Origin of the sequence: Burkholderia sp. 9120, assembly GCF_000745015.1 — a bacterium.
Taxonomy (GTDB): Bacteria; Pseudomonadota; Gammaproteobacteria; order Burkholderiales; family Burkholderiaceae; genus Paraburkholderia.
In genome coordinates, this window is record NZ_JQNA01000002.1 from 1,322,707 (window position 1) to 1,376,796 (window position 54,090).

Below are 54,090 nucleotides of genomic sequence, written 5' to 3' on the forward strand. Positions count from 1 at the left end.
GTGTAACGGTAGCGTTACGAGTTGGTATCGAGCACTTCAGTGAGCCACTGGTCGGTGACCTCGAATCGGAAGTTCGGGTTTTCTGCCGGCGGCACGTCGGTGAAGCGGATGTTCCAGTACACCTTGCCGTCCGCGATCTGCGACGCCGTGTTCAGCTCCGGATCCGCGTAGACCTCGAAGTTGATCACCGCGCCCCTGTTCTTAAGGTCCCGCATGAACGCCTGCAGACCCTTCGTGACATCGTCGACATAGGTGCCGGTGATGCCGCGGTCGACCGCCCATTTGTGACCGGCCAGCACCGCGTCCATCACGATGTCGAGCGTGCGCACGCGCGTGACGAATTTCCACTTCGCATCGGCCGACAGCGTGCGGTTGCCCCAAAGCCGGTACCCGCCATCGCGGATGATCGTCGCGATGTTCGCGTTGTTCAGCAGGTTTGCGCGACACGTCTCGTCGCCGTCGAGGAATTCGATAGGCCGCTTCGTGCCCGTGATGTCGGTGATTTCCCGGTTCGACGGCGACGCCCAGAAGCCGGTATTCGCATCGGTCTGGCAGAAAAGGCCCGCTGCGAACGACGACGCCGGCGCGTCCACATCCGCGTTCGCCGTCGTGTCCCACAACGTCGCGCCCGGGTCGACCATATAGAGACGCTTGCTGCCGAAGTTCTTCGCGTACGCAATCGCCGCCTCGTCGTCGGTGTTCGGCCCGTCGATGATGCCGATCGCGCGCAGCTTGCCCGCGAGTGAGTCCATGGCGGTGGCCACCGCCTGCGTCGACGAGAAGCCGGGTGCGAGCAGCAGCCGTGGCTGTACGTTGTATTTCGATTTCGCATCGAGCAGCGACTGCAGGCCAGTGCGTGCGCCGCCGGCACTGACGCCGCCAATGATGGCCGACGTGAGTGCAGGTGCTTCGCCTCCGGCCGCCACCCCGGTCGCGACCACCACCGCCTTGCTCTGCGCATAGATGGCGCGTGCGGCTTTGGCGACAGCGCTGGTCTCACCGAACGCGGCCACCGCTTCGCGATAGCTCGTCAGCTGCACCGGCACGTTGGGCATGGCCCGATCGGCGCCGGGCGTATAGGTGTCGACGAGACCCACGATCGACGACGACGGCACGGCGATCGTGCGCGGGCCGCTGTCGACCAGCGACACCGTGACGCCGTGGAAAAACGATGTTGCACCCATGCGGGCTCTCCATAAAAAAGAAGCCGTCGCGGACCAGATCCGGGACGGCTGTTTCGGGTGATGCGGTGATGCGGTGATGCGGAACGGTGTTCGCGCGGCGAGCCCGGAGCAATCAGGCCGGTGCGTCGTGCGCCGCATCCTGCACGATCTGCGCGCCGGCATACAGATAGCGGTTCTGGACGCCCGGGTACAGCGTCGTATCTTCCTTGCCGTCAGCCGGTTGGGCCTGCGCAAGCAGCTGCTCGGCGTAGCGGAACGGATCCGAGCCCGCCTCAGGAATGCCGGTGAGCATGATCGACGTCGCCATGCCGAGCGGATTCTTGCCTGCCTTGTACATCGCCTCGGTGTAGTAGCTCAACACCACCGCCGACGTGATATTCGAACTGCGGCTTACGTTGACGTTGTCGACGACGTGATACTGGGCCGGGACGCCGATCGAATCGATCACGATTTCTTTCTTGAGTGCCATGTTTGGTCTCTGTGGTTGAATGACGGACCGATGCCGTCAGGCGTTGGCCGGGGTAGCCGCGTTGGCCGCAGTGGTCTGCTCGTTGGGCATGGCCTGCTGATACGCCGAAACCTGTTCGGCAATCTGCGCGTTGGCCGCTTCGATCACCGGCCGCGCGACGCGATAAGGCAGCTCGCCCAGCGCGGAAAAAACGAGTTCCATGCCGGCGGACGGCAATGTGAGGGTGAAGGCCGAGGGCACATTCATGGTGAGTACTCCGGTTAAGGATTGAAGAGGTTGATCGCGGTTGCGGGGAGGCGGGACGACTCAGGCCGGCGCCACCGGCCACTCGATGTCGAACGGAAAGCCGGGCTGCCCGGTGAGATCGCGCAACGCCTGGCGGTATCGCTCCCAGGCCGCAGCGCTCGCCCTGAACGACTCCGGCGCATCCGGCGGCACGTTGACGCGGGCGTCGCTCGCCCCCAGCAGCCGGTCACGATAGGCACGCGCGAGCAGCGTGCGATACATGCCTTCGTTCGCACTGAACTCGTGCCTGAGCGAGTCCGCATCAGGCTGGGGAATCGAGGCGCTTCGCCAGACGGCGATGAACGGCTCGCCGCACTGGCGACCTGAGCGTCCGTCGATGGGATGTGCAACAAAAAAATCACGACCGTGTTCGAGCATGGGGTATCTCTCCCGGATGATCGTGATCAGCATGTCGTGCGAGTAAATCATCTGTTCCATTTATCTGATGTCCTTCTGTCATGCCTACTGGTTTCGCAACCAGGTCCCACGGATATAAATGCCGCCGTCGCCAACGCGACGCAGCCCGATCATCACCCACGGATCGCCGAGATCCGCCGTGCCCTCCGAGTGGACATTGACCGCGCCGAATTCGACGACGCCGCTCGCCCAGCGCACCTGCGCGCCCGCGCCTGCCTTGCCAGCGAGAACGGTGGACAGATAGCCGCCGTACGCGGCGCCGTAGACGTCGCCGTTTGTCGCTACCCAGGCGCCTCCGTTCGCGATCCGCACGATGCCGGCGAAGGTCACATTGCCGCCGTTGTCCAGGGTGGCCGGGATGCTGTTGTAGTCGCTGTTGACCCACTCCATGCCGCCACCGCCTGCGCGTCCACGCATGAACATCGCCATGCCGTCGGTACTCTTCAGGCCGATCTCGCCGTATGTGCCGGGCTGGGTCAGCAGTAGCCGCCCGGTCAGCGTGCCGCCGGCCGTGCTGAGTTTGCTGGCCGGATCGAAATTCCAGCCGCCCCATACCGTCTTGCCGTCACTGCGCGCGATCTCGTTACGCCCAAACGACCATGCGTTGGTGCGCCCATCGATATGGAAAACGATGGCCGGCTCCGATGTGACCGTGCCCCCTTCGTACGCGTCGATCGCCGCGAAATGCCGGCCGCCCCATCGCGTCCAGCGCATGCCCATATAGGCCGCGCCTGTGTTAGGCGCATCGACCTGCACAGCGGGAATACGCGCGGGCGTTGAATTCCAGTCCGCAAAACCACCACCGTTCTCGCCGGTCGAATGGAACACGCCATTCGCGCCCGTTCCCGCCTTAACGTTCGACAGGAGCGGGCGCTGGGTCGAGACGACGTCGGTGCCGAAGCGCATTGTCTCGGCGCCGTTGTTAGTGATCGCGAATACGCCGTCGGTCACGTGAAAGAAACCCGTATCGGGCGCACCGTCATTGGCAAAGGTCAGCGAAGGCAAAGTCACTGTGCCTGCGTCGAGGTAGATGACCTTGCCCGTGTTGAGCCTGAGGTCGCCGTTCAGCAATCCGCCGCTGTTCGTATCGAGCGGACTCAGGTTGCCCGAGTGCCAGACATAGCTGTTTCCGATGCGGATGTTCTTCTGCGCGAAGTTCCACGCCCACTGCCCGTGTGTCGGCGAATACCAGCCCGCCTCCTGATCGTTTGCATAGAGGTACCCGTCATTGGGACCTAGCAGGATCTGCCCCTCACCGCCTGCGCGGTTGATCGACAGGCCCGTGTTGACGTCCGCGCCCCGGTTCAGGATCACGCGCCCCGTGTCGCGCCGGATCATGAACGGGTTCCACAGGTAGCCGCCCTGATCGTTGAACGCCTGAATATAAAAATCCGTGCCCACGTTCGAGCCGTTGCCGGGCTCGCCCGTGGCGTCACCGAAAATCTTCCAGCGTAGCGTCGCACCGCTCTGGATCTGGATTTCGCGCTGCGTGCCAGCGTCGCCGCGCAAGGCCAGAGGCCTCGCGTTCTTCAGCGTCACCGATCCGCCGAACGTGGTGGACGCTCCCGTTTCGTCGATGTTCACCGCGCCCGTGGACAGGTTCCAGAAGATTGGCCGGAAGCTGTTGTAACCGCCGTAGAGGTCACCCGCGTTCGTCTGCAGCAGATAGGCGGCGTTGCCGTCGTTGCGCAGGAATACGCCGTACGCGCCCGTGACCGCGCGAAACGCGTTGACCGAGCCCGACTGGATCTCGCCCGTAAAGCGGGCGTCGCCCTTGCCCTGCACAATGCTCGATCCGTCATCATCGGCCGTCCCGAACAGCACGCGCCCGGAAGGCAGCACGCGCACGCGGGTCGCACCACCGCCGGCCACGATGTCGACGAGACCGGAAGCGTTTTCCGAGCCGATCGACATGTGGCCGTTCGTACGCAACCACGACACACCCGACTGGGCTGCGATCCACGCCGTGGTTTCGCCCTTGCCGAACGTCACCGAGCCCTGCAACAGCGACGCACCCTCGACCGCCAGATCCTTCGTGGAAACGAGGCCGGCCACACGGGGCGCACCCCACTGTCCGGGATTCTGGTCGGGCGTACTGTTCGAGCCCGCAAGAATTGCGCGATACAGCAGACCGCCCTGCTGCACGAGCGCGTCGACCGGATAGAGCACTTTCGGGGACCAGGGCGGGATGCCCGTCGCCCTTAGCCAGGCCGTCCGGTTGCCCAGCTGCTTCGCCTGCACGTTGTCGATGCCGTCAGGTCCCCCCATTACCGGGTCGGACGTTTCGAACTGATAGATACCGTCTTCCCACCGCTGCACTTCCACAAGATCGGTCATGTGGTTTTACTCCTCTGTTCTGCAATCGTTCTTACCTACCGGCAGCGGCAACGTATTCGAGCTTCGCCAGCCGGCTGCGTGCGGGGGCGTAGCGCTCCACGGCCGCACGCAGGCGCGCGGCCTGCTCATCGGTCACCGGCTGGTGCAGCTTGACGATGTACTCGGCCCACGCACTACGCGAGCCATGCAGGTAGTCGCCGTTACGCGTGATCGAGCCATCGCGCCGACGGGCAAGCCGCCCCTCGATCAGCGTCACCTCGCCGAAGCCGAGCCGCCGGATCACTTCGCGCACCGCCCACGCCGTGCCCTTCTTACGGTGGAGTTCAAGCGAGCCCTTGATCAGGGATCGTTTCGCTTCGTCCGAGTCCGCGAGTTCCCAGCCGTCGACCGCGAGCGCCCAGGCGAGCCACGGCAGCCAGCCGGACGGACAGCGATCCGCATCCCAAAGGGTGCGAAGGATCTCCGGATCGACCTTGGGCTCCATCACGCGGGCAAGCGCCGCTTCGAGCGGCGTCTGATTTGCGGGCAGGAGCGGCTCACGCATACGCCGCGTCGGTGGCTTGCCAGTTGGATCTGACATCACGCCTCCTTCGGATTCAGTCTGATCTGCGTGCAATTGGCGAACTGGTGGCGCTGGCACACGACGGACGCTGACGGCGAGATCAGCTCCACGTCTTCGACGCCGGAGCCCGGCGGATGTAGCGCCCCGAAGATCGCCGACAGCGACATGCCTGCGCCGAGCTTGCGCGCCTTCGCTACGGCAAGTTCCAGCGCCTCAAGCCGGGCCTTGAGCACGACGTCAGGATCCGGCCCCTCGCCGATGTACAGATCAGCCTCGATGGCGAAGTCGAGCGGGGCTGAAGCCGCCGTGATCACCGTGTCATTGAGCGGGCGCACGTCTTCGGGCGAGACCGCATTGCGTACGCGCTCGAGCAGCGCCTGATCCGGCACGCCGTTGCCCTTCGCCGAGAGCAGCGTCAGGCGGACCGTGCCCGCTTCGGGCTGGTCGACCGACACGTCCAGCACATCCGGCGACGCGTTCATCGCGAGCGCCACGTACGCGCCCGAGGGGCCCGCGACGGTCGCCGTTTCCATCGACATCTGCGTGCGCAGCTTGAGCCGCTCGTCGCCTTCGAAGACCGGCGCGACCGGAGGATTCGCGGACGGATCACCGGGGTCGACCGTGGCGCGTTCGATATCGAAGAGCACGGAGAGGTGTTCGAGATCCGCACCGGTCGAGAACGCGAGCATGACCGCCTTGGCGGCGTCATTGATACGCGCACGCAATCGCACCTCGCGGTATGCGGCGAGCTCGATCAGCTTGACGACCGGATCGGATTCGAGCGCCGCGCTCCAGTCTTCGTATATCGACCGGAAATGCGCGAGCTTCTCCTGATAGATATCCTCGAAATCGAGCGTATCGACCAGGTCCGGTGGGTCGATTGCGGTCAGATCAATGGTTGTCACGTACTCACCTCAAAAACAGTGTCGTCACCCGCGTAGATACCGGCCAGGCGAAACGTCACGGCCCCGCCGACCACCGACACCACCGTCACGCGCGAGAGCCTGATCCGCGGTTCCCAGCGCCCGATCGCCCGCGCCGCTTCAGCCTGCACGGCCGAGATCCAGCCTCGCGTAACGGGCAGATCGACCATGGCGGGAATGTCACTACCGTAGTCGGGCCGCTCGCGACGCGTGCCCCGTCGGGTGGACAGGATGTCGCCGATGCTCTGCCGCAGGTGGTCGAGCCCGCCTAGTGGCGCACCCGTTGTGCGGTTCATGCCGGTGAGTGCCATCAGCGTGCATCGCCGGCATCGTCGCTGAGACGCTCAAAATCGGTGTGCCGTTCGATCTCCGCAATCTGCTGCGCGAGGGTCACCGTAATCCGGCTGTTGACGACCGGCGCGGTGCTGCCGTCGACGAACACGAATGTGCGTGAGCGAAACATGCGATCGCGGAAAATCACCGGCATCGACGCATCGACTTGCGCACGAACGTAAGCAGCGGCGGCAACAGGCTCTTTCGGCATAAGGAAACTCCAATAAAAAAGCCTCGCATCCGCGAGGCCAAAGTAGCTTTTCTGTCCAAATCTGACGCACACGCAAGGTCAGCGACCTCCTGTATGCTTTTATGGTTGTTAGAACAATATTTCCCAAATCATGATTACGACCTCCAACATTGAAAATTTTGATCTACTCACGGCGAGGATCTTCGCGTCGCTCTACGAAAATTTTCCGGTGGGTATCTCACTGCAAGCATCCAAGTACGGTGTCGACGTAGACAAAGCGTTTGCTGACTTTAGTGACATCGATGGACCCACATTTAAGGCACTGAACTTCTTCTGCGCGACCGTGCGCTGGCTTTCATCAGCCGGCTACATCGAATTCGAAACCGAGACCAACGGGGGCGTATTCTTCGACGCAACGCTAACTTCCAAGGGACTGGAGGTGCTGAAGGCCACCCCTGCGTCCCTAGACAATACGCCCGACGGCACCAAGACAATCGGGGAATACCTCGTAGACGGTGCGAAGAACGGCGTCACTGAGGCGATGAAAAAAGGCGTCACTTACGCGCTTTCAACTGGCGCGTCGCTCGCATGGAACGCGGTACTTACTGCGGTTCGCTAGCCAACCGGCGGACTCACGAGATTGCCGTCGCCCTCTTCCCGGTGCTGGTGCTTCGGCAGCGACACACCCTGCGAGGTCACCTCGCCCGTGAAATGCGCCTCGCCGTCGATCTCCGAGGCCGGGCCGCCTTCACTATTGCTGCCCGTCATGCCGCCCTGAAACGTCAGGCGCTTGACGGTCGTGCTGTTGCCGGTGAAGGTCGAGTCTGGCGCATCGACCAGCAGCTTCGGCGTGCTCTGCGTAATGCCCTGCGCTGTCAGTTCCATCTGCGTGCCACCGATGCGGAACACGATGCGCCCTCCCGCCGGCACCGAGAACACATACTCGTGCGCGTCGTGGTCGTAGTGCTCATGCGCGCCATCCGGATAGTCCGTCGCGGTCAGGTTCGCAGCATGACCGTTCGCACTTCCGTGCGTGTCGCTGTAAAAGCCAGCCAGCACAAAACCGGCGGCAAGCGTGCCCGATGGCGCCAGCACCACCGCCTGTTCTCCGACGGACGGCGGACACCATGTCCGCACGCGACCAGCGGCAAATGTCTTCCACGGCAGAAGCGCACTGACCCATTCGCCATTGCGAACCCGGCACCGGGGCGGGTCGTATTGCACCTCGTCGATGTAGCCCGCCTGGACGATGTTCGCGATCAGCCGGTCCATCTCGCCGATGTCGTAATCGCTCATGCACGCTCACCCTGTTCGCCGTTCTCGCCGTGGAGGCCGACGTGATACAGATCCAGACTCGCCGGATCGACGTAGGCCGCCTCATGCGCAGCGCCCACGTCCGGACTGACGCCCCACACCACGGTCGATGCACGCGACCCATTACCCGGCGGGAGTGATGGAAGCGGGAACGCAGGGTCTGCCGCGTCGCCGGCATCGAATTCGTGCGTCCACTCGACCAGCCAGACGAGATACGCGTCCAGCTCGGGTTTGAATGGATCGTCGCCGATCTGCACCAGCTTTGCAGGAGTAACAGACGCGCCCCATGTCTCGCCGTGCACCGCGCACGCAATACGCGCGGCAAGCCGGCGCACCGCAAGGTCCGCATGCGGATCGAGCGGATCCACAATCGCGCGCGCCTGGAAACGTCCGATCAGCGACGTCTGCCCGGTGCCCGGATCGTGTCCCGGTTCCATCTCGGAGAGTTCGACCGCGATGCTGGGCGTCGGAATCCGCTTGCCGATACGCGGATAGGCATCGATCGGCGTGATGTCCGGCAGCCGTGCACGCAGCCCCGCGATCATCGCGTCGTGCAATTTCGTGAGGATGTCGGCGCGGTCGGCACCGCTGTGAGCCTCGTCAGCTACTTCACTAGTTACCCCGTCCACGACGCACACCTCCCAGTGCTTTCTGAATCTCATAGTTCACCTCCTGACGCAGGATTGTCATGAGGCGCTCCTCGCACATCCTTGCCGCCCGCCGGAACGCCGGGTCGCCTGTCTTCGACCAGTCCACGGTCACCACCTCGAACGGCGTGCGCGCTTTGCCCGTGCGCTGGTAAAGCGCACCATCTGGCTTCGCCTTCGTCTGCCGCCATGCGCCATCGAACGTGAAGCGCCCCGCACGCATGCCTTTTTTAGTCTCCCGCACCGAGCCGAGCCGGTGCGCCTCGATCGGGTTCAGACCGAGCCACACCTTGCCCGTATCAGCCGAGCGCATGAAGAAATAGAGGCGCTTCCTGATCGCCTTCTGCGGGATCTGCGTGCCCTTTGATACTTCCTTGCCGGTCTGGGTTTTGATCCACGCTGCGGTCTTGCGCAACGTGCGTCGCCACGCGGCCTGCATGGCCTGTGGCGACAAACCCTGCAGGGCGGCAGTGACCGCCCCGACATCGATCTCGACCTTCAGTGCGTCCATGCAACCACTCCCAGTCGAAGTTTCAGCGCGGCCGCAACAGCAGCACCGTCCAGCCCGTGCCGTCGGGTTGCAGTTCGAACACGACGTATGAATCGCGTCCGACGGTCACGACACTGCCCTCTGCTACCCGCACGGCCTCGGCATCGCGCACGCTCACCTGCGGGTGTTCCAGCTGCGTACGCTGCCGCCCGAGATCCGGACCGACCCACGGCGCGGCGAACATGCCGCGCACCTGCTCACCGTCGACGGTGATACCGTCGTCGGCGAGGTCTCGCACAATCGCATCGTCCAGCTCCACAACCAGGTCGCGGAAAGACACGGTCACTTGCCTGCGCGGATGCGAATGACGGCTTTGGGGCGAGTACACAGATGGATCGGATTGGACTGCGCCTCGAGCTCGACGCCCTTGCCGAAGTCCATCAGTTCCTGCTTCGCGTAGTACGGCAGGCCGTTCGTGTTGACCGTTTCCATATAGTCGGCCGGCGCGAAACGCGTAATGAAAAGTTCCGGTACACCCTCGGGGACGGCCCACGCTTCGTCGTCAGCAACATAGCCGACATCGCCCACGCGCCCACGGTAGCGTTCGAAGGTGCAGCCGCCGAACTCGAACGTGTCGCGCGGATCGCCGCGCAACGCAGAAGCCATGGCGGTCGCGAGATACGTTTCCTTGATCGAGTCCATCACGATCAGGCGGCTCCAGAAGCCCCGGCCGCACAGCACCCGTACACCCGTAAAAGGCGTATTGCCGAGCGCATCTTCGATCGCGTCGAGCAATTCGAGACACTCCGTACGCAACGCCGTGCTCTTCTGATCCAGTACAAATTCGATCGCGGTCTGCGTAATCCCAAATTGCTTGAGCAGATCGGCCACGACCGACTTGCCGTCTGCATCGAGGATTTGCCCCTTGATCGCACCGATGCGGTGGAATTCGTGCGTCGCATCCAGCTGGCGGCGCATCTTCGCGAGGCGCTTGTTGACAACCGTCTGGATGGCTTCGAGTTCAGACTCGGAACCAAAGGCACGCAGGTTCTGGATTTCATCCGCGCCGATCGCCGCACGCTGCGGCAGGTGCACCGTGTTGAACGGGATCATGTTGCGCTTGCTGCCGACGACGATCGTGCCGGACGCACCGCGCTGGCCGGCCGGCACGAGCGCCAGCGTGTCGCCATCGCGCTCGATCTGCACCACCGTCGTGGTAATGCCCTCTTCCTCGAAGAGGCCGAGCGAGGCGAGGCGACTGGGCACCTGCGGCTGCTCGTTGATCGCAGCGCTGAGCGACGACAAGGAAAATGCGTCGTCATTGAGAAGGGCGATATCCGCCATGAGAAGCTCCTGACTGGAATGGATAGATAGATGGCGTGATGGGCGCTCAGCGCACGATCACGTAGTGCGCGGCGAGATCCACCCGCGCCGCAGCGTCGAGACCGGTGAGACGCTGCGCGGTGACCTCCGCAAGCCGAACGATGCCGACTGCCGCACGCGGCTCATCCGACGCGGCGAGCGGCCCGTAGAGAATCGCGGTGACGATCTCGGAGCCATCGGTCGCCGTGTTGCTATACGGCGCGAATTCGCCCGTGCCGGTCGTGCCAAGCAGCTGTCCTGCGGGTAACGCGTCGCCCTTCGCAACGACAATCTGTTCGCGGGAAATGCGGCCCGGCCCTTCCGACAGAAGAAACTCGCCGGTGAAAGTGCCCTGTGTCCTGATGCTATTCATACGGTCGCTCCTTTGCGCCTTGCTGGTCTGTCAAAGTGACTTTGGTCACTTCGCGTGCGGGTAACTTTGCCCATGCGTGCGGCCCTTGCGGGCCGCGTAGATCGACGAGGCACGTGGCCCCGCCGTGAGCGTGACGGCCCCGCCATTCGCACCGCTGCCGCCGGTATTCGGTTGCCGGCTGTTCACGCGGGGTTGCGCCTGCGTCACGCGATCAAAGAGACGCGCACGCACCTGATCGGCGTTCAGCCCGTCGCAGACGAACTGCGCGGTCAGTTCCGGCAGCTTTGCCGCGACACATAGCCCCGCGATCTCGGACGCGTTGCGCACGGCCGCGTCGATCGTTGCGCGATCCTTGAGGCCGGTGAGCGTGACAATGCTTTCCGCACACGCGGAAAGATTCGCCGTGCGGCACGCACTGAACACGTGCGCAGCAAGTACGCCAGGCGATTCAGGCTCGGGTGCGACGGGATCAGGTGTCGGGTCGGGCGTCGGAATGCGCGGTTGCTCGGGCTGATGCGGCGACGGTTCCGGTTTGCCGGCAGCCGGATCCAGAGCTTCGTCAACCAGCGCCTGAACCGGAGACGGCGCAGTCGGGAACCGCGCGAGCAGCCCTGCCGCGCGCACGCTCGCAGACAGCTTCACCGGCGCTTCTATCTCATCAGCAAAGCCCGCCTCCTTCGCTTCGGCCGCCGTCATCCACGTTTCGGCGTCGAGCATCGCGGTGAGTTCTTCGTCGCTCTTGCCGCTCTTGTTGCGGTACGCAGCGAGAATGCCGTCGCGCGCCTTGTCCATCGAGTCCGCCGTCGCGCGCAGATCCGTCGACGTACCAGCGGCGACCGTCCACGGGTTATGAATCATGAGCATCGCGTTCTCGGGCATGACAACGCGGTCGCCGGCCATCGTGACCAGCGAGGCAGCGGATGCGGCGACACCGTCCACCCGTGTGGTCACGCGGCCCGCGTACCGGCGCAGCGCGTTGTAGATCGCGAAGGCGTCGAACACGTCGCCACCCGGCGAATTGATCGCCACGACGATTTCATCCGCGCCCGCAGCCACTTCATCGAGCCGTGCCACGAAGGTCTTCGCGTCCGTACCCCAGAAGCCGATCTCGTCATAGATCCGGATCTCGGCCACCGAGGTGCCCTGCGCGTTCGTGAGCGCGCGGATATCCCACCACTTACGGTTTTTCATCTGCTGTTCCTGTCTTTGAAGGGGGCGTGTTTCGTGCATCGCCTGGGCTGTCATCGGCAACATCGCCCGCAATATCACGCGAGCGTGGATCCGTGTCGTAGCGCAGACCGAGTGCATCGGCACGCGCGTTGTCGGCCGCGTTCTCCTGATCCACCTGCTCCGGGTCCTCGCCCTGCTTCAGGATCGACGCCGAGCGGCTCGTCAGGCCCGAGCGGATCGCGAGCTTCTGCGCGTTCACGTCCTGCACCGGATGGATGTACGGCCAGCCCTGCGGCACCCAGCGCACGCGCAGGTACTCGCGGCGCGTACGATGGAAATCCGGCATGTCCATCGCGCCCGACAGCACACAGGCATCGACCCACCACGCCCATACGCGGCGACAATACTGGTGAATAAAAATGTTCCACTGCACCTGCTCGACCGAACGCCGGAACTCATTCAGCAGCACCCGCAGCACGCGGTCACTGACCTCGCGCAGGTCGCCCGTGAGGATTTCGTACGGCATGCCAACGGACGCTGCGGCGGCCATGAGTTGCTGCCGCATGAAAGGGCTATAGTCGGCACCTGCGCCCGGCGGCGTCGCGAAACGCATGTCTTCGCCAGGCGCGAGTTCCTGCACGGTCCCGGGTTCGAGCGATACCACCGGCGAGAAACCGTCCGTATCGAAAGTGAGGCCGTCGCCCGTCACTGGGTCACCCGGCAGGCCGGGCTCCGTGTCAGGCTTCACAAGAAACCCCGCAAAGAGATTGCTGATCTCCTGGCGGAACAGCACCGCGTCGTCGAAGTTATCGAGCGAGTGCAACCGCAGCAGCACCGTCGACAGTTCGGGCACGCCGCGCACCTGGCCGGCGCGCAACGGCTGGAACACGTGCGCGATGTCGTCGGCCGGCACCGGCGTCGTCAGCAGCGAACCGGACGATGCCCGGCTGTATTCACCCGGATGACGCCGCAGCAGGTGGTAGGCCACACGCTGGTCGTCGCCATCGAACTCCACGCCGCTGACGATCTCGCCGCCACGGGGCTGCACTTCGTTTTTGTCGACCGGCAGCATGTCGGCCTCGAGTACCTGCAACTGCATCGGCACGGACAGCGAACCGTCGAGCCGACGGATCCTGCGCCGCAACAGGACCTCGCCGTCACCAAAGAACGCGCGCGCGGCAAGCGTCTGCTGGCCATAGAAATCGAGCAGGCCATCCGCGTCCGACTCGCTCACCCAGTCGTCCCACAACTGCTTCTGCTGCCGGCGGATCACCGGATCAGGATGCTGGGGGTGCGGCTGGATGCCTGTGCCGATCGTGTTCGACACGAGCCGCGAGATCGCGGTCTTCGCCCATGGATCGTTGCGGATCGCATCGCGCGCGCGGCTGCGCAGCAGCGGCAGGTTCTGCACGGCGGCCGCATTCGGCCCGGCGCGCGAGGTCTGCCACGACCGGCCGCGTGCGCCGGAAGATCCTGCCGCCTCATAGGCCGATGCCTTCAGACGGGTCGGCATCACGAACCCACGTCGTGCGAGCGACGGATAAACGACCGAACCCGCGCTCTTCATCGGATCCCCTTGCCGCCGTGTCGCAGCCTGAACACGCGCGAGCGCGGATTGGCGCGATCAAGTGCGCGGACGATCTCCGTCTGCGCTTCCCGCAACTCGGCGATACTGCGATAGCGGACCTTGCGATCCGCGTACTGCACCTCCAGCTCGCCCTTTGCAATGGCGGACTGGATGCGGGCAAGATCTGCTGCGGTATAGGCCATGCGTTGCTCCAGAAAAAAATGTTCAACTGCGCGGTTACCTGCGCTTCAGATACGCCGAGCGACCCGTGCGCCGCCCCTGAAAACGCGAAACCCCGCTCGATGGCGGGGTTCCGGGTGGGGGGTGTTGCGGTGCGGTGATCACCGAGTTGGTCACCGCTGGCGGGGCGTGAGGCGGCTTGTCTGGTTCAGCGGCTTCTGCTTCAGGCGCGGTTGCCTCGTTCATATCAGGACCCACAATATCTCCCGCTACCGGCAGGCCTGTCGCCACCGGTATCGTGTCAAACAGCGATGCCTGCGCGAGCCGGTTCTGCTCGAGCATCCAGTGCGCCTCTGTCATGAGGTGCGTCTTGATGCTGCGCGCCGCGTGCAACGCGTACACCTCACAATCCAGCGCCTCGTTGCGCGCGCCCGCCTTCTTCTGCCAGACGCGCTTGCCGCCGATGCGCCCCGGCACTTTCACTTCCGCCGTCAGCTGGTGCAGGTAATCGGCCCGCACGCCCTGATACCAGTGCAGACGCCCGGGACCATCGCCTTCGAGCTTGAGCCGGTTGTCGAGGATCAGGTCTTTTGCCTTGCTCACGCCCACCATGTAAGGGCGCAGGCCGTACTTCGCCGCCTTGCTGTTGTTGCGCACGGAGTCGACCGAGGCCTTCGGCACACTGAAGACTTCGGCCCCGACATCCTTCGCACCCTTGATCGCCATGATGTTGATGCCTCGCTTCTGCGCGACACGCACATAGCGATACACCGCATCTGAGGTCGAGCCGTCCGACGAGTCGATCGACGCCGCACGGATGCGCAAAACCCAGCCGTTTGCATGACGATAGCCCTGCGTGAGCAGTTCCGTCAGTGCGCCCCATACGCCACCGCCCATCGGATCGGTACCCTGTTCGAGCACGTTGCCGTAAATCTCGTCCCACAGGACGAGCCAGCTTTCCTCCCCACGGCCCCATGCGCGCAGCACCACCGCGATCCGGTCGTGCTGCACGTCAATACCGATCGTGAGCAGCAGCGCGCGAGACGGCACCGTGAAGACGGGATAGTCGAGCGCACGCGCCGCGAGCAGTTCGATCTCAGGGATGTCGCTCTCGTACCGGTACGGACGCCCTTCAGTGTTGTTCACGAACGAGCGCATCTTCGTGTCGTCACCGGCACGCAGCGCCTTCTCCGCGACGAGCCGCTTTTTGACCAGCTCGGCCATGCGTGAGCCCGGAAACGGCGACACCAGTTCATTCAGCCGGAAGCCGGCCACGCCGTGAAACGCCGCGGTTGCCTGCCAGCGCCCACGACGCACCGCGCGAAAGCGCGCAGTGTCGTCCCACAGGCTGCCGCAGAACGGACAGGTGTAACGAGCCGATTCGGGACGCGCGAGGCCGAACACCTCGTGCGGCTTCTCCGCATCCTCACTCCACGTGACGTTGTCCCACGCGAGTTCATGTTCCTCGCCACAATCCGGACACGGCACCAGATACCGCCGCTGGTCCGACGCCTCATACGCCTGTGCAATGCGCGAGAAGCCATCGACCGTGGGCGTACCACCGAAGATCACCTTGCGGCGACTGTCCGAATAACTCTTGTTGCGCTCCTCGAGCAGCGTGATTGAATCGCCCTGCTCGCGCACGTTCTGGTTCGCGTCGTCCGGTTCTTCGACAGCGACCACAGGTGCCGGCGTCGACTTCACATCGTCCGGTGCGTTGGACGTGATGAACTTCACGAACCCGCGCGCGAACGTCTTGTGATCCCACAGGTTGTTCCTGTCACGCCCGGCTTTCACCGGCAGTTTGGCCAGCAGGCGCGGCGTGACTTCGACCATCGGCTCGAATTTTTCGAGATTGAATTTCTTGGCTGACTTCTCTTTCGCGAACATGATGATCATCGGGCACGGATCGATATCGATCCGCCGTCCGATGTAGTTCAGCAGCACGCCATCGGTCCACGCGACCTGCGCCGACTTCATGCACACGATCTTCTGCACGCGCGGATCATCGAGCGCTGCATGCATACCGAGGACCCACGGCGTGATGTCCGGGTTGTAGCGGCCGGGACTCGCGGCAGCCTTCGCGCTTAAGCGTCGATGCCGGCGTGCCCATTCAGTCGTCGAAAGCTTCTCCCCCGGCTTCAGCAGGCTCGCTAGGCGCCTCAGCACCGCGTGCACCGTCTGGCTCGTATCGAGCCAACTGTTCAAGGCATCCATTGATATGCCCATTCAGGATTTCGACATCGATCTCGATACCGTAGAGCGTGCGTAACTCCTGGACCAGCTTGTCCGGAAGAGAAACGAGCTCGGATTGGAATGCGCTGACCATCTGACCATAGGCGCGTTCCAGCTGCTCCGCGTTGACCAGTTGTCCCTTCTTCTCGGCGAGCGTGAGGATCTTGATCTCGCGCTCTACCCGCTCGGTCATCGCACGCTCGGTCGCGAGGTCGTACCCGCCATCGCCCACCCGGCCCGCCGCGATACCGCGCAGGTGCCGGATGTATTCAACGCGGATCTCATCCATCAACGCCTGCCGGTAGTCGATGCCGAGCTTCTCGACAAGACGCGAGACGGCTGACTGGTCGAGGTCGAGGTGATCCGCAATCTGCTGCTGGGTTGGCATGAATATGACCCCCCTTGGAAAATCGCCAGTAGAGAAAAAACGCGGGTGTGAGCCCCCGTGTCTCCAGCGGCCATAGGGTCCCCGGCCGGTTTGCATCCGCGCCACGCCGGTCTGGTGGCAAAGACAGAACGCAAAAAAGCCCCGGCGCAGGAGCGGCGAGGCTTCAGTTTCTTCCGGACGTGCGGCGACCCGGAACAGGCCGCGTCACTCGGTAAATACCGGAATCAAGTTGTAAGGCCGAAGTGTAGTTGAGCTATTTCATTTCTGCAAGCGTCTGCGTGACGGGTTGGGGTTGATCGTCGTACTGATCATCATGCCGGCCACCGCATCGACTATCGCGTTGGCCATCGAGCCGGTCGATGATGGCCTGCATCGACACGTACTCGCGCTTCGGTTCACGCGTCGACTCAAGCAACTTTTCTCCGATCGCACGCTTCGCATGCGCGAGCGCCAGATCGAAGATCGACGTGGGCCGCACCTTCAGCTTGAGTCGCCGACAGATGAAGACCGGCGATGCGCCCCACACGAAGTGCATCTGCAGCATCTTGCGATCAAGCGGCATCAGCCGCTGCCACGCGCGCTCGACCTTCTGCGCATCGTCGGTGTCGAGCGCCGAGCTGACGGTGCGACCGCCCACGTTCGGAAAATAGATCGACGCGACCAGCGTATCGCCGTGGCCACTGCCCCCGCGCATCGCCTTCGCCCAGTTGTTCAAACGTTCATCCAGCGTCATGAGTTGTTCCCCGTTCAGTCTTCGTACTGGCCGATGTGTGCCCGGCAATAGCCACGCCGGGATGAGCCGGCACCGATGATGGTGGTCGCGATCCGCGTGCAGCGGCATCCGCCTTCGGCGTGCCCGCATTGCCGGTCGTCGGCCTGCGCCGATGTATCGCCCGTTGATGCATTGCCCGACGCCGCTTTCGCCGCGAGTGCATCGTTGCGCCGACGCCGGATTTCGTCCCAGTTCTTGCGCAGCCGTGCGGGCGAGACCATTACCTTCGACCAGAACCGGTCGCGATCAGCCCAGCCGAACAGGCCGGCAATATGGCGCGCATCGCGCCCGTCGACCTGCAACATCTGCCGGATCTCTGCCACCCACGCCGGCATGTCCGGCATCCCGAAGTCCGGCAGCCGTACACGGATACGCGCCAGCATCCAGGCCGCAAGCGACTCTGCTGTGCTGGCTTCATGGGCTACCGCATGGGCTAACTCACCTGCCTCGCCTTGCCGTTGGACTTCGCTGAAATCCTCTCTCTGCCCAGCTATGGCTTCGTTCACCACCGTGGGTTGAGGTTTAGAGAGGTTTTTATATGTACTTCTGTTTACTGGTTTACTAGTTGGAACGTGGTTCAGGTAACTTTGCGAATCCGCCGTCTCTATGGCGTCTCCCGCGAGATGTTCCGGCTGCCCGCCGGAACGTCGTTCGGGTAATGCAGCGGGTTCACCCGAACGACGTTCGTGATTGCCTGTTTGATGTGCAACACCGGAACGTGGTTCGGAGTTGCCGAAGTTTTCAGCAACAACGGAATCAGGTTCCGGATGAGGTTCCTGTGCGCCGGCAGCAAGATCGAAGTCGATGACATCGCGCTGGCGCAATGCGATCTCCTTCGGCACCGACAGCCGGTAATGCGCGTGCGCCCAGCGGCGTGCCGGCCGGCGCGAGCGCCAGCGCGTGAGCCAGCCGTTGCTCTCGGCGACCACCAGGTGGTTGCTCACACAGCGCTCGGACAGGCTCGCCTTGCCCGCGATCGTGCCGATCGACGGCCAGCAGATGTCGTCCATCGCGTTCGCGTACTCGGCAATCACGAACAGGACCAGCTTGGTCGTCGACGGCAGATCGCTCTCCGTCATCGCGCGTCGCCAGGTGAAGAATGGGGAAACAGTCGTCATAGGTCAGTTGCTCAATCTTTGATGCTTGAATCTCAATAGCCCGCGTCCGGCTCCGAAAAATTCTCGAACCGGGTAATGGCGTTCTGGAATGCGAGGCGCACGGTGCCGATCGGCCCGTTGCGCTGCTTTGCGATAATGATTTCGGCCGTGCCCCTGTCGGGGCTGTCCGGGTTGTAGACTTCGTCGCGATAGATGAAGAGGATCACGTCCGCGTCCTGTTCGATCGAACCCGATTCGCGCAGATCGGACATCACCGGGCGCTTGTTGGGCCGCTGTTCGAGGCCGCGGTTAAGCTGGGACAGCGCGATAACCGGCACGCGCAGTTCGGTGGCGATCTGCTTCAGCGCCCGCGAAATGCTGCTCACCTCAACCGCACGCATTTCCGGATTCGCACCATCGCCCGACATCAGTTGCAGATAGTCGATCACGACAATGCCAAGCTGGCCGCACTCGCGATGCAGGCGTCTGAGCCGGGTCTTGAGCATCGATGGCGTAAGCGACGCGCCTTCCAGCATCCGGATGTCCGCGCCGGACATGACCTGCACGCCGTGAGTGACACGCGACCAGTCTTCTTCGTCAAGCGTGCCCGTGCGCAGGCGATGCTGGTTCACTCGCGAGACCGACGCGAGCATGCGCGTCACCAGTTGCTCCTCAGGCATTTCCATCGACACAACCGCTGCCGGCAGTTGCAGGCGCGCGGCGACGTGTTCGGCGATGTTCATGGCGAACGAGGTCTTGCCCATCGACGGCCTGCCGCCGACGATGATGAGCTCGCCTTCGTGCATGCCGTCGAGGCGCCGGTCGAGATCGTCGAAGCCGGTTGCGGTCCCGGTGACGCCGCGTTTATCTTCGCGCTGGGACAGTTCGTCGATCCGCTCGAGCACGCGGGCCAAAGTACCTTGCATCGGCCTGAAACCGTCGTCCTTGCGCCGCTCGGTGTCGGACAGTCGCAGGAAGGAGGCTTGCGCCTGGTCGATGATTTCCGACACCTCGCGCCCGCCCGTGTGGTGACACAGGTCGATCACCTGACGGGCCGTGCGCAGGCACCCGCGCAGCATCGACCGGTTACGCACGATCTCGGCGTACCGCACGATGTTCGCCGCGCTCGGTGTCGACTGGACGAGCTCGTTGAGGTACTGCAACGGGCGCTTGATCTTCGCGCCCGTTGACTGCAATCGCTCGAAGACCGTCACCACATCCGCCTGCTGCGCGGCGAGTATCAGGCCGCTGATCGCCTGGAAGATGACGCGGTTTTCAGTCAGCGTGAAATCATCGATCGCGACCATGTCGCCGATCCGGTCATACACGCTGTTATCCAGCAGCAACGCACCCAGCACCGCGTGTTCAGATTCGATCGACGCAATGGGCCCGGTGGGTCCTGTAGGGGCGTGCGCTTCCAATGGGTCGAGTGCGCCCATGGTTCTCCGTGATATTCGGTGGGTTCGTGGTGTAGTCGCCGCAGCGTTCAACCGCAGCCGACCGGCGACGCTACCTGCGCCGCAGTTTGGCGAGGCGCGTGGCCGTGTGGATAAGACGCTGGAAGAGGCGCTGCCCCTTCCGGCTCACGACCGTCAGTTGCTCGACCTCATGCAGGTCAATCCGGCGATCAGCAACCGCACGCACCACCTCGCCTGCGACTTCGCCGACATGCACCTGAAGATCGAGCGTCGCACGGGCGAGCGCGTCTACGTCATGAGTGCCGTCGACCTCGGCCAAGGAGGCGTCGCTTTGCCTTTCAGCGATTAGGCCGAAGCGCTCGTTAAGCGCGTGTAACGGGTCCAGATAGTGCGGCTGACGCTTCTCTTCCATCCACTCGACCAGCAATTCAAACATTTCCATCGAGAGACGGTTATCGCCTTCACCACGCAGTCGCAGACGTAACGACTCTGTGGCGATATTCTTGCCGCGTCGCAGCGTCAGGAAGTTCGCCGCGTCTGCCACACCGCCGGGTGTGTTGCGCACTGACGAGTACAAGACGTCAAGCCATTCTGTTTCGCTGTATCGACAGGTCATCCGGTATGTGCCCTCTTTGCATTTGTGCGCTTTCATACTGTGCACGCCAGACCCACGCTTTTAGGATGCAGGCGTGTAGATACTCGAAAAGACTTCAATGAGACGCACAAGCGCCAGCAGACGCCGCCGCCTGCTCCGGGCGACGCGCGAAGTAATCGTGCAACGCCTGTACCGTGGAGACGCGCGGATCGGAAACTACGCCGCTGGTGATTTTGGTGAGCGTCGGATAGGGGACGCCCGATTGGGCTGCCACATTGCGCAAATTGCCCTTCTCGCGAAGAAGACGCCGACGGACGGCGCTGAGCCACTGTTCGTGATGCTGTTCCATATCAGCCTCCCGTGATAAACGAACCGGGAGAATACCCTTTAATGGTTATTTCTGCAACGAAAACTACCCGCTATGAGATAACCATATTTGGCAACATGCCTACATGACAGCAAAACGCGCGAACGAAATACTCGCCCGCAACATACGGCGACTGATGGATGGCCACCCGACCCTGGCCACACAGACGGCGCTCGCGCGCAAAGCAGGGATCTCGCAGAGTTCGATCCAGCGCGTCCTGACGGCTGCGGTACACCCTCAACTCGATGTGATCGAGGCCATCGCGAATTCGTTCAGGGTGACTCCGGCGCAGCTATTGATGGAGGATCTTGATACCGGCACTGTCGAGCCCCCCCGCGACCATGCGGAGTTGGGCGGCCTGTCGGAGATCGACAAGGAAAAAGTCGCGAGTTATGTCCGGTTCCTGCGATATGAGAATCAGACTAAACCCCGTCCGGAGGGAGTCGCCGGGGAATTCATTCGCCTCTCCGACCTCAGGGAATTAAGCATTGACGAACTGGCGCAAGTCATGCGCCCCGCGCTTCGTGAGCCAAACGATAACACGCTCACGAACCATGAAACAACGCACTCAGAGACCAAGCCAGCAAGACGTCGCACGGGTAATTAGCATCGAGCAGTATCGGCGCCCTGACCAGCCCCGATGCACCAAAGAACATCCACTCGCCCGCAGGGCGAAGCTCATTCAGGCGACTGCAGACGCACAACTTCAGGACCCCCACGCGCTACCTATAGCCACCGCAATGGTGGTTCTGCGCTCCGATGGGCGCTTGTCATCCGTGACTGAGGCGATCGAGCCGGAACAGATCAACCTCATTGCCGACGAACTCGAAAACCTTGCCCGTAGACTCCGGGCAAAACGCCGCAGTCGACCAACCACCCACCATCAACGCGGCTTCAGTTGCCTGGGCAGCATCCTCTCGTTGGCTTTTCTGGCAGCGACCTACATCAATGAGAGCGCGGCAGTGGATGTAGCTCTGTCGCTTGCGGCTCAACTGTCGATCGCGATCGTCGCGCGTCAACGCACTTAGCCAGTAGCAGCCGAGACCCAAACGGGTTTCGGCTACGCTTTCTTACGTTTGAATATCCATTAATGGATTGACACGCATTGCCATAAATGGGTAATCTTCGGTCCCAACGCGATCCTGCGTACCCCGGAGAACATCATGAAAAGTGTCGACAAGCATTCGCCAGCACGCCAGGCGTGGCTTCGCTCCATCCAAGGGCTGCCAACGGAAATCCCCGAAGGCTTCACGATCGTCCGTCAAAGTGACTTTGAAAAGTCCACGGTATGGCGAGCCGTCTTCGTATTCGCCGCCATCGTCATAGGCATCTCGCTTTGCCAGCCTGATCAGGCCGAAGCTCCGCTTTCCACCTATCGCGTCACGACCTAGTCGGACGACCTTTGCGCTGCGTATCTGCCTCGCTGCCTGTAACCGGCATCGAAGCCGTCCGAGACAGCCGATCAATCCACGCCGGACGGACAACGTCATCCCGCTGGCTATATCGAGCCAAACCGCAATGCCAAAACTAACCGCTACTTTTCCCACCGAGCCGTCACGCCGGGACACCATTCGCCTCCGCTCGATCGTCAAATACGATCCGATGGCGCCGCGTGCAACGACGACCATGATGGTCGGCCAATACGTTGTCGCATGCCGTCCATTGCATGGCAGTGTCTATACGCTTTACATGATCATGGTCGGCTCGACGGTCGTTCACACATCGATCTCCGTGCCGAACGTCGAGGATTGCCACACGGCCATCACGAAGCACCAACGCCGCATCGCCGTCGCGCTGGCCGACAAGACGATTGCCAAGGCAAAGCGCAAGCCCCGTGCATTGCGCGTGAAGGAGGCAGCGTGAGCCGCCGCCGCGCGCCGCAGTCCACCAAACGCGAGCATCCCACCACTTACGCAGCAATCGTGAAGGCTGCGGAATGGGATCACGCGTATCGCGTGGCAGAGCTGAAGTTGGCCGCCAAGATGATTATCGCGATCGAAGCGGATCTTGCCGCGCTGGTAGAGATCGGGGTCTATTACTCGGTCGACCGCTATTCGATGTATCTCGTCGATTGCGGTGGCACAGAGACGATGCGCCGAAAAAGGGCGCTCCGCATCCGCAACTCGATAGCAAATCCGGATCGCATGGCCTCCGCCTTCCTCGCGCGCAGCTGGATCGTCGAGGAGGCATATGTCGACGGCTTCCTCAGCAACGTCACTCTGCGCCGACCAAAGACCCAGGTACGAGTACGCCTCGACTGTTCTGCCGAGTTCGCAACACAACTTCGCGGACAGCCGTCCGAGGAGGCCGCGTGACTTTCGCCCTCCTAGTCGCCCTCACCACTTGTTGCACAGCGTGGTTTTTCACCGGCCCCGTTCAGCAACGTCACATCGGTTACCTGTTCGGCCTCGCCGACACAGTTCTCTGGCTCTTCGCCGGCGTGTCAGCCGGCAAGCTCTTCGTCGTCATCGTCGTCGCGTTCTGTACGCTTTGCTTCGCACGGCCGTTCCTGCGCGTGCGCCTGCACTCCCGCCTCCGGAGGCAACATGGTTAATGACCTCTCCCCCATTTGCAAGGCACTGATCAGCCTGTTCGCCAGTACGGCGACCCCACTCACGATTAGCGACATCGAGAACGCGCTGGTTGACGCCGACAAGCCCGCCGTCCGCGCTGAGCTGCAGATGTTGGTCCACTCGACCGTAGCGAATCAAGCCATCCGCTATGTAGACGAACGGCTCGTCTACTGGCTCGCAGGAACTCCCCTCGAGCCCTTCGACGAAACACTGCGTCACTACCCGCCGACGTCGATGGAAATCAAATGGAGCGCCGCCGGGCGTACGTATGCTGTCGGACATGACGTCACGCTCGCGGACGTCGGAGGCATTCCTCGCGCGCAGGAGAGCCAACATGCCTAAGACCAGCCCCCTCGTACTCGACGCCATGATCGTCACCGGCAACACCAAAGCAGCAGTCAAAGCCGCCGGCGGAGGATCGTCAGACTTGTGGACCGTCCCGCCCAGCGAGATCCATTGCGACCCGCGAGACAACGTACGCCCGCTCGATCCAGATCACGTGCGCCATCTTGCCGAGCTAATCAAGGCCAACGGCTATGACCGTAAGCAACCGCTTGGCTGCTTCGTGCGCAAGATCGGCGGAGAAGACCGTATTTTTGTGTACGCCGGCCAGCATCGCTACCACGGTGCACTTCTGGCCATCGCCGAGGGCGCTGAGATTGACCGCCTGCCTATCGTGATCGACGATGCGAAGTCGGTCAATCGCACGAATCTTATCTATGCCGGCATCACGACCAATGACGGCGAAAAGCTGACGCCCCTGCAGCTCGCCGAGAAGGTGATCGAACTGCAGGAGTTGGGCGAGTCGAACTCGACCATCTGCAAGCGCCTGCACATCACCGACCAGACGATCCGCGATGTCGTGTTGCTCGCCCGCGCGCCAGCAGCGCTACACAAGCTTGTCCGCGACAAGGTTGTGTCGTCGACGTTGGCTATCGAAGAGATCCGCGCGCACGGTGGCGAGAAAGCGCTAGAACGCTTTCAGATCGCCGCTGCAAAAGTATCAACCGGCGGAAAAGCGAAGGTCACAAAGAAGGCTCTCGACAAACCCGCCACGCACAAGATCACCGATGTCCAGGCAAAGCAACTTTTGCAGGCGTTGCAATCGGTCCTGCACGACCCGGTGTTTGGCAAGCTCTCACCCGGCACGATCGCAGGCGTCCATGCCGCGCTCACTCCACACGCGGATCTGCTCGACGCTGTATCGACCAAACGCAAAAGGCGTCCTGTTCATTGCCCCAATGCCAGCGGCGTCTTTGCTGAATGCGAGACTATCTGTGCGCCGAGCGTGCGGCGGACCGGGCGGTCGCCGGCTGAGATTCACCTCGCACAGCCTGACGAAGGTGCCTGGATCTATTCCACCACGCTGCAAGTTGGCAACAGCTACACGTCTTGCCTGCCCTCGATGAATGACTTCGCGTCAACGTACCCGACACGCGTGCAGGCGATCCGTGCGGCAGTGAGCGAACTTACGCGCGCACTTGACCAAGCCCATACGACAAGCACAAAGGAAGCGCCAACGGTACGCGCGTGGCTCGACAAGCTTTGGGCGATGCCAGACCCGGACTGGACTGCGGAGATGGCACAGGAGATCGCCAAATGACGGTTCGCGCGGCCACTTCTACCCCACGTCAGCTGCCGCGTAAGCGGGAAGCAGCGGACAAACGCCCAAGGCTTTCCCTCGCTGGCGCCGTCCCGGCGCACGCATCGAACAACGACGTCAACAGCAACGGGCTCGTGCCCGCCAAAGCGATCCAGAAGAAGGCAAGCGAGTCGGATACCCGCCTCGCTAACCTCGCGCAGCTCGACGCCTTGCGCATCGAGATCCGTCTGCTGGTCGACGTCATCGCTCGCAGCGCAGACGTACAACTACTCGACCTCATGCGCGACGAGACAGGCAGCTATAGCCGGCATAAAGCGGCACAAGAGGCGCGCACGTGGGCCGGCGCTGCCGGAGTCACCCTCGAAACGGGATTGATGCAACTCGAGCGCGCGTTGCGGCCTGCGTTGATCTGAGGAGAAACAGAATATGCGTACAAAAAACGAAGGCCGCACCCCGACACAAATGTCGGTCGACCTCACATCTGCACCTACCGAGCGCGAAATCGTGTCGATCGAAAACAGTGCCTCGATCGCTGCAATCCTGTTCGCGCTCGAAGCAGGCGAGGGCATGACTTGGCTCAGCTTGTGGAACGAAGGAAGCTTCGATCACTGCCGGCGCTACTGGCCTGAAGCGCCGAAGGAATGCTACGTGGGCGCTGACGCGTTGATGCCGGAAACGAAAGCATTGCTCGCAACGCAAAACTCGCAGCGGGGCATCAGCGATGCTGCGCGCGACGTCCTAGCCGAGCGTCGACGTCAAGTCGAGGTCGAAGGCTGGGCGCTGGAACACGACGACCAGCACAACGCAGGCATGCTCGCAGTGTCCGCAGCCTGCTACGCATTGCACGCGGCTGCCGCTCTCAGTGCCAAAGACTCAGCGTACTGGTCACGCACTTTTGCCAAAACCGCTTGCGCGCTCTGGCAATTTGACATCGAGTGGTGGAAGCCCAGCACGACGCGCCGCGACCTTGTTAAAGCCGGTGCGCTGATCCTCGCCGAGATAGAGCGCCTCGACCGCGATCCGGGTGACGAGTCGGCCAATCACCACATTGCCGGAGGCGACCTGTAATGCCCTCAAGTGAGCCCATCGATCGGCGGCCAGGCCTTCGCCAATTGGCTGAAACGCTGCAGCGCCAACATCCAACGTGGACCGCAGCCGCTTGTGCAAACGAGGCAAAAATACAGTGGACGCTCCAGCGCACAGAACGAAAGACAGGGGGCAAAGCATGACCCAAGGTCGAGCGCCAATCAGTTCAGGCCGATATGTACCTGTAATGGTCAACGGAACCCGTCAGTGGGTCCGCGACCAAGTTGCTTTGCAGGCAGATATTAATGCCCTGCTCGAACAGCATGGCGGCCTGACAAAGAAGCGGATCATCATGGCCGCAGCGACCGCGCAATCAGCCGTCGACGCCGCGATCGAGACAATGCTAAGGGAAGGACGCATCGAACGCTACCGCGCCATGAGCGCGCGTCACCGGTTAGATGAGCACTTTTGCATTGCCGGCAAATCGCCTGCCCAAATCAACGCCGGCAAGATCGTCAGCTACAACGCACTGGCCATCCTCACCGCCATGCAGCAACACGCAGCAACTATCCACGCAGAGAGCGCAACCAAATGAGCCTACTAACCCGCGCATACATTCTCGAAAAGTTTGGCCCCCGCATGACGATGGGCCAGCTCGCGACCCTACTCGCCATGTCTGAGGGCACGATCCGGAACCAGGTCAGTGCAGAGACATTTCCGATCCCGACGTACAAGGAAGGCGCAGCACGCTATGCGCCATATGACGCGGTGGCAGACTACCTTGATGCGATGTCCGAAAAAGCCCGCGCGATGGCCGCGTGAGCGGCAAGAGGCGGACCACACGGCATCAAGCCGCAAACATGTCGGACTGTTCGTGCTTTAGTGTATTGATCTTTTCGAACAGGCGGATCTTGGCATCCGCCTTTTTCAATGCCGCCTCGGACATGCGCGACACAAGCTGCTCGAGCTGCGCCACGTCGCCGACGTCCTTGAACACCTTGTCCTTGTTGACGAAGACGCGCGCCTTCTTTTTTCTACGCAACAACTCGATCACGTTGCTCAGCGTCCCGGTACTTTTCGTATCCCAGATCATCAGGCCGTAGTCAGCCGCCTTCGCCATCTCAAGATCCTTCGCGGTGAAGAATGCGCGCGAACCCGGCTCGTACGAAGTGTCGACCGTGTGCACGGTCCAGTCGCCGACATTGTTGCGCGGAACCGAGCCGCTGCAATACACGACCGCACGCGCAGTTGACCGCTCGCGCAGGTATTCCTGAATCGAGGTATCGGCCCCATCAGCATCACCGACAAGAACATCGTAATCCGACGCGATGATCTTATCGATACACTCTTTGACCTTCACATCGAGGTGCTTGATGGTGATCGACCCTGCTATGAAAACTGTAGGCATGTTTACCTCTTGCTAGTTAGCGCGGCAACGTAAATACCGGCAATCTTCGGGTATGTCCGAAGGACTGCGACTGCCGCCTCAGCCGTCGCACCACTGTCGTAAAGATCATCGAGCAGCAGCACATTGTGCTTACCGTTGCCCTCGATTTGATCCTCGTACGAGAATGCATCCTTCACCGCCTCAACTTTGGCCTCGCGGGTCGGGATGTCCTTCATTTTCTGGCCACCCGCCTGCTTGAATAACAGATGGTGGAAAACCGGTGTATTTTTAATCCGTCCCAACGCATTAGCAACTTCCGCGACCGGCTGTCGCGCCCTCGCGCTCGTTGCGGGCATTGGCACAATCAGTCCAATATGCGGCACAAGCGGGCCGATGTTGCAAGCGACGGCTTGCGCCAGAAGTTCCGCGTTGTCCCATCCGTTCCGATACTTCAACTGGAACACCGCCTCACCTGCCTCAGTGCGGGTATTGTCAAAGCGCGGATGTCCGTACTCGTCGTCGCCGGTATAGACGCTTGACAGCATGTGCTTATCGAGCGCGTAGCCCTTGTCCCAATTACCGTAAATCTCTCTCAGATTAACCTTCATCTTGACCCCGGACCGTTAGTGTTTTCGTTATGCAGCCTTGACCAGCTTCAGCCGGCCTTTTTTTGCCACTTCAGCCGGATCAAGATTAGTGTATCGCTTAAGGTTGCGCCAGTCCTTATGCCCCGTCACGGTCGCCACCTCGGGAATCTGCCAGCCGGCTTCAAAGAGAGCACTTGTCGCCTCGTGCCGCAGATCGTGCAGATGCAGGTCCGCGATCCCCTTGGCGTCGCAGGCCTGCTTGAAGTACTTGCTTGCCGTGCCCTTGTCGAAACGGAAGATGAATTCGTTCTTATGCGGAGGCAGCGTCGGATCGGCTTTACGCTTTTCCGCATAGCCGTCCGGCACCTCATAGCGCGGCTGACGCATGATGACTTCGAACGAGTCGCCGATTAGCGGAATCCATTCGTTGTTACCAATCTTCTGCCTCGGATGCTTGCGGTCGCGCACCAGCGCCAGGTGATTCTCCGAATCGATATCGTCCCAGCGCAGACCGAACAGCTCCCCACGGCGAAACGCGCACTGCATGGCCACGCGCAGCAGATCCGGCATCGCCTGCTGCCGTTCGGGATGCTCGCTGAACCACGCAAAGATTTTCCCAATCTCCTCCGGAGTCGGCCGCCGCTCACGGCGCTTACCCGCTTCAATCAGGTTCAAGTGGTGAAGAGTCGGCCGCGCGATGCCGGTCGCGTCAGGCAATGTCAGACCGAATAGCGAGGCGGTATGACGCATGACCGTACCGAGCTTCGAGATATCCATATCGATAGTGAATCCTCCAGCTCCGGACACCTTGCGTTTCTGCGCGAACTGGACGATCCGCTTTGTAGTCAGCTTGGCCGCAAAGTCACTTTCGAACTCATCCTGCAGACGTTGCAGAATGTAGTCCTCATTCGATTTCGGCTTAACCGGACGACCCGATTCCGCGCGCGTCTCGCGGTATTTCTTCACGAGCTCGCCTACCTTGATGCTGCCCGAGTCGACCGCGTTCTGGCCATTTTCAATCTCCACCTCTTTCGCCCGCGCCCACGCCTCCGCCGCGCCTTTCGTTTTGAACGTTTTTGCTATACTCTGGCCGCGCTTGCGTACCTGAGCACGCCAGCGACTGCCCACCGGCAGGATCGATGCCATGGTTTTCCCGTCAAAAAAACTGTAGCAGTGCCAGATCACTTTGCGATGCCACAGGGTCAATTTGTAGCAAAAGTGTAGCAGAGACGGCGATAAACTAGGCTTCACAGGGTGTCACGGCGCTTCATTTAGGAAGAAGCAGAAAGGCCGGAAACGCCCGCCGGTTAAGGCTCAGACCAATGCCAGCAAGGGTTTGATCCACCCATTGCCCATATCCATCTCCCTGTAGTTCAATGGATAGAACAAGTGCCTCCTAAGCGACAATAGCCATAGGGTAGACAGGGCATTTTCTATAAAAATCAGTCAGTTATATCCCGTCCTATACGTCCTTATCCAGTCCTATCCCGAGGTTTCGCGTCCCAAATTTGTCCCAAATTTCTTGGTCAAATGATTAGGATTGCTATCAATCAACCCAAAAACCGCACAAAATTTAGGCAGACTCGGGACGAAAAAAAACCACCAAAAGGTGGTTTTGATGGTCCCGCGACCAGGAATCGAACCTGGATTTGAGTCTTAGGAGGACCCCGTTCTATCCATTGAACTACCGCGAGACACATGCCGAAGCAAGCCCGTTATGATAGCACCTAGCTATCGAAGGCACCACCAAGCACTGACTCAAGGAATCTAGGCCCAAGACGATTGCATGACCCAAGACCTCATAGGAAACTATGGGGTCATTTCATTTTCGGGGTCAAAATGGGATTTTTGAGCAGTCTTCTCTTCTTCATAGCCTTCCTCTTTGTCATCGGTGCAATCGTTGGCATCTTCGATCCAAAGAAATTTGCCCAAGCCGACAAGCCAGCACCTACCAGAACACGAGCTTTCTTCACTTTCGCTGTCTTTGCTTTTATCTTCCTAGTTGCTGGTGCTGTCACCAAACCTGATGACAAGCCTGCACAATCGGCACAAAAGGCTTCTACAGCCCCGGCTGATGTTTCCAGTTCGAGTGATGCAACCGCATTCATCAACAAGATGGAAAGCCGTATGTCCAAAGACGATGTCAAAGCCTTTGCTGGACAAGACCATATTGTTAACGCCTTTGGTGGCCCATTGGCTCAAATCAATGTTCCACAATCCGATGAAGAAAAGAAATATCTGGATGAAAGTCTTTGTGATGATTGCGATCCGGATGTCAAATTTCTAGCCTACATCAAAAAAATCTATCCTGATGTCTTCAAGGTGAAGTTCAAGCCCGATGCAGACATTGCAAATGGTGACAAAGATACCTACAACCAATACAGGAATAGCTTTTATCTGGGATTGTATTTCGCCAAACAAATCAAGCTGGCAAACAATCAAACCCTATTTGATTTTTTGACAAAATGCAGCCAATCAGTTAGGGCATCGAATTCAGCTCAGGTCGGCTACGATAAGCAACAGAAAAAATACATCTACATGCAATACTTTCCTATTCTCAAGCATGCGGAAAGCGGCAAGCTGGATGATGTCAATGTCCTGTTTGATAGGTATGGCGATAGCATCAAAGCCGACAGCCCATTGTTTTCCACCAGCATCCTGAGCAGCTCTGATTTTATGGAAAAGCACGGATTTGTTTGCGCAAAGTAAAAACGTTACTGCGACTATGATTGAAATCTCCGCATCAGCAGGTTTTGGCGCAGCCCGGAGTATTGGCACTTTCAAACAAGGTCTGACATGGGTTCTCCATGTCTCAAGCGTATCGAATTTCAACACTTTACTACAAACCAGGAAATCACCTTGGGGAAAGACCATATGAAATAGCCGAATGTTTTGAATTAGTCCAAAAAAAAGCAAGAAGTCCCCAAGGAACTCCGGAAAGACCCGTTGACCAACTACTAGAAGGTCTAGGATGCACAAAGGCTCCCAATTGAAGTTTTTTCGCATTGCTCATTGAATTTGCAAGCATGAATAAAACCACAATAAAAGCGGGCGATATAATTTTGACCAGATCCGATACGGCATCAAGCAAAATAATTAGATATCTAACTGGTTCCAAGTGGAGCCACGTGGGAATTGCGGTAGATGAGTTCAATATCCTAGAGGCTGTCCCCGCCGGTAAATCGGGCATTGATTCCACCCCTGACGTTCGAGTTATTCCAATTTCTGAATTTAAGGAAGGGAAATCCGCTGCGCTTCATTTTTCCCGCCCCGGGCATATGACGCACAATCAGTTGACAAAACTCAAAGATTTTTCGATCTCTAAAATTGGTAAAAAATATACATTAATGCACGCGGGACTCACCACATTTTCTCCCCTCGTGAAATATATATTTTTTATTATCGCGATATGTTCGATGGTCGATGTTTTTCTTTTAAGTACGCCCGGTCATTGGACAACATCAATTCTCGCATCCATGTCAGTTGGCGCGATTGTTTTATTTTTTTGGTTTATTATGGATAGATCCATTAAATCGGAGTGGGGCATTGAGTGGACGGAGAATTTTTTTAGAAAATTCAGCGCAGGTAATTGGCTTGTCGAGCAGAAACATCAATTCTCTTGCTCAAAATTGGTCTTGATGGTCGACACTGAAATTGGTGGACATCTGCATTTGCACTCACCCGGAAAATACGATGTGCAACCCGGACACATCGCCAAGGCGTGTAAAAATATGAATTGGGCGCACACTCCTTTGGTCGTGTCGAAGGATTGATAAAGCGGCCACAAATCGAAAATGAGGGCTTCTTAGTGGAGCCTTTTATTTATCTCTCAGAATACCACTCCTCATAGTGGTAGCCGAACTGATGAGTTCCCTTTATTCCATCAATATAAGTCTCATGAACCTGAAAATCATTGTTAGTTCGGATCTCAAATTCATACTTCTCCCTGCCAATCCAGCCCGGAATTGATACCAATATCACTCGAAAATCTTTAACATAGAGATTTTGATAATCATCGTCCCGGCATCTTGGCTCCTTCTGATCTTCGTCTTGCGTTGGCCACCATTGGGCATCTTCGATTCTTTTGAGGACGATCGGCTTGAACAGGCGGAGAAGCCAGTTAGGATTCTCGGTCGGCTTGAATACGGCAAAGCTATAAATGACCGATGCGATCGAGCCGGGATTGAATAGCACCAACTTGACGAGGAATCGCCCATCAAGTTGCTCTGTGTTGACATATTGTAGAACTATCCGGCTGCTTCTATGAGTTTTCCTTGAAATGAAATAACTCAGCTGTTGTGTCCGTCTGTTCTTGATGGCGATGTAGAGGGAAACAATTCCTACAGGCCAGCCTAGAATACCCAGAATCGTAAAAATTTTCTGTAGTGTTTGTAGATCCATATCTTGGCAAATGAGAAGATCAGATACATAAAATCAAATTGGCAAGCTACTTTTATTTAGCACGGAGGATGATTTAAAATAAGCCAGTCTCGAGACTGGCTTTTTCATTTCCACCATCCTTATCCTTTCGACTCACCTTGATTCGACCCTAACAATCCGTTGAAAGCACTATTTATTTCGTTCTTATACTCACCAACCAATCTCACAACCCCATCGTTTGGAATATAAACAAGTGCCTTGCCATTCCGCGAAAAATTCTCTTGATGCGACTCAAAATCCTTTTTTGCGGACTTTGTCAAATCTTTCCCACCGGCCAAAACATGCAAATCGGTATTCGGGTGTTTTTTAATGTCTTGTACAAATTTCTTGACCGCAGCCCCCGTCAATTTTTCTCTTGTTGTTTTGACATCAACCCTTGCCTCAATCTGTTTTCCTGTGTCGCCAAGAATTTCCTGAACTGATGGCAAATTTTTCCCCGCACCGATCTCACAAAAAGACAATAACGCTTTAACATCGCCCCTCAGCGAATAATCGACCCCCAAATCCGATTGGTTGGTTGTTGTATGGCGTGTGAAATCAAGACTATCCTCACGGATAGCCGCCCCTGCCAGAGCGATGCCAAAGCGCATCTCACCATCTTTCCCCTGATTTTCGCTCATCGAATCACTCCAGCACCACGACAACAGCGGCCGAATTTGCAAAATTGTCGCGCTTGAGCTTAATTAAGCGATAAGCACCTGAAATAGCCATAAAATCAAGCATCAACTCGGAAATTTCGGATTCAGATTGAATTTTCTTTATGCTCTCCACTCGATCAGACTCCAATATTTCAATCAATTTTGAAGTGAGACATTGCAGAGAAGCATCAATTTTCCCATCATCTATTCGAGTCAACTTGACACAGTCTTCAAAATCAGAATCCTCATATAAATTAGATTCACTGAGCAGCCCCATATTGAAAAAAGCATCAACCAAATCACGACCAATGAAATTCGATAGAATTATCGCTTTCTCGGGTTCAAACAACCGCCCCTCAGAGTCACATTGATACTCAATCAAAGACAAATTTTTTGACATATATTCCTGCCCGATTTCCAGAATTTTCAATAAAGCTTCTGTTTTCTCCTGCCGCTCCTGTTCGCCCATCACAACCTTTCGAATAAATAACACTTCATCAGGTTTGGAGAGATCCACCATCACCGAACTCAGATTTATCCATGGCTTCAATCTCAGCGAAAAAGGTCTCGATGTCGGTGAAGTTACCCTTCTTTATGTATTCTTGATTCAGATCCAGAAGTTTCAACATGGCTTCTGTTTGCTCTCGCCGTTCCTGTTCATTCATTGCGACCTCCCGGTTAGCCACTACATATGGCCAATACTACCCCGCCTCGGGCCAAGAATGCCCGAACCCATGAAGCCATGCATGTTCCACGCAGACGACACGTGGCGCCTAAGAGGGGCTAAATGCGATGACCGCCAATCGCTTGTTTTTTATTGATGAATTTCTTTATAATCAAAAATTAATTTGCATGTCCCGAATTTGTCCCAAAGCAGCAAAATTCGCATGTAACCCATTGATTTTATTACACGCGACTAGAGTCTCCTAAGCGCTAGATACAGGTTCGATTCCTGTCAGGGACCAAGAAGCATCCCAGCCTGTCCCGGATTTACCCAGAAAAGCCCCGCACGCCTCGCGCTGCGGGGCTTTTTGTTGCCACTATTGCCTACATACAGTTGCCCAGCCCAAGCAAGACGCTCCGGGGGTACAGCCCGGCACCTCACCAAACACGCCCCAAAAACCACCCCCGCATCGCCCCCACCATCAGAAAAACAGCAAAATGTCCAAATCCCACAGGTTCGAGCGTCATTGTCCAGGCGGCGCAAATTGCCCGCCGACAACCCAATCCATGACGGAGATTCAAGATGCAATACATGTTGATGCTCTATGCGAATGAAGGCGGCTGGAACAGCCTGACGAAGACCGAGCAGGAACAGGGCGTGGCGGCCTACGCCGCGTACACGGAGGCATTGAAAAAGGCAGGCGCGCTCGTGGCCGGCGGCCGTCTGCAGCCAACCGCGACAGCAACAACCGTCCGTATCTCAGACGGCAAATCACAGGTGCTCGACGGCCCTTACGTGGAGTCGAAAGAGCAACTAGGAGGCTACTATCTCATCGACGTACCCAATCTCGACGCCGCCCTCTCGTGGGCCTCACGCTGCCCGACCGCGAGTCACGGCGTCGTCGAGGTGCGGCCGCTTTGGCACGCCGCAGGCTGAGCTGAGCCATGAACCGCGTCTCAGGCAAAGTATGAACGCATGAACTTGCCCAACGACGCCATCAACGCGCGCGACACCGTAGACGCTGTCGCGCGCCGCAGCTTCGGCAAGCTCGTCGCCTTTCTCGCGGCACGTACGCGGGATGTAGCGGCGGCCGAAGATGCGCTATCGGACGCATTTGCCTCGGCGCTGGCCACCTGGCCGCACAACGGTTGTCCGTCGAACCCGGAAGCGTGGCTGCTCACCGTCGCGCGTCGCAAGATGATCGACCTCGCCAGGCGACGCCGCACCGGCGAGGCGGCTGCCGTGCAATTGCTGCTCCTCGGGCCGGAGTTCGACGACGGCGCGACGGACGCCGGCATCCCCGACGATCGTCTCCCGCTCATGTTCGCCTGCACGCATCCGGCGATCGAAGCGGCCATCCGCGCACCGCTGATGCTGCAAGTGGTCCTCGGCCTCGATGCGAAGATGATCGCATCGGCGTTTCTCATGTCGCCGGCCGCCATGGGCAAGCGTCTCGTGCGAGCCAAAAACAAGATCCGCGAAGCCGGCATTGCGTTCAGCATCCCCGAGCGCGAGGAACTTGCCGGCCGGCTCGACGCGGTGCTCGACGCCATCTATGCCGCCTTTACGGAGGGCTGGACGGATCCGGGCGGCACCGACATCGCACGCCGCAACCTCACCGACGAAGCACTGTTTCTGGCGCGGCTCGCAGCCGACCTGCTGCCGCGAGAACCGGAAGCGCTAGGCCTGCTCGCCTGCATGCTGCATGCGCAGGCGAGGCGTCGCGCGCGACGCGGCGAGGACGGCGAATACGTGCCGCTTGCCGAGCAGGACCCGGCACTGTGGGACTGGCCATTGATCGACGAGGCCGAAGCGCTGCTACGCCACGCCAGCGCGCTGGGTTCGATCGGGCGGTATCAACTCGAAGCGGCGCTGCAGTCGGCGCATGTTCATCGGCGCCGGAGCGGACACGCCGACTGGGCCGCAGTGGTGCAGCTTTACGAGGCGCTCGCGCGGCTCACCGGGTCTCCGGTGGTCGCGATCAACCGGGCGCTCGCCGTCGCGGAACTGCAGGGCGCGAACGCCGGCCTGATCGCGCTGCAACAGGTGGCCGCCGACGCACGGCTCGCGCAATATCAACCGTACTGGGCGGCACGCGCGGAGCTGCTCGCGCGGACCGGCGCGCATCGCGAAGCTCGCGATGCCTACGACATGGCGGTCGGCCTCGAACGCGACCCGGCGGTGCGCCGCTTCCTGCAGCGGCGCCAGGCCGGATTGGCGAACTGATCTTCTGTCGGCCGATGCGCCGCGTACGTCCGGTGCGCGAAGACAATCGCGTTCACTAATGCGATCGAACCTAGCGGCGACGAACGCCGCACGACTATCCCCTACTGACGCGCAACGGGCGTGAATCCATACCGCGTCAATACGTCCTGCGCGGCGGGACTCATCAGATACAGCGCGAGCCGATACGCGGCATCGCGCGTGGCGGCGTTCTGCCGCGACTCGATAACGGTCATGCCATAGTCCGCTGCGATGGCCAGCTCCGCCGGCAGCTCGACCTGCGTCAGCGTCGTGTCGGGCGTCGGTTCGTGCGAGCTGCAATAGCCAATGAACACGTCGATGCGTCGCGTCGTCATGAAGTATTTGACCGGATTCTGGCCGGCCGGCACTTGAGGGGCGACGGCGCCGCCAACCAGCTGCTGCGCCTTCGCTTCGAGTGTTTGAGTCGCTCCCGGGCGAACGGTGCCGGCCTTGGCGAACAGCGCCCACGCATAGTCACCGCCGGGATCCGACTTCGGCGTCGACGTGCCGATCTTGACGTTCGGATCGAGCAGCTTGTCGAGCAGGTTGCCGGTCGTCAGGCCGACGTCCGGGCGCGCCTCCACGCACAGCCGGTTTCTCGCGAAGACGACGGTGGGCGCCGCCTTGCCTTCTGCGCTGAGTTGTTGCGGATGCGCCATGTTCGCGGAAACGAAAATGTCCGCCTTGGCCGAGTGCTCGATCTTGTCGAGCAGCATGCCGGCCGGCCCGCTGACGAGTTCGACCGGCTGACCGGTCTCGCTCGTGTATTGGCGCGTGATGGCGCCGAGCGCGCCACTCATGCTACCGGCCGTATAGATCGTGATGGCCGGCGCCGCGGATGCCTGCTGCGCCGTGGCGAGGCAGGCGTTCGTGGTCAGAAAGGAGAGCAGCAGCGTCCGCAGCAGGATGGATTGCGATTTTTTCATGTTTAGAGGTCGATCTGGATTGACGCGCGAACGGTGCGCGGGGCGCCGAGTGTGGCGGTGCCGCTGTCGCTGCCGGTGTAGCCGCTCTGACCGGCCGGCGTGATGTTGGCCCAGTAGTGCCGGTTGGCGACGTTATCGACGCCGACCCGCAGCGTCACAGCTTTGGCGGCGATTTTCGTGCGGTACCGCGCGCCGAGATTGAAGATCGTGTAACCGTCGACGTAATCGCTGTTCGAATAGTTGGCCGCGCGGCGGCTCGCATAGTTCATGTCGACGTTGAAGCCGAGGCCGGCCACCGTGGGCACCGAGTAATCCACCAGCGCATCGAACACCACGCGCGACAGACCAAGAATCTGCGTGCCGTTGGTTGCTGCGACACCGGTGTTGTGCAAACGCGGATCCAGCAGCGAAAGTCCGGTGTAGATGTTGAGATCGCGGGTCACGGCGCCCGTCGCGGTCAGTTCGAGCCCACGGTTGACCTGCTGGCCGCCTTCGGCGAAAACATTGTTCGCTTCCACCAGCGCATACGGCCGCTCGATGCGATACAGCGCGGCGCCGAGCGTCGCGCCCGCCATGTCGACCTTATAACCGAGCTCCCATTCCTTGCTTCGATACGGCGCGAGGGAATTGCCCGCGTTGAGCGTGCCCGACGGGGCGATATCGCCCTGCTGCAGGCTGTCCGCATACGTGAGGTAGGCGGTCATGTTCTCCTGCGGTTTGTACATCAGGCTAACCGTCGGACTGACGCCATCCGCGGAATATTTGCTCGTGATCGTCCCTTTCGCGTTGTAGTTCTCGGCGTGGATCCAGCTTTGGCTGGCCGCTAGCAGCATCGACCAGTGCGGGTTGAAGCCGATCGTGTCGCCCACGTTGATCGACTGCTGGAACGTGCTGACGGAACGGTAGCGATGCGAGAAGTCAGGCAACGCGGGCTGGCCGAAACTCGCCGGATTGTTGAGGTTGCCGGTGCCGAGCGTGATCGCGCCCGTTTGATAAGGCGTGTACCGATTCCAGTAGAAGCCCGTGGTGGAGACGAACACGTCGTGCGTCAGGCCGGCGAGTACGACGTGGCCGTTCAACGCGATCGTATTGCTGATTACCTGGTCGAGACTGTACGTGGTCGTCGCCGTCGTTTCGGTATAGGCGCCCTTGTTGTTGGTGAGCGTGAGCGTCGGCACGGTCGAAGCGCGGTCGTTCGTTTCGCGCTGCACGCCGGCGCTCAGGTGCCAGTCCGGATTGAAGTCGTGCTTCAGCGTGGCGCTCATCATGTTCGTGACGTTGTCGTCACCGGCCCATGACTGGCCGTAGCCGACCGTCGACGGGTTCGGCGCGGCGGGCAGCAACACGTTCTTCGCGAGGGCGAACGTCCCGGGGAAGCCGGTGTCCAGATAATGGTACGTGCTGAAGTTGGTTTCGAGCCGTGTGTCCGGCGTGAACCGGATATCGAAAGCCAGGCTCGCCAGGTCCCGGCGCAGGCGGCTGCCCGAGACATAACCCTCGCCGTTCTGGTTGAGCAGGTTGAGCCGGTAGCCGAAACGATCGTCGTTGCCGAAGTGCCCGCTGAGATCCGCGCGCTCGGTGAACAAGGCGTTCGACTCGTAGCCGAACGTGAATTCGCGCAGCGGCTGGTCGGTCGGCCGCTTGAGCACGTAGTTGAACGTGCCGGCTGGGCTGGCCGGTCCGTAGAGCGCGCCGGCGAGGCCGTTTAGTACCTGGATGCTGTCGAACTGCTCGATTGGGTAATCGGTCGTCGCAGCGATGTTCATGCCGTCAATGCGCGTGTTCTGCACCACGCCGGCCTGCATGCCGCGTGTTTGCGGCCGGATATTCAGACCTTGCACCGAGGGGATGAAGCTGAACGCCTCCTGCACACTGCGCAGTTGCTGATTCTCAGCCAGCGACCTGGGGATGATGTTGATCGAATACGGCGTGTCGAGCAGATTTTTCTTGCCCAGCGGCCCGACGACCGCCTGATCGACCCGGTACGAAGGGTAAGGCGTGGGCTTGATGCCGGTGACGACGATCGGGGTCAGTTGAGCGTCGGAATCCTGCGCATGGGCCGGGACGGTCGCGGCGACGCCTGCGGAGACGACGGCAAGCATGCGTAGGGTGCAGCGGGAGGGTGGTGTCATTGAAATTGCCGTTACGAAATATTGCGGTTCGCAATATTCGGCGAAATATAACGGGGTGCGCGAATTCTTGTAAGGGCTCAGGTGCAAATAGTCGAAATAGCATAAAAATTGGGCTGGTCGAGCGAGGGAAGCGTCGGCCGCGCTACTATCCGCAACACCTGGCTTGAGACGAACTGGATGGAACTCTGGATTCAACCCCGCGCCGCATGCGCCGACCTGCACGGCCAACCGTCGCTTGTCGATCCGCACGGCGAGTTGCTGCTCGACAATGTCGACTGGAAGGAAGGTCAGCGCGCGGCGGAGAAATACACGTGCGCGCGATGCAGCGGCGTGATGGATCGCGCGCTGATGGGTAAGCCGGCACGGCAGCTTTGGACGTTGATGAATGCGGGGCAGCATTGAGCCCGGCGGTGGCTAATCGGACGCGGCTGGGCTTGAAATCCCCTTGGCGGCGAGCAGCCGATTGCGTCCACTCGTCTTGGCTTCCTACAACGCCGTGTCCGCAACGAGGATCAGTTCCGTCGGCTCACTCGCGCCCCCGGGTCGGGACTCGCGCGGCTACCCGGGCGCTGGAAGTGCTCATCCGACACACGCTACCGACCTTCACCGACATCGCTCAACGCCCGGACCATCCTCTGCGCCGACTCTTCAAGCGAGAGCCTCGCCCGCTCAACCGTCGACGCCGCGTCCCAATCCGCCTGCACGCCGACAGAAAGCGCATACCTCACTCGCCCGTCGCGCAGAATCGGCACCGCCATCAACGGTAGAGCGGCAGCCTCCGCATGCGCGCCGCCGACGATCGCCTCGCCGTACGTCCACACCGCGGCGTCGCCCCCGCAAGCGCTCCGCACGCCGCGAGCCACGTCGCCGAACTGCCCGCCGCAAAAACCCGTGCCGCCAATCGCGAAGCGCGCCCCCACCCGGGTCGCCGCACACGCGCCGCCTGGATCGTCCGGTAACGCCTGCGCGATCACGACAGCCTGCATACCGTCGAGCGCCAGCCATTGCGCCGCCGCTAACGTCCGATTCGCCAGCTCGCGGAGCACGGGTGCCGCCACCCTCACGACCGACGCCCCGTCCAGAAAGCTTGTCCCGATGCCCAGCACGGCGGGCCCGGGACTCAGACGCCCCGCCTCGTCTTCCACCAGAAAACCCAAAGACGCCAGACTGCGCACCAGACGCGCGACCGTGCTGCGCGGCGCATCCAGATAAGCAACCAGTTCGCTCATCGCCCATTTCGGCCGCGCCGTCGAAAACACCTGCATCAACCGCAGCCCGCGCACCAATGCAGGCACCAGGTTCGATACCGACGCGCAAGCCTGGCCGTCGCCCGCCTCCGCCACAGCGCCACCCGATGAACTCATCTCCCCCTCATCGACCACCACGCCGCTCCAGATCGAGTGGATCGGGCGCGGACTTGACATACGCCCTGGGCGGCATCCCGGCCCAGCGCCGAAACGCGCGCGCAAAGGCCTTCTCGGAGGTATAGCCGACACGCTCCGCCACCTCGATCAACCGGCTGCGGCCACGCGTCAACTCGCCCGCCGCGAGATACATCCGGTATGCCGTCAAATGCGCGATCGGCGTTTCGCCGACCAGCTCGAGAAAGCGCACGCTGAACCCCGAGCGCGACAACCCGGCCGCCGTCGCGAGATTCGCCACCGTCCACGCCTTCGCGGGCGTCCGATGGATCAGCGCCATCGCCTGACCGATCTGCGGATCGGCCATGCCGCGCAACCAGCCGGTATGCCCGCCGGTGCTGCTCGACAGATGCGCGCGCAGCAGATGAATGAACAGCACGTCGGCAAGACGCGCGGCGGCCATCGCCCAGCCGGGCTGCGCCGCCATCGATTCCTGAATGAAGCTGGTCAAGGTATTGGCAAGCCACGGCGCGATTGCGGCATCGCCGGAACGAATGTGAATCAGTGGCGGCAGCATGCCGAGAAAAGGATTGCGCATCGACTCGCGAAACACGACGATGCCCGTGTACAACTCGCTCAACGCGCCCTCGCCACCCGCCGAAAAAGCCAGCGGCGTATCGAAGCGCGGCTCGATGCCCTGACTCGCCATCAGTTCGTCGAACGGCACGGGCACTTCGTCGAGCGCCGAGCACATCACATGCTCGTGGCCGTGCGGCAGCAACACGAAGTCGCCGGGTTCGACCCGCACGGGCTGCATCCCCTTGACGACGATATAGAACGGATTACCCGAACAGGTGCGGAACGGCGCGCCGGCCACCGCGGGCTTGTTGAAGGCCCACGGCGCCGCCAGCGAGAATCTGCCGGTCACGACCGTATCGGCCCGCAAGTCGGACAGGACATCGCTCAGCAAATCCATCGGTTCGTCCCTCCCTTGCGTGCACCGCGTCGTCCGCATGCCGGCTGCACCCGCCGCTCGCCTCATGCTAGAAACGCTGCTGGATGCCGACCATCACGCCGAGCTGATCGGCGCCGGTTTGCACGGTGCCGGCCGCAGCCACCGGCGCGGCGGCCTTCTGGCTGTTGAGCATATAACCGAGCGACGAGTACACCGACGTGCGCTTCGACAGAAAGTAGGTCGCACGCGCGATCAGCAGCGTCGAGTCGGAGACGCTCCTGACGTTATATCGCACCATTTGCGTGTCGAGTGAAAGCGCCGGCAGCGCGAAATAGTTCACTCCGACAAAAAACAGATCCGTCTGACTATGAACCGCCGCCGACGTGTTGCGCCGCTCCCAGCCGCCGCCGAGTTTCGCGTCGCCGTATTTGACGTAAGCGTCGACGATGGTCCGGGTATCGGTGTACGCGCTGTTCGTCAACGGCGCGGACGCACCGGTACCGCCGCGCATCACGTCATACGAAGCCGCCATGCCGAAATGCGCCGAATCGTAGGCGGCCAGCGCCGTGTACTGGCGGCAGGCAATGAAGTTGCCGGCCACCTGCCCCGCGCAATCGGTCGCGGACGGGCCCGCCGGTCCCGCGGCGTCGCGACCGAAACTGTAGGTGCCGCCGAGCGTGAAGCCGCCGAATTTGCCGAGGTAGCCGATCGCATTGTCGCTACGCGCATTCGGCAGATAGGTGTCGAAGCTCGCCATCGAATGAATCGACGGGCCGATCACGTCCGCCTGCAGCAACGCGTAATACGACATGTTGATCTGGCGCCCCAGCGTCAGCGTGCCGTACGGGCTGCTGATACCGACGTTCGCGGCACGGCCGAACAGACGGCCGCCGTAGTTCAGTGCGCCGGTGCCGGTGGCAAAACCGCTTTCCAGCTGGAAGAACGCTTGCGTGCCGCCGCCCAGATCTTCAGCGCCGCGCAAGCCGAAGCGCGACGGCACTTCGCCGGTCAGCGCCGGCATGCCGACGACCGAGCCGCCGGTCGCCGCATGGTTGTAATACTGCACGCCGGTGTCGACGATTCCGTACAAGGTCACGCTGCTCTGCGCATGAGCCAGATTCGCCACGCCGAGCAGACACGCTGCCGCAAGATAGTTTCTCATTTCCAAACCCTGGTTAAATTAGCCATCCGAATCATCAGGGCCGCTGGAGCAGCTCTGGTGTTGCCGATGATCCGTCGATTGAAACAGCCCGTCAGGCACGCCCGCGAGTTCGCGGGCATGGCGCGGCGACCTCAGTGATCGGGCGCGCCCGCGAGCACCCAGTTGACGAGGAGCCGCGCGTCGGCGGCGTCGATCCGGTTCGGCGGCATCGGCACATTGCCCCACACGCCCGCGCTACCCTGCTGCACATGCTTGACGAGCAACGCGGCGGCGTTGCTCTGGCCGCTATAACGCGCGGCCACGTCGTGGTAAGCGGGGCCGACGAGCTTCTTGTCCACCGCGTGACAACCGAGGCAGGCGTGCTCGCCGGCCAGCGCCCGCGCGCGGTTGAAATCGGTGTCCGCGTGCGCGTGAACGGCAACGCACGCGAATGCAACCAGCAGAGTGGTTCTTTTCATAAAGCCTTCTTCAACAAGTGGGGAAAAACAGTCGACGGCAGCGCCCGGCTGCCCGGAAAATCAAACGTCGAAACGCTGTGGCAGCGGCATCGAACGCAAGCGCTGTCCCGTGGCGCGAAACAGCGCGGCGGCCACTGCCGGCGCAACCGGCGGCAACGCGACTTCGCCGCAACCTTGAGGCGCGCGGTCGCTCGGCACGATCACGGTTTCCACCTTCGGCATCTCGGAGAGATTGAGCAGCGGATAGTCCGCGAAATTGCTTTGCACGACGGCGCCTTTCGCAAACGTGATTTCGCTCTTGAACGTGTTGGTGAGCGCGAAGCCGATGCCGCCTTCGATCGCTTCCTGAATCAGCATCGGATTGATCGGCCGGCCGCAGTCGACGGCGCACACCACACGCTCGACTTTCACCTGCCCGTGTACAAGACGCAGTTCGACGATCGTCGCGACATAGGTGGTAAATGCGCCGCCACGGCCGGTATAGAGGCAGAACGCCATACCGCGGTGCAAGCCAGGCGCGCTCTTGCCGAACCAGTCGGCTCGCGCCGCGGCATGGTCGAGCACCGCGACGCTCAACGGGTCGTGCCGCAGCAGCGCGCGCCGGTAGCGCAGCGGGTCGATTCCCGCAACGTGCGCCAGTTCGTCGATGAAACTCTCGAGAAAAAACACGCTCGACGTGCTGCCGACGCTGCGCATGAAGCTGACCGGAATCGGCTGCGGCACATGCAGCGAATCGACCAGCAGATTCGGCACGCCGTAGCAAAGATCGTAAATGCCGTCGAGCATGGTTTCATCCCAGCCGCCGGCTTTGTCGAAGAAGTCGGGTTTGATCGACTTGTACAGCGACTGGCCGACAACCCGCGCGTGCAGCGCCGTGGGCAAGCCGTCCGTGCCCAGCACCGCGCGCATACGCGCCGACGCGCAAGGACGGTAGAAACCGTGTTGAATGTCGTCTTCGCGCGAACGGATCACCTTGACCGGACACCCGACCGCTTTCGAGGCCACCGCCGCGTGCACAACAAAGTCGGGCACATACTTGCGGCCGAAGCTGCCGCCGAGAAACGTCGTGTTGACGATCACTTTCGCCGCAGGCACTTTGAAGATCGCGGCCAGGGTCCAGCGCACCTTGTCCTGCCCCTGGATTGGCCCCCACACGTCGACCTCGCCGTCGCGCACGTGCACGGTCGCGTTGACCGGCTCCATGGTCGCGTGGACGAGATACGGCGTGTGATAGTCGGCTTGCACGACGGCAGGCGAGCCGTGCCCGGCCTCCGCGAAACGCGCTTGCGGATCGCCGAGACAGGTCGCGACGACCGCGTGCGCGGATTGCAGCGCGCCCTTGCGTTCGTCGAGAATCGTCGCGCTGTCGAACGGACCACCCGCCGGCGTGTCCCACTCCACCTGTGCGGCGTCGCACGCCAGCTTTGCCTGCCAATACGTATCGGCGACGACGATGAGCGCATCTTTCGCCAGCACCGTATCGACCACGCCCGGCATCTTTCGCACGGTGTCGGCATTGGTGACGCGCAACGGTTTACCGCCGAGCGTCGGCGCCATTTTGACGGCACCCGTCAGCATGCCAGGCACCTGAACATCGATTCCGAATTGCGCCGAACCGTTGACCTTGGCGGGCGCGTCGAGCTTGTGCAACGGCTGGCCGATCAGCTTATGCGCCGATGCGGGCTTGAGCCGGGGATGTGCGGGCAACGGGATCTTCACCGCGTCCGCCACCAGCTCGCCGTAGCTCAACGCGCGGCCGCTTGGAATATGGATGACCTGACCATTGGTGGCCGTGCATTGCGTGCCGCGCACCTTGAAGCGACGCGCGCCGGCTTCGATGAACGCGGCCCGCGCCTGCGCGCCGGCAATCCGCAAGCGCTCGTAGAACATCGTCACCGACATCGAAGCGCCGACGAATTGCTGCGGCATCTCGTTGGCGGCATCGATCCGATAAGCGTCGCGACCGGTCACGAACGTCACCGTGACGTTGCGCCAGTCCGCATCCATTTCGTCGGCAAGCACTTGCGGCAAGCCGGTGTACACACCCTGCCCCACCTCCGCTTGCGACAGGCCGATCACCGTGTGGCCGCTCGCGTCGATACGCACCCAGTCGTTGATCTCATAACTGGGAGCACCACCGTCGCCGGCCCATGCGAGTTCGCTGAAGCTCAACGGCAGGACGAAACTGCCCGCGATCGCCAACCCGCTTTTCAGAAAAACGCGCCGGCTTGCCGAGGCCGCGACGCCCGGTGCGCCGCGCCTCGCGTCAGTATTCCGCGGCGACATGAATAGCCTCGCGGATGCGTTGATAGGTGGCGCAGCGGCACAGATTGGTGATCGCCTGATCGATCTGCGCGTCGGTCGGTTTGGGGGTGTGCGCGAGCAAGGCGGCCGCGGCCATCACCATCCCCGATTGACAGTAGCCGCATTGCGGCACGTCCTTCGCGACCCAGGCGCGTTGCACGGGATGCGTGCCATCGGGCGACAGTGCCTCGATCGTGCGAATCGACTTACCCGCCACCGCGGAAACCGGTAGCACGCACGAGCGCACCGCGTCGCCTTCGAGGTGCACCGTGCACGCGCCGCAAGCGCCGATCCCGCAGCCGTACTTCGTGCCGCACAGCATGGCGTGGTCTCGAATCACCCACAGCAGCGGCGTCTGCGCGTCGCCGTCGAAGGAAAACGGGCGGCCGTTGAGTTCAAATTGCATTGCGTGTCTCCCGGAATGCTGTCGTCTCGATGCAAGCGCCGCGAATGCAGCGACATCGACGAGCAAATTCTCGATGCCGCAAAAATCAGCATCAATGACCGGGAAGCTATAAAAAGGCACCGATCGTCCAGCGCGCGAAAATAACGCTGCGGCGAGCGGACGAGGCTTGTGGAAAGGACCACGGATGAAACGTCGACGGCCAGGCGTCGACGCGAGGTCAATTCGACAGGAGGGGAAGTTCGCGAGAGAGCAGAAAGTCCGCGCAGAACGCACTAGACCGTGGGAGACCACGGCCGGACGCGCCTAACGCGATCCGGCCGCCTAAAACCATTACGCAGGCCGCTTCGGAATATCCAGCCCCCGCACCACCGCCGGACGCGCGACAAACGCCGCCAGCACACGCTTCACATTCGCAAAGTCGTCGATGCCGACCAGATCGCCCGCCTCATAGAACCCAATCAGATTACGCACCCACGGGAAGGTGACGATATCGGCGATCGAATAAGCGTCGCCGAGAATCCAGTCGCGTCCTTCGAGTTGCTGATCCAGCACGCCGAGCAGCCGCTTCGATTCGGCGACGTAACGATCGCGCGGACGCTTGTCCTCGTACTCCTTGCCGGCGAACTTATGAAAGAAGCCGAGTTGCCCGAACATCGGCCCGATGCCGCCCATCTGGAACATCACCCACTGAATCGCTTCATAGCGACCGCCGATGTCCTCCGGAATCAACTTGCCGGCCTTGTCCGCCAGATAGATCAGAATCGCGCCCGATTCGAACAGCGCCAGCGGCCGGCCGCCGGGACCGTTCGGATCGATGATCGCCGGGATCTTGTTGTTCGGATTGAGCGATAGAAACTCGGGCGTCATCTGGTCGTTCGTATCGAAGCGTACGAGATGCGGCTCGTACGGCAAGCCGATCTCCTCGAGCATGATCGACACTTTGACGCCGTTAGGCGTTGGCAGCGAATAGAGCTGAATCCGGTCCGGATGCTCGGCAGGCCATTTCTTCGTGATCGGAAAATCGGAGAGATCGGTCATGGGACGATGTAAGCCTTGTACGAGAGTTGAGCAACGCAGGAGAGCAAATCGAAGTCGCGAGCCAGTTCGAGTCAGTTCGAGCCTTGAAGACCGGCATCGAAATCTCAGCAACGCGAGACCGCGAGATTGCGCGACCGCCAAATATAAACCGACCCGACGGAACGCGTGCGGAAGCGCTCAAGCGCTGCAGGACTTCCGCGCAGCACGTATGGCTTCGAGAGATGGCTGGCGCAAAACCAGGCGGTCACGCGCGCGGCAAAGCTCCTCGACCGCGCGAGAAAGCTCACCACAAGTCCTTGGTCGCCGTGCCGGCGCGCAAGTTATAGCCTTCGCGCCACAACGCCGCACCGACCGTCAGCAGCAACGTCTTCTGCTCACCGTCGAGTAGCTCCCATGCCGCCGCCAGCCACGAGGCGTAGCTTGCGCAGGTCTGCTCCAGATCGACCGGCGCTTTGCCTTCCAGGTACTGCCGTTCGAACATCGAAAGCAATTTTTCGGGTGTCATGGGCGCGATCTCCGGGTTGGATCCCCAAGTCTAATGGCGACACACCACGCGCGGCGCACTCCCACGGTTCACTGCGGGTTACTCCCAGGCGGAATCCGACCAACGCCGCAACCTGCCCGCCATCCGATCCGCGGCCCAAAACGGAAAAGGCGCCGAAGCGCCTTTCCGATCCATCGACAATCAGCACAGCAAACCGGATTACGGCGCGTTGCGCTTTGCATTGTCCTTGGCGTCTTCCTTGGCATCGCCATAGGCCTTCTGCACCTTGCCCGCACCTTGTTGCAAGTCACCCTTCAGTTCCTTACCGGGGTTGTTCGTCGCCTTGCCGACGGCTTCGTTGACCTTCCCCTTGATCTGCTCGCCCACACCCTTCACCTGATCCTTGTTCATGATCGGCTCCTTTATCTCGAATGCCGGCGCGAGATTACGCCAGTATCCCTATCGAGCAACGCGTGTGCCCGCCGTCGGGAACGTGCTTTTTCGCCCTAGGCGCCATACTCAAAAAAATAATCGGAAAAGGTCTAAAGATTCGCCCCCGCCTGCCGTAAAGCTGCGAAGGAGGTGCCATGGACCGCACATTCATTACGCTGACGGGTTCGTCCCAGGCCGCGCTGGTCGACCGGGATATCGCGCACATTTCGCGCGCAATGCGGCTTTCTTTACACGGGGATCTCGGCGGTCCGATCCTGCCTCCCGCCTATTGGCGCCAGCGTTTATACACGCTGCTCGACACCGGCTATCTCTCCCACGCGCAACTGTGCTCGGTGGACAGCCTGCTGCTCCAGCTCGATCAGTTCGCAGCCGAACCGCAACTGGCCTGGGACACCCTCACGCCAGCGGTCGCCGCGCTGTTCCCACCGCCTTATCCCGTCGATAACAGCCGCCTCGTTTGAGGTGGAATCCGGGCGCCGCTGAGTTTCAGCGCGGCGGGCCTTTGCGCGCCTGCCGCCTCGCCATACCCACATATCCATCAATAAAAAAAATGGCCGCGAATCGCGCTGCGGCCTCAACACGTCGCTACGCAGGGAATTTGCGTCGCTTCGGTAGCGTACACGCCCAACTGTGACAGCCGCGTTTAGCGGATACGCATCGCCGACAGTCGAAATTTTCCACCGCTCTGCGTCGAAAATAGGGAAAAAGGGACGACCTTAGGTCATAATGTCCGCAAAAATTCCCAGCAAGGACTTCCGTGACCCTCGCCGCACCGCTCGAACTGCTCCGACAGGCGCGCGCCCGCTTCACTCAACGCGAAATCGCCGCGCACGTCGGCAAAGACATCAAGACGGTGCGCCGCTGGGAAAAAGGCGCGACCCCGTGCCCCGCGATGCTGGAGCCGGCCTTGCGCGATCTGCTGCAAGGCAACGCGCGAATCGATGGCGGTCACGTACGCAAAACCGCCGGCGGCGCCTCGTTCCGTTTCGTCGATCTGTTCGCCGGCATCGGCGGTATTCGCATGGGTTTCGAAGCGCAAGGCGGCGAGTGTGTATTCACCAGCGAGTGGAACGATTTTTCCACCAAGACGTACCGCGAGAACTATCCGGGCGGTGCCGAGCATGCGCTGATCGGCGACATCTTGACGTTTCCGGCGGAAGACGTGCCGAGCCACGACGTGCTGCTCGGCGGCTTTCCGTGCCAGCCGTTTTCGATCGCCGGCGTCAGCAAGAAAAACGCCCTCGGGCGGCCGCACGGTTTCGAATGCACGACGCAAGGCACGCTCTTTTTCGACGTCGCGCGCATCATCGCGGCCAAGCGCCCCGCCGCTTTTTTGCTGGAGAACGTGAAGAACCTGCTGTCGCACGACAAAGGCCGCACCTTCGACGTGATCCTGCAAACCCTGCGCGACGAACTGGGCTACGAAGTGCATTACCGCGTGATCGACGGTCAGCATTTCACGCCGCAGCATCGGGAGCGGATCCTCATCGTCGGCTTTCGCGGCAAGACCTCGTTCTCGTGGGACGATCTGCGCTTGCCGGAACACGGCCCGCGCCTCGGCTCGATCCTGCATCGCACGGACGGCAGCGAACCGGTGCTGCCGTGGGACCACGACCGCTTCTTCGATCACACCGCCAAACGCGTCCAGCCGAAGTACACGCTCACGTCGAATCTTTGGACCTACCTGCAGAACTACGCGGAAAAGCACCGCGCGGCGGGCAATGGTTTCGGCTTCGGCATGGCGTATCCGGATAGCGTCACGCGTACGCTGTCGGCGCGTTATCACAAGGACGGCTCCGAGATTCTGGTCTATCAAGGAGAGTCGCTGCGCCCACGCCGCCTCACCCCACGCGAATGCGCGCGGCTGATGGGTTTTCCCGACACCTTCCGGATCCCTGTCAGCGACACCCAGGCTTACCGGCAGTTCGGCAACAGCGTCGTCATGCCCGTCATGCGCGAAGTGGCGCGCATCATGCTGCCGCATGTGCAAACCCTGCTCGCCGAGGAGACGCCCCGTGGTTCGAAGCAAGCCCTCTCGCTGTACGCCTGACCACCTCGCTGCGCCGTGCGGTGAAGACCGGCGCGGACGCGTCTGAACATGGTCGATATCGTCGATAGCGCGACCCGCAGCCGCATGATGTCCGGCATCCGCGGTCGCAATACGAAGCCGGAAATCCTGATCCGCAGCCTGCTGCATCGGCAAGGCTTCCGCTTCCGTCTCGACGCGCGCGATCTGCCGGGACGTCCCGACATCGTGCTGCCGCGCTACCGCGCCGTGGTGCTGGTGCACGGCTGCTTCTGGCACGGTCACGACTGTCATCTTTTCAAATGGCCGCAAACGCGGCCCGAGTTCTGGCGCGACAAGATCGGCCGTAATCGCAGCAACGACGACAAGGTGAGCGCGGCCTTGCTCGCCGACGGCTGGCGCGTCGCGGTGGTGTGGGAATGCGCATTGCGTGGTGCCAATCGCGATATCGCGGGCGTGCTGGAGCGGCTGGTGGCGTGGTTGAAGAGCGACGCGCCGAGCTTCGAGGAACGCGGCTGAAAGCCGCTTGTAGCCTGCCCGTGTGGAGCGAATCCCGGAGCGGCTGGTGATACACTCGATTGGCTCACCCGGGGCCTCGCCGCGCGTTGTTTCAGCGCTCGCCGCAAGCTCCAAGCGGCAGCCAAACCGCCCGCCCCGATCGGCGCAGAACCACTTACTAGGGAGACACATCATGGCTGATTTCCGTCTCTGGTCCGACGACTTCCCCACCAACGGCTTCATGCCGAAAGCCCACGAGTATCACGACAAAGCGTTCGGCGTGGACGGCGAAAACATCTCGCCGGTCTTGCACTGGGACGCACCGCCGGCCGACACCCAAAGCTTCGCGCTCACCGTTCACGATCCCGACGCGCCGACCGGCAGCGGCTTCTGGCATTGGGTCGTGGTGAACATTCCGGCCGAGGCCCGCACACTGCCGCGCGACGCCGGTAAAGCGGACGGCTCGCTGCTGCCGCAAGGCGCGCTGCAACTGCGCAACGACTACGGCACGGCCGGCTTCGGCGGCGCCGCGCCGCCCCGGGGCGACAGGGCGCATCGCTACATCTTCCGTCTGCATGCGCTGAAGGTGCCGCATCTGCCGATCGACGCGGAAACCACCAACGCGGTCGCGCGCTTCATGACGCATCTGAACGAACTCGACTCGACCACGCACACGGGTCTGTACGAACTGAAGTAACGCGGCGAACGCGCGGCCGGCGTGCGCTTTGCGGCGCCGGTCGCGTACGTAGTGAATCGACACCGGCGTGTCCGGCACAGGCGGGCACGCGGGCGGTCAGTCGCGTGCTCTGTCTCACCCCCCATTCGAACAATCGATGCACGCACAACCATCGCGCGAAGACGGCGCTCCGCCCTCTCCCACCCCATCGCTATCGGACAGCACCGAACAAGGCCTGCCGATTCCGCAGCGTTACTGGGCGATGCTGGTGATCGCGCTCGCGCTGACGCTGGCGGTGCTCGACAGCGCGATCGCCAACGTCGCGCTACCGACGATCGCGCGCACGCTGCACGCCAGCGCGGCCAGCTCGATCTGGGTCGTCAACGCGTACCAGTTGGCCATCACCATTTCGCTGTTGCCGCTCGCGTCGCTCGGCGATCGGATCGGCTACCGGCGCATCTATCTGGGCGGCCTGATCCTGTTCACGGTGGCGTCGTTCGGTTGCGCGTTGTCGACCTCGCTGAACACCCTCGCGCTCGCGCGCGTGGTCCAGGGCTTCGGCGCGGCCGGCGTGATGAGCGTGAATACCGCGCTGGTGCGGATGATCTATCCGCCCGCGCGACTCGGTCGCGGCGTCGCGATCAACGCGATGGTGGTCGCGGTGTCGTCGGCGATCGGGCCGACCATCGCGTCCGGCGTGCTCGCGGTCGCGTCGTGGCCGTGGCTGTTCGCGATCAACGTGCCGATCGGCATCGCGGCGATCGTCGGCGGCTTCAAGGCGCTGCCGATGAACCCCGGTCACGAATCGCCCTACGACTACCTGAGCGCGGTGATGAACGCGTTCGTGTTCGGCCTGCTGATCTTCGCCGTCGACGGACTCGGCCACGGCGAACAACTCGGCTACGTCCTGCTCGAAGCGGTCGGCGCAGTGGTGATCGGCTACTTCTTCGTGCGTCGTCAGTTGACGCAGTCGGCGCCGTTGCTGCCGATCGATCTATTGAAAATTCCCGTGTTTGCGCTGTCGATCGGCACGTCGGTCTGTTCGTTCTGCGCGCAGATGCTGGCCTTCGTGTCGCTGCCGTTTTTGCTGCAGGAGACCTTGGGGTTGTCGCAGGTGGAAACCGGTCTGCTGATGACGCCATGGCCGGCGGTGATCATCATCGCCGCGCCGATTGCCGGCGTGCTGTCGGACAAGGTGTCGTCGGGCTGGCTGGGCGGCATCGGCCTCGCCGCGATGACCCTCGGCCTGCTGCTGCTCGCCACGCTCGGCGCGCATCCGGACGCCATGCAGATCGCGTGGCGCATGGCCTTGTGCGGCGCGGGCTTCGGCATTTTTCAGTCGCCGAACAATCGCACCATGTTGTCGGCCGCGCCGCGCGAACGCAGCGGCGGCGCGAGCGGCATGCTGGGCACCGCGCGCCTGACCGGGCAGACGCTCGGCGCGGCGCTGGTCGCGCTGATCTTCGGCATCGCGCCGCAGAATGGGCCGACGGTCGCGCTGTATGTAGCCGCGGGTTTTTCGGCGGTCGCCGCGGTCGTCAGTACGTTGCGGGTCAGACAGCGGATCAGCACGCAACCGGCGTGAGGTTTTTATCGGCGGGTTAAAGCCCGCTGTCGGTCAGACGAGCCCATGCACGAAGGGCGCGAATCGCAACATGCGATTCGCGCCCTTCCTGTTTTCGTCCTTCAATCTTTATCAGACGTGATCAGCCTGCGTGCCGTCACCCACCGGTCACGACGACGACGATGCCGTCACGTCAGCGAGCTTTACCGCTTTGGCCGTCACCGAAGAAGCCGTCGCGACGTTGCGCAGATCGCCGAGGAACGTATCGCGCCACACCGAGAGATTGTTTTCGCGCATCGGCGCCATCATGTCAGCGTGACGCGCCTGGCGTTCGGCGAGCGGCATCGACAATGCGCGCTCCAGCGCCTCGGCCATTTGCGACAGATCGAACGGATTGACCACCAGCGCGCCCGGCAACTGCTCAGCCGCCCCAGCGAATTGCGACAGCACCAGCACGCCCGGATCGGCGGGGTCCTGCGACGCGACGTATTCCTTGGCAACGAGGTTCATCCCGTCGCGCAGCGGCGTCACATAACCCACCTGCGATTGCCGGAACAGCGCCATCAGCAGATTGCGTTCGTACTTGCGGTTCAGGTATTGGATCGGCGTCCAGTCGAGCTGCGCGAAGCGACCGTTGATGCGGCCGGCCTCGCCTTCCAGCGTCTGACGAATCCGCTGATACGTCGCCACGTCCGCGCGGGTCGGCGGTGCGATCTGCACCAGCGAAACCCGGCCATGCCAGCCCGGCGCATTCAGCAGCAGACGTTCGAACGCCTGGAAGCGCTCCACCAGCCCCTTCGAATAATCGAGCCGGTCGACGCTCATGATCAGCTTGCGACCGCGCATGCCGTCGCGCAGACTGCGCACCGGTTTGCGATCGGTGAACTGCTCGGCGGCCTTGGCGATCGCGTCCGGATAGATACCGATCGGATACGCGCCCACTTTCAGGAAGCGGTTGTACGCGTGCACCATGCCGTCTTCGCTCGACGTGCCATGCTGACCGCGCTCAATAAAATCGACGAACGACTGACGATCCGCTTCCGTCTGGAAGCCGACCACGTCGTAGCTGCACATGGCCTTGACCAGCTCCTCGTGCGGCGGAATCGTGCGCAGCACCTCCGGCACCGGAAACGGAATATGCAGGAAAAAGCCGATCGGATTCTTCACGCCCAGCTCGCGCAGGCAGCGCGCGAACGGCAGCAGATGATAGTCGTGCACCCAGATGATGTCGTCGGGCTTGAGCAACTCCTTGAGTTGCTTCGCGAGCGTCGCGTTCACGCGCTGATAGCCCGCGTATTCCTGCCGGTCGTAGCGCGACAGGTCATTGCGATAGTGGAACGTCGGCCACAGCGTGGCGTTGGAAAAGCCGCGGTAGTACTGGTCATAGTCGCGCTTGGTCAGACCCACGGTCGCGTACGTCACATTGCCTTGCTTCTCGATGACCGGAGCGGACGGCTCCGCCACCGTCTCGCCGCTCCAGCCGAACCAGACTCCGCCGGTTTCCTTCAACGCGTCCAGCACGCCGATCGCCAGGCCACCCGCTGCGGGCCGGCCTTCCTGGGTCGGTGCGACACGATTCGATACCACGATCAGTCTGCTCATTGGTTAATGCTCCACCTGGTTCAGTTGCTTCGTTGTAGTCGGATATGTGCCAAAAAGGTGCACGCAAGTCGCGTGCCTTTTTATGAGATGTTGGAAATAAAAATGTATGCAAATGTGACCGACGAGCAGAAACGCGCAACGCCAGCGCGTCGCGAAGAAATTTTTTCTGCTTTGTATGAGGAAACAGGAAGCCTGGCTGCCGGCCGCC

The 54,090-nt window shown here is 61.3% G+C and carries 67 protein-coding genes and 1 tRNA gene; 23 read left to right on the forward strand and 45 right to left on the reverse strand.

Annotated elements, in window-relative coordinates; all coding sequences use genetic code 11:
* Window positions 1-14: 14 nt before the first annotated feature.
* The 9 genes from FA94_RS14090 to FA94_RS14130 form a co-directional block, all read right to left on the reverse strand.
* The gene (locus tag FA94_RS14090; protein WP_035552099.1) at window positions 15-1,184 is read right to left on the reverse strand and encodes a phage tail sheath subtilisin-like domain-containing protein; all 1,170 of its coding nucleotides are present in this window, start codon (window positions 1,182-1,184) and stop codon (window positions 15-17) included.
* Window positions 1,185-1,296: 112 nt separating this feature from the next.
* A complete protein-coding gene (locus FA94_RS14095; protein WP_035552102.1) occupies window positions 1,297-1,653 on the reverse strand; it encodes a hypothetical protein in 357 nt (118 codons plus the stop codon).
* A gap of 36 nt (window positions 1,654-1,689) precedes the next feature.
* Complete coding sequence (locus FA94_RS14100; RefSeq protein ID WP_035552105.1) at window positions 1,690-1,899, reverse strand: hypothetical protein; 210 nt, start codon at window positions 1,897-1,899, stop codon at window positions 1,690-1,692.
* Between the two features lie 60 nt (window positions 1,900-1,959).
* The gene (locus FA94_RS37260) at window positions 1,960-2,376 is read right to left on the reverse strand and encodes an XkdW family protein (protein ID WP_051980569.1); all 417 of its coding nucleotides are present in this window, start codon (window positions 2,374-2,376) and stop codon (window positions 1,960-1,962) included.
* Window positions 2,377-2,400: 24 nt separating this feature from the next.
* Complete coding sequence (locus FA94_RS14110) at window positions 2,401-4,692, reverse strand: phage tail fiber protein (protein ID WP_035552107.1); 2,292 nt, start codon at window positions 4,690-4,692, stop codon at window positions 2,401-2,403.
* Window positions 4,693-4,723: 31 nt separating this feature from the next.
* Complete coding sequence (locus tag FA94_RS14115) at window positions 4,724-5,236, reverse strand: phage tail protein I (protein WP_035562111.1); 513 nt, start codon at window positions 5,234-5,236, stop codon at window positions 4,724-4,726.
* A gap of 35 nt (window positions 5,237-5,271) precedes the next feature.
* Window positions 5,272-6,159, reverse strand: coding sequence for a baseplate assembly protein (locus FA94_RS14120; protein WP_035552110.1), 888 nt, complete (start codon window positions 6,157-6,159; stop codon window positions 5,272-5,274).
* The gene (locus tag FA94_RS14125) at window positions 6,156-6,488 is read right to left on the reverse strand and encodes a GPW/gp25 family protein (RefSeq protein WP_035552113.1); all 333 of its coding nucleotides are present in this window, start codon (window positions 6,486-6,488) and stop codon (window positions 6,156-6,158) included. The genes FA94_RS14120 and FA94_RS14125 overlap by 4 nt, the downstream gene beginning before the upstream one ends.
* A complete protein-coding gene (locus FA94_RS14130) occupies window positions 6,488-6,721 on the reverse strand; it encodes a hypothetical protein (RefSeq protein WP_035552116.1) in 234 nt (77 codons plus the stop codon). Before FA94_RS14130 ends, FA94_RS14125 begins: the two co-directional genes overlap by 1 nt.
* Before the next feature lie 130 nt (window positions 6,722-6,851).
* Here FA94_RS14130 and FA94_RS14135 point away from each other — a divergent pair, with 130 nt between their 5' ends.
* Window positions 6,852-7,319: a hypothetical protein gene (locus FA94_RS14135; protein ID WP_035552118.1), complete on the forward strand. Its 468-nt coding sequence runs from the start codon at window positions 6,852-6,854 to the stop codon at window positions 7,317-7,319.
* Here FA94_RS14135 and FA94_RS14140 read toward each other — a convergent pair.
* The 16 genes from FA94_RS14140 to FA94_RS37995 form a co-directional block, all read right to left on the reverse strand.
* Window positions 7,316-7,996, reverse strand: coding sequence for a phage baseplate assembly protein V (locus FA94_RS14140; protein WP_035552120.1), 681 nt, complete (start codon window positions 7,994-7,996; stop codon window positions 7,316-7,318). The genes FA94_RS14135 and FA94_RS14140 overlap by 4 nt on opposite strands.
* On the reverse strand, window positions 7,993-8,559 hold the full coding sequence (locus FA94_RS14145) for a hypothetical protein (RefSeq protein WP_063771779.1): 567 nt from the start codon (window positions 8,557-8,559) through the stop codon (window positions 7,993-7,995). Before FA94_RS14145 ends, FA94_RS14140 begins: the two co-directional genes overlap by 4 nt.
* A 67-nt stretch (window positions 8,560-8,626) precedes the next feature.
* Complete coding sequence (locus tag FA94_RS14150; RefSeq protein WP_035552123.1) at window positions 8,627-9,172, reverse strand: phage tail protein; 546 nt, start codon at window positions 9,170-9,172, stop codon at window positions 8,627-8,629.
* Between the two features lie 22 nt (window positions 9,173-9,194).
* A complete protein-coding gene (locus FA94_RS14155) occupies window positions 9,195-9,491 on the reverse strand; it encodes a head-tail joining protein (protein WP_035552126.1) in 297 nt (98 codons plus the stop codon).
* A gap of 2 nt (window positions 9,492-9,493) precedes the next feature.
* Window positions 9,494-10,495: a major capsid protein gene (locus FA94_RS14160; RefSeq protein WP_035552129.1), complete on the reverse strand. Its 1,002-nt coding sequence runs from the start codon at window positions 10,493-10,495 to the stop codon at window positions 9,494-9,496.
* Window positions 10,496-10,541: 46 nt separating this feature from the next.
* Window positions 10,542-10,886, reverse strand: coding sequence for a head decoration protein (locus FA94_RS14165; RefSeq protein ID WP_035552131.1), 345 nt, complete (start codon window positions 10,884-10,886; stop codon window positions 10,542-10,544).
* A gap of 45 nt (window positions 10,887-10,931) precedes the next feature.
* A complete protein-coding gene (locus tag FA94_RS14170; protein WP_035552134.1) occupies window positions 10,932-12,077 on the reverse strand; it encodes a head maturation protease, ClpP-related in 1,146 nt (381 codons plus the stop codon).
* Window positions 12,064-13,623, reverse strand: a complete 1,560-nt coding sequence (locus tag FA94_RS14175) for a phage portal protein (protein ID WP_051980570.1) — start codon at window positions 13,621-13,623, stop codon at window positions 12,064-12,066. The genes FA94_RS14170 and FA94_RS14175 overlap by 14 nt, the downstream gene beginning before the upstream one ends.
* Window positions 13,620-13,826 carry a phage head-tail joining protein gene (locus FA94_RS14180; RefSeq protein WP_035546374.1) on the reverse strand — a complete coding sequence of 69 codons (207 nt, stop codon included), beginning with the start codon at window positions 13,824-13,826 and terminating at the stop codon, window positions 13,620-13,622. Before FA94_RS14180 ends, FA94_RS14175 begins: the two co-directional genes overlap by 4 nt.
* 34 nt (window positions 13,827-13,860) lie before the next feature.
* Window positions 13,861-16,020, reverse strand: coding sequence for a phage terminase large subunit family protein (locus FA94_RS14185; protein ID WP_035552137.1), 2,160 nt, complete (start codon window positions 16,018-16,020; stop codon window positions 13,861-13,863).
* Window positions 15,917-16,426 carry a hypothetical protein gene (locus FA94_RS14190; RefSeq protein WP_051980571.1) on the reverse strand — a complete coding sequence of 170 codons (510 nt, stop codon included), beginning with the start codon at window positions 16,424-16,426 and terminating at the stop codon, window positions 15,917-15,919. Before FA94_RS14190 ends, FA94_RS14185 begins: the two co-directional genes overlap by 104 nt.
* 253 nt (window positions 16,427-16,679) lie before the next feature.
* Entirely contained in the window at window positions 16,680-17,159 is a 480-nt protein-coding gene (locus FA94_RS14195; RefSeq protein WP_063771780.1) for a hypothetical protein, read from the reverse strand.
* Between the two features lie 14 nt (window positions 17,160-17,173).
* A complete protein-coding gene (locus FA94_RS37560; protein WP_197070205.1) occupies window positions 17,174-18,316 on the reverse strand; it encodes a helix-turn-helix domain-containing protein in 1,143 nt (380 codons plus the stop codon).
* Between the two features lie 32 nt (window positions 18,317-18,348).
* Entirely contained in the window at window positions 18,349-19,734 is a 1,386-nt protein-coding gene (dnaB, locus tag FA94_RS14205) for a replicative DNA helicase (protein ID WP_035552144.1), read from the reverse strand.
* A gap of 70 nt (window positions 19,735-19,804) precedes the next feature.
* A complete protein-coding gene (locus FA94_RS14210; RefSeq protein WP_197070289.1) occupies window positions 19,805-20,329 on the reverse strand; it encodes a hypothetical protein in 525 nt (174 codons plus the stop codon).
* 94 nt (window positions 20,330-20,423) lie between these two features.
* Window positions 20,424-20,657 (reverse strand): helix-turn-helix domain-containing protein, encoded by a 234-nt coding sequence (locus FA94_RS37995; RefSeq protein WP_081935928.1) that lies wholly within the window; start codon window positions 20,655-20,657, stop codon window positions 20,424-20,426.
* Window positions 20,658-20,760: 103 nt separating this feature from the next.
* Between FA94_RS37995 and FA94_RS37280 the strand changes: the two genes are divergently transcribed.
* From FA94_RS37280 to FA94_RS14275, 12 genes are all read left to right on the forward strand, one after another.
* A complete protein-coding gene (locus FA94_RS37280) occupies window positions 20,761-21,282 on the forward strand; it encodes a helix-turn-helix domain-containing protein (protein ID WP_081935930.1) in 522 nt (173 codons plus the stop codon).
* Between the two features lie 160 nt (window positions 21,283-21,442).
* Window positions 21,443-21,703 carry a hypothetical protein gene (locus FA94_RS14225; protein WP_156126630.1) on the forward strand — a complete coding sequence of 87 codons (261 nt, stop codon included), beginning with the start codon at window positions 21,443-21,445 and terminating at the stop codon, window positions 21,701-21,703.
* A 135-nt stretch (window positions 21,704-21,838) separates the two neighbouring features.
* Entirely contained in the window at window positions 21,839-22,066 is a 228-nt protein-coding gene (locus FA94_RS14230; RefSeq protein WP_035552154.1) for a hypothetical protein, read from the forward strand.
* A gap of 127 nt (window positions 22,067-22,193) precedes the next feature.
* Window positions 22,194-22,538 carry a hypothetical protein gene (locus tag FA94_RS14235; protein WP_035552157.1) on the forward strand — a complete coding sequence of 115 codons (345 nt, stop codon included), beginning with the start codon at window positions 22,194-22,196 and terminating at the stop codon, window positions 22,536-22,538.
* Complete coding sequence (locus tag FA94_RS14240; RefSeq protein ID WP_035552159.1) at window positions 22,535-22,990, forward strand: hypothetical protein; 456 nt, start codon at window positions 22,535-22,537, stop codon at window positions 22,988-22,990. Before FA94_RS14235 ends, FA94_RS14240 begins: the two co-directional genes overlap by 4 nt.
* Window positions 22,987-23,229, forward strand: a complete 243-nt coding sequence (locus tag FA94_RS14245; RefSeq protein WP_035552161.1) for a hypothetical protein — start codon at window positions 22,987-22,989, stop codon at window positions 23,227-23,229. Before FA94_RS14240 ends, FA94_RS14245 begins: the two co-directional genes overlap by 4 nt.
* Window positions 23,222-23,590 (forward strand): hypothetical protein, encoded by a 369-nt coding sequence (locus tag FA94_RS14250; RefSeq protein ID WP_035552164.1) that lies wholly within the window; start codon window positions 23,222-23,224, stop codon window positions 23,588-23,590. Before FA94_RS14245 ends, FA94_RS14250 begins: the two co-directional genes overlap by 8 nt.
* Window positions 23,583-24,851 (forward strand): ParB/RepB/Spo0J family partition protein, encoded by a 1,269-nt coding sequence (locus FA94_RS14255; RefSeq protein WP_035552167.1) that lies wholly within the window; start codon window positions 23,583-23,585, stop codon window positions 24,849-24,851. Before FA94_RS14250 ends, FA94_RS14255 begins: the two co-directional genes overlap by 8 nt.
* Window positions 24,848-25,264 (forward strand): hypothetical protein, encoded by a 417-nt coding sequence (locus FA94_RS14260; protein WP_035552170.1) that lies wholly within the window; start codon window positions 24,848-24,850, stop codon window positions 25,262-25,264. Before FA94_RS14255 ends, FA94_RS14260 begins: the two co-directional genes overlap by 4 nt.
* A 13-nt stretch (window positions 25,265-25,277) precedes the next feature.
* A complete protein-coding gene (locus FA94_RS37285; RefSeq protein WP_156126631.1) occupies window positions 25,278-25,919 on the forward strand; it encodes a hypothetical protein in 642 nt (213 codons plus the stop codon).
* 157 nt (window positions 25,920-26,076) lie between these two features.
* Window positions 26,077-26,472, forward strand: a complete 396-nt coding sequence (locus FA94_RS14270; RefSeq protein WP_156126632.1) for a hypothetical protein — start codon at window positions 26,077-26,079, stop codon at window positions 26,470-26,472.
* Window positions 26,469-26,699, forward strand: a complete 231-nt coding sequence (locus tag FA94_RS14275) for a hypothetical protein (protein ID WP_035552175.1) — start codon at window positions 26,469-26,471, stop codon at window positions 26,697-26,699. Before FA94_RS14270 ends, FA94_RS14275 begins: the two co-directional genes overlap by 4 nt.
* A gap of 25 nt (window positions 26,700-26,724) precedes the next feature.
* On the opposite strand, the gene FA94_RS14280 is transcribed toward FA94_RS14275, so the two are convergent.
* The 4 genes from FA94_RS14280 to FA94_RS14295 form a co-directional block, all read right to left on the reverse strand.
* Entirely contained in the window at window positions 26,725-27,285 is a 561-nt protein-coding gene (locus tag FA94_RS14280; protein WP_035552177.1) for a hypothetical protein, read from the reverse strand.
* Between the two features lie 2 nt (window positions 27,286-27,287).
* Window positions 27,288-27,872 carry a ComF family protein gene (locus tag FA94_RS14285; RefSeq protein WP_035552179.1) on the reverse strand — a complete coding sequence of 195 codons (585 nt, stop codon included), beginning with the start codon at window positions 27,870-27,872 and terminating at the stop codon, window positions 27,288-27,290.
* Between the two features lie 27 nt (window positions 27,873-27,899).
* A complete protein-coding gene (locus FA94_RS14290; protein ID WP_035552182.1) occupies window positions 27,900-28,997 on the reverse strand; it encodes a site-specific integrase in 1,098 nt (365 codons plus the stop codon).
* A gap of 473 nt (window positions 28,998-29,470) precedes the next feature.
* Window positions 29,471-29,545: transfer RNA gene (locus tag FA94_RS14295), tRNA-Arg, on the reverse strand.
* Window positions 29,546-29,690: 145 nt separating this feature from the next.
* Between FA94_RS14295 and FA94_RS39440 the strand changes: the two genes are divergently transcribed.
* Window positions 29,691-30,560, forward strand: a complete 870-nt coding sequence (locus FA94_RS39440; RefSeq protein WP_231584956.1) for a hypothetical protein — start codon at window positions 29,691-29,693, stop codon at window positions 30,558-30,560.
* A gap of 317 nt (window positions 30,561-30,877) precedes the next feature.
* Complete coding sequence (locus FA94_RS38000; RefSeq protein ID WP_081935932.1) at window positions 30,878-31,624, forward strand: C40 family peptidase; 747 nt, start codon at window positions 30,878-30,880, stop codon at window positions 31,622-31,624.
* 49 nt (window positions 31,625-31,673) lie between these two features.
* Here the strand turns inward: FA94_RS38000 and FA94_RS14305 are convergent, their stop codons facing one another.
* The 4 genes from FA94_RS14305 to FA94_RS39135 all read right to left on the reverse strand — a co-directional run bounded on the left by FA94_RS14305 (window position 31,674) and on the right by FA94_RS39135 (window position 33,594).
* Window positions 31,674-32,252 carry a hypothetical protein gene (locus tag FA94_RS14305; protein ID WP_035552183.1) on the reverse strand — a complete coding sequence of 193 codons (579 nt, stop codon included), beginning with the start codon at window positions 32,250-32,252 and terminating at the stop codon, window positions 31,674-31,676.
* Window positions 32,253-32,371: 119 nt separating this feature from the next.
* Entirely contained in the window at window positions 32,372-32,911 is a 540-nt protein-coding gene (locus FA94_RS37290; RefSeq protein ID WP_051980577.1) for a hypothetical protein, read from the reverse strand.
* A gap of 4 nt (window positions 32,912-32,915) precedes the next feature.
* On the reverse strand, window positions 32,916-33,449 hold the full coding sequence (locus FA94_RS14315; RefSeq protein ID WP_156126633.1) for a hypothetical protein: 534 nt from the start codon (window positions 33,447-33,449) through the stop codon (window positions 32,916-32,918).
* Window positions 33,427-33,594, reverse strand: a complete 168-nt coding sequence (locus FA94_RS39135) for a hypothetical protein (RefSeq protein ID WP_197070206.1) — start codon at window positions 33,592-33,594, stop codon at window positions 33,427-33,429. Before FA94_RS39135 ends, FA94_RS14315 begins: the two co-directional genes overlap by 23 nt.
* A 581-nt stretch (window positions 33,595-34,175) precedes the next feature.
* On the opposite strand from FA94_RS39135, the gene FA94_RS14320 reads away from it, so the two are divergent.
* Entirely contained in the window at window positions 34,176-34,529 is a 354-nt protein-coding gene (locus FA94_RS14320) for a YciI family protein (protein WP_035552189.1), read from the forward strand.
* 39 nt (window positions 34,530-34,568) lie between these two features.
* The gene (locus FA94_RS14325; RefSeq protein WP_035552192.1) at window positions 34,569-35,819 is read left to right on the forward strand and encodes an RNA polymerase sigma factor; all 1,251 of its coding nucleotides are present in this window, start codon (window positions 34,569-34,571) and stop codon (window positions 35,817-35,819) included.
* Between the two features lie 101 nt (window positions 35,820-35,920).
* Here FA94_RS14325 and modA read toward each other — a convergent pair whose 3' ends face one another.
* Entirely contained in the window at window positions 35,921-36,763 is an 843-nt protein-coding gene (gene modA / locus FA94_RS14330) for a molybdate ABC transporter substrate-binding protein (RefSeq protein ID WP_035552193.1), read from the reverse strand.
* A gap of 2 nt (window positions 36,764-36,765) precedes the next feature.
* Window positions 36,766-38,895, reverse strand: a complete 2,130-nt coding sequence (locus tag FA94_RS14335; RefSeq protein WP_156126634.1) for a TonB-dependent receptor — start codon at window positions 38,893-38,895, stop codon at window positions 36,766-36,768.
* Window positions 38,896-39,072: 177 nt separating this feature from the next.
* On the opposite strand from FA94_RS14335, the gene FA94_RS14340 reads away from it, so the two are divergent.
* Complete coding sequence (locus FA94_RS14340) at window positions 39,073-39,297, forward strand: hypothetical protein (protein ID WP_035552198.1); 225 nt, start codon at window positions 39,073-39,075, stop codon at window positions 39,295-39,297.
* Window positions 39,298-39,488: 191 nt separating this feature from the next.
* Here FA94_RS14340 and FA94_RS37295 read toward each other — a convergent pair whose 3' ends face one another.
* The 9 genes from FA94_RS37295 to FA94_RS14385 form a co-directional block, all read right to left on the reverse strand.
* Window positions 39,489-40,319, reverse strand: coding sequence for a helix-turn-helix domain-containing protein (locus tag FA94_RS37295; protein WP_081935934.1), 831 nt, complete (start codon window positions 40,317-40,319; stop codon window positions 39,489-39,491).
* On the reverse strand, window positions 40,267-41,232 hold the full coding sequence (locus tag FA94_RS14350) for an AraC family transcriptional regulator (RefSeq protein WP_035552201.1): 966 nt from the start codon (window positions 41,230-41,232) through the stop codon (window positions 40,267-40,269). Before FA94_RS14350 ends, FA94_RS37295 begins: the two co-directional genes overlap by 53 nt.
* A 67-nt stretch (window positions 41,233-41,299) precedes the next feature.
* Window positions 41,300-42,373, reverse strand: coding sequence for a porin (locus tag FA94_RS14355; RefSeq protein WP_035552203.1), 1,074 nt, complete (start codon window positions 42,371-42,373; stop codon window positions 41,300-41,302).
* Window positions 42,374-42,504: 131 nt separating this feature from the next.
* On the reverse strand, window positions 42,505-42,831 hold the full coding sequence (locus FA94_RS14360; protein WP_035552205.1) for a c-type cytochrome: 327 nt from the start codon (window positions 42,829-42,831) through the stop codon (window positions 42,505-42,507).
* Between the two features lie 60 nt (window positions 42,832-42,891).
* The gene (locus FA94_RS14365; RefSeq protein WP_035552209.1) at window positions 42,892-45,117 is read right to left on the reverse strand and encodes a xanthine dehydrogenase family protein molybdopterin-binding subunit; all 2,226 of its coding nucleotides are present in this window, start codon (window positions 45,115-45,117) and stop codon (window positions 42,892-42,894) included.
* Entirely contained in the window at window positions 45,098-45,541 is a 444-nt protein-coding gene (locus FA94_RS14370; protein ID WP_035552211.1) for a (2Fe-2S)-binding protein, read from the reverse strand. The genes FA94_RS14365 and FA94_RS14370 overlap by 20 nt, the downstream gene beginning before the upstream one ends.
* A gap of 330 nt (window positions 45,542-45,871) precedes the next feature.
* Window positions 45,872-46,579 (reverse strand): glutathione S-transferase N-terminal domain-containing protein, encoded by a 708-nt coding sequence (locus tag FA94_RS14375; protein ID WP_035552214.1) that lies wholly within the window; start codon window positions 46,577-46,579, stop codon window positions 45,872-45,874.
* A gap of 283 nt (window positions 46,580-46,862) precedes the next feature.
* Window positions 46,863-47,084, reverse strand: a complete 222-nt coding sequence (locus tag FA94_RS14380; protein ID WP_035552216.1) for a hypothetical protein — start codon at window positions 47,082-47,084, stop codon at window positions 46,863-46,865.
* A 198-nt stretch (window positions 47,085-47,282) separates the two neighbouring features.
* A complete protein-coding gene (locus FA94_RS14385) occupies window positions 47,283-47,474 on the reverse strand; it encodes a CsbD family protein (RefSeq protein ID WP_035552219.1) in 192 nt (63 codons plus the stop codon).
* 176 nt (window positions 47,475-47,650) lie between these two features.
* Here FA94_RS14385 and FA94_RS14390 point away from each other — a divergent pair, with 176 nt between their 5' ends.
* The 5 genes from FA94_RS14390 to FA94_RS14410 all read left to right on the forward strand — a co-directional run bounded on the left by FA94_RS14390 (window position 47,651) and on the right by FA94_RS14410 (window position 52,301).
* Window positions 47,651-47,977 carry a hypothetical protein gene (locus tag FA94_RS14390; protein WP_035552221.1) on the forward strand — a complete coding sequence of 109 codons (327 nt, stop codon included), beginning with the start codon at window positions 47,651-47,653 and terminating at the stop codon, window positions 47,975-47,977.
* Between the two features lie 296 nt (window positions 47,978-48,273).
* Window positions 48,274-49,566 (forward strand): DNA (cytosine-5-)-methyltransferase, encoded by a 1,293-nt coding sequence (dcm, locus tag FA94_RS14395; protein WP_035552222.1) that lies wholly within the window; start codon window positions 48,274-48,276, stop codon window positions 49,564-49,566.
* Between the two features lie 48 nt (window positions 49,567-49,614).
* Window positions 49,615-50,061, forward strand: a complete 447-nt coding sequence (locus FA94_RS14400; protein WP_035552225.1) for a very short patch repair endonuclease — start codon at window positions 49,615-49,617, stop codon at window positions 50,059-50,061.
* 172 nt (window positions 50,062-50,233) lie between these two features.
* Window positions 50,234-50,737: a YbhB/YbcL family Raf kinase inhibitor-like protein gene (locus tag FA94_RS14405; protein ID WP_035552228.1), complete on the forward strand. Its 504-nt coding sequence runs from the start codon at window positions 50,234-50,236 to the stop codon at window positions 50,735-50,737.
* Window positions 50,738-50,873: 136 nt separating this feature from the next.
* A complete protein-coding gene (locus FA94_RS14410) occupies window positions 50,874-52,301 on the forward strand; it encodes an MFS transporter (RefSeq protein ID WP_081935936.1) in 1,428 nt (475 codons plus the stop codon).
* 147 nt (window positions 52,302-52,448) lie between these two features.
* Here FA94_RS14410 and otsA read toward each other — a convergent pair whose 3' ends face one another.
* Window positions 52,449-53,882, reverse strand: a complete 1,434-nt coding sequence (gene otsA / locus FA94_RS14415) for an alpha,alpha-trehalose-phosphate synthase (UDP-forming) (RefSeq protein WP_035552230.1) — start codon at window positions 53,880-53,882, stop codon at window positions 52,449-52,451.
* Window positions 53,883-54,090: the final 208 nt, after the last annotated feature.

Bases quoted from the DNA above. Each gene is read 5' to 3' on its own strand.
- FA94_RS14090 (WP_035552099.1), bottom strand. From the start codon at position 1,184: ATGGGTGCAACATCGTTTTTCCACGGCGTCACGGTGTCGCTGGTCGAC.
- FA94_RS14095 (WP_035552102.1), bottom strand. From the start codon at position 1,653: ATGGCACTCAAGAAAGAAATCGTGATCGATTCGATCGGCGTCCCGGCC.
- FA94_RS14100 (WP_035552105.1), bottom strand. From the start codon at position 1,899: ATGAATGTGCCCTCGGCCTTCACCCTCACATTGCCGTCCGCCGGCATG.
- FA94_RS37260 (WP_051980569.1), bottom strand. From the start codon at position 2,376: ATGGAACAGATGATTTACTCGCACGACATGCTGATCACGATCATCCGG.
- FA94_RS14110 (WP_035552107.1), bottom strand. From the start codon at position 4,692: ATGACCGATCTTGTGGAAGTGCAGCGGTGGGAAGACGGTATCTATCAG.
- FA94_RS14115 (WP_035562111.1), bottom strand. From the start codon at position 5,236: ATGCGTGAGCCGCTCCTGCCCGCAAATCAGACGCCGCTCGAAGCGGCG.
- FA94_RS14125 (WP_035552113.1), bottom strand. From the start codon at position 6,488: ATGGCACTCACCGGCATGAACCGCACAACGGGTGCGCCACTAGGCGGG.
- FA94_RS14130 (WP_035552116.1), bottom strand. From the start codon at position 6,721: ATGCCGAAAGAGCCTGTTGCCGCCGCTGCTTACGTTCGTGCGCAAGTC.
- FA94_RS14135 (WP_035552118.1), top strand. From the start codon at position 6,852: ATGATTACGACCTCCAACATTGAAAATTTTGATCTACTCACGGCGAGG.
- FA94_RS14140 (WP_035552120.1), bottom strand. From the start codon at position 7,996: ATGAGCGATTACGACATCGGCGAGATGGACCGGCTGATCGCGAACATC.
- FA94_RS14145 (WP_063771779.1), bottom strand. From the start codon at position 8,559: ATGATCGCGGGGCTGCGTGCACGGCTGCCGGACATCACGCCGATCGAT.
- FA94_RS14150 (WP_035552123.1), bottom strand. From the start codon at position 9,172: ATGGACGCACTGAAGGTCGAGATCGATGTCGGGGCGGTCACTGCCGCC.
- FA94_RS14160 (WP_035552129.1), bottom strand. From the start codon at position 10,495: ATGGCGGATATCGCCCTTCTCAATGACGACGCATTTTCCTTGTCGTCG.
- FA94_RS14165 (WP_035552131.1), bottom strand. From the start codon at position 10,886: ATGAATAGCATCAGGACACAGGGCACTTTCACCGGCGAGTTTCTTCTG.
- FA94_RS14170 (WP_035552134.1), bottom strand. From the start codon at position 12,077: ATGAAAAACCGTAAGTGGTGGGATATCCGCGCGCTCACGAACGCGCAG.
- FA94_RS14175 (WP_051980570.1), bottom strand. From the start codon at position 13,623: ATGAAGAGCGCGGGTTCGGTCGTTTATCCGTCGCTCGCACGACGTGGG.
- FA94_RS14180 (WP_035546374.1), bottom strand. From the start codon at position 13,826: ATGGCCTATACCGCAGCAGATCTTGCCCGCATCCAGTCCGCCATTGCA.
- FA94_RS14185 (WP_035552137.1), bottom strand. From the start codon at position 16,020: ATGGATGCCTTGAACAGTTGGCTCGATACGAGCCAGACGGTGCACGCG.
- FA94_RS14190 (WP_051980571.1), bottom strand. From the start codon at position 16,426: ATGCCAACCCAGCAGCAGATTGCGGATCACCTCGACCTCGACCAGTCA.
- FA94_RS14195 (WP_063771780.1), bottom strand. From the start codon at position 17,159: ATGACGCTGGATGAACGTTTGAACAACTGGGCGAAGGCGATGCGCGGG.
- FA94_RS37560 (WP_197070205.1), bottom strand. From the start codon at position 18,316: ATGACGACTGTTTCCCCATTCTTCACCTGGCGACGCGCGATGACGGAG.
- dnaB (WP_035552144.1), bottom strand. From the start codon at position 19,734: ATGGGCGCACTCGACCCATTGGAAGCGCACGCCCCTACAGGACCCACC.
- FA94_RS14210 (WP_197070289.1), bottom strand. From the start codon at position 20,329: ATGACCTGTCGATACAGCGAAACAGAATGGCTTGACGTCTTGTACTCG.
- FA94_RS37995 (WP_081935928.1), bottom strand. From the start codon at position 20,657: ATGGAACAGCATCACGAACAGTGGCTCAGCGCCGTCCGTCGGCGTCTT.
- FA94_RS37280 (WP_081935930.1), top strand. From the start codon at position 20,761: ATGACAGCAAAACGCGCGAACGAAATACTCGCCCGCAACATACGGCGA.
- FA94_RS14230 (WP_035552154.1), top strand. From the start codon at position 21,839: ATGAAAAGTGTCGACAAGCATTCGCCAGCACGCCAGGCGTGGCTTCGC.
- FA94_RS14235 (WP_035552157.1), top strand. From the start codon at position 22,194: ATGCCAAAACTAACCGCTACTTTTCCCACCGAGCCGTCACGCCGGGAC.
- FA94_RS14250 (WP_035552164.1), top strand. From the start codon at position 23,222: ATGGTTAATGACCTCTCCCCCATTTGCAAGGCACTGATCAGCCTGTTC.
- FA94_RS14255 (WP_035552167.1), top strand. From the start codon at position 23,583: ATGCCTAAGACCAGCCCCCTCGTACTCGACGCCATGATCGTCACCGGC.
- FA94_RS14260 (WP_035552170.1), top strand. From the start codon at position 24,848: ATGACGGTTCGCGCGGCCACTTCTACCCCACGTCAGCTGCCGCGTAAG.
- FA94_RS37285 (WP_156126631.1), top strand. From the start codon at position 25,278: ATGCGTACAAAAAACGAAGGCCGCACCCCGACACAAATGTCGGTCGAC.
- FA94_RS14270 (WP_156126632.1), top strand. From the start codon at position 26,077: ATGACCCAAGGTCGAGCGCCAATCAGTTCAGGCCGATATGTACCTGTA.
- FA94_RS14275 (WP_035552175.1), top strand. From the start codon at position 26,469: ATGAGCCTACTAACCCGCGCATACATTCTCGAAAAGTTTGGCCCCCGC.
- FA94_RS14280 (WP_035552177.1), bottom strand. From the start codon at position 27,285: ATGCCTACAGTTTTCATAGCAGGGTCGATCACCATCAAGCACCTCGAT.
- FA94_RS14285 (WP_035552179.1), bottom strand. From the start codon at position 27,872: ATGAAGGTTAATCTGAGAGAGATTTACGGTAATTGGGACAAGGGCTAC.
- FA94_RS14290 (WP_035552182.1), bottom strand. From the start codon at position 28,997: ATGGCATCGATCCTGCCGGTGGGCAGTCGCTGGCGTGCTCAGGTACGC.
- FA94_RS39440 (WP_231584956.1), top strand. From the start codon at position 29,691: ATGGGATTTTTGAGCAGTCTTCTCTTCTTCATAGCCTTCCTCTTTGTC.
- FA94_RS38000 (WP_081935932.1), top strand. From the start codon at position 30,878: ATGAATAAAACCACAATAAAAGCGGGCGATATAATTTTGACCAGATCC.
- FA94_RS14305 (WP_035552183.1), bottom strand. From the start codon at position 32,252: ATGGATCTACAAACACTACAGAAAATTTTTACGATTCTGGGTATTCTA.
- FA94_RS37290 (WP_051980577.1), bottom strand. From the start codon at position 32,911: ATGAGCGAAAATCAGGGGAAAGATGGTGAGATGCGCTTTGGCATCGCT.
- FA94_RS14315 (WP_156126633.1), bottom strand. From the start codon at position 33,449: ATGGTGGATCTCTCCAAACCTGATGAAGTGTTATTTATTCGAAAGGTT.
- FA94_RS39135 (WP_197070206.1), bottom strand. From the start codon at position 33,594: ATGAATGAACAGGAACGGCGAGAGCAAACAGAAGCCATGTTGAAACTT.
- FA94_RS14320 (WP_035552189.1), top strand. From the start codon at position 34,176: ATGCAATACATGTTGATGCTCTATGCGAATGAAGGCGGCTGGAACAGC.
- FA94_RS14325 (WP_035552192.1), top strand. From the start codon at position 34,569: ATGAACTTGCCCAACGACGCCATCAACGCGCGCGACACCGTAGACGCT.
- modA (WP_035552193.1), bottom strand. From the start codon at position 36,763: ATGAAAAAATCGCAATCCATCCTGCTGCGGACGCTGCTGCTCTCCTTT.
- FA94_RS14335 (WP_156126634.1), bottom strand. From the start codon at position 38,895: ATGACACCACCCTCCCGCTGCACCCTACGCATGCTTGCCGTCGTCTCC.
- FA94_RS14340 (WP_035552198.1), top strand. From the start codon at position 39,073: ATGGAACTCTGGATTCAACCCCGCGCCGCATGCGCCGACCTGCACGGC.
- FA94_RS37295 (WP_081935934.1), bottom strand. From the start codon at position 40,319: ATGTCAAGTCCGCGCCCGATCCACTCGATCTGGAGCGGCGTGGTGGTC.
- FA94_RS14350 (WP_035552201.1), bottom strand. From the start codon at position 41,232: ATGGATTTGCTGAGCGATGTCCTGTCCGACTTGCGGGCCGATACGGTC.
- FA94_RS14355 (WP_035552203.1), bottom strand. From the start codon at position 42,373: ATGAGAAACTATCTTGCGGCAGCGTGTCTGCTCGGCGTGGCGAATCTG.
- FA94_RS14360 (WP_035552205.1), bottom strand. From the start codon at position 42,831: ATGAAAAGAACCACTCTGCTGGTTGCATTCGCGTGCGTTGCCGTTCAC.
- FA94_RS14365 (WP_035552209.1), bottom strand. From the start codon at position 45,117: ATGTCGCCGCGGAATACTGACGCGAGGCGCGGCGCACCGGGCGTCGCG.
- FA94_RS14370 (WP_035552211.1), bottom strand. From the start codon at position 45,541: ATGCAATTTGAACTCAACGGCCGCCCGTTTTCCTTCGACGGCGACGCG.
- FA94_RS14375 (WP_035552214.1), bottom strand. From the start codon at position 46,579: ATGACCGATCTCTCCGATTTTCCGATCACGAAGAAATGGCCTGCCGAG.
- FA94_RS14380 (WP_035552216.1), bottom strand. From the start codon at position 47,084: ATGACACCCGAAAAATTGCTTTCGATGTTCGAACGGCAGTACCTGGAA.
- FA94_RS14385 (WP_035552219.1), bottom strand. From the start codon at position 47,474: ATGAACAAGGATCAGGTGAAGGGTGTGGGCGAGCAGATCAAGGGGAAG.
- FA94_RS14390 (WP_035552221.1), top strand. From the start codon at position 47,651: ATGGACCGCACATTCATTACGCTGACGGGTTCGTCCCAGGCCGCGCTG.
- FA94_RS14400 (WP_035552225.1), top strand. From the start codon at position 49,615: ATGGTCGATATCGTCGATAGCGCGACCCGCAGCCGCATGATGTCCGGC.
- FA94_RS14405 (WP_035552228.1), top strand. From the start codon at position 50,234: ATGGCTGATTTCCGTCTCTGGTCCGACGACTTCCCCACCAACGGCTTC.
- FA94_RS14410 (WP_081935936.1), top strand. From the start codon at position 50,874: ATGCACGCACAACCATCGCGCGAAGACGGCGCTCCGCCCTCTCCCACC.
- otsA (WP_035552230.1), bottom strand. From the start codon at position 53,882: ATGAGCAGACTGATCGTGGTATCGAATCGTGTCGCACCGACCCAGGAA.